The 57,671-nt window shown below is 71.6% G+C and carries 30 protein-coding genes and 2 pseudogenes (1 of these 32 running past the window's edge); 22 read left to right on the top strand and 10 right to left on the bottom strand.

Going from position 1 to position 57,671, the window contains the following annotated elements:
• The 18 genes from AB0435_RS19955 to AB0435_RS19870 all read left to right on the top strand — a co-directional run.
• On the top strand, window positions 1–3,418 hold the 3' portion of the coding sequence (locus tag AB0435_RS19955) for an SDR family NAD(P)-dependent oxidoreductase (RefSeq protein WP_366427566.1). Its footprint begins 3,326 nt before the window's first position; 3,418 of the gene's 6,744 nt are visible here — the last part of the coding sequence; the start codon falls outside the window, past its left edge; its stop codon occupies window positions 3,416–3,418.
• 105 nt (window positions 3,419–3,523) lie between these two features.
• Window positions 3,524–3,736 carry an MbtH family NRPS accessory protein gene (locus AB0435_RS19950; protein ID WP_366427565.1) on the top strand — a complete coding sequence of 71 codons (213 nt, stop codon included), beginning with the start codon at window positions 3,524–3,526 and terminating at the stop codon, window positions 3,734–3,736.
• Entirely contained in the window at window positions 3,733–4,488 is a 756-nt protein-coding gene (locus tag AB0435_RS19945) for an alpha/beta fold hydrolase (RefSeq protein WP_366427564.1), read from the top strand. Before AB0435_RS19950 ends, AB0435_RS19945 begins: the two co-directional genes overlap by 4 nt.
• Window positions 4,489–4,607: 119 nt before the next feature.
• On the top strand, window positions 4,608–8,129 hold the full coding sequence (locus tag AB0435_RS19940; protein WP_366427563.1) for an amino acid adenylation domain-containing protein: 3,522 nt from the start codon (window positions 4,608–4,610) through the stop codon (window positions 8,127–8,129).
• Window positions 8,126–9,994 (top strand): CocE/NonD family hydrolase, encoded by a 1,869-nt coding sequence (locus AB0435_RS19935; protein WP_366427562.1) that lies wholly within the window; start codon window positions 8,126–8,128, stop codon window positions 9,992–9,994. Before AB0435_RS19940 ends, AB0435_RS19935 begins: the two co-directional genes overlap by 4 nt.
• A gap of 42 nt (window positions 9,995–10,036) precedes the next feature.
• Window positions 10,037–10,774: a hypothetical protein gene (locus AB0435_RS19930; protein WP_366427561.1), complete on the top strand. Its 738-nt coding sequence runs from the start codon at window positions 10,037–10,039 to the stop codon at window positions 10,772–10,774.
• 95 nt (window positions 10,775–10,869) lie between these two features.
• On the top strand, window positions 10,870–12,009 hold the full coding sequence (locus AB0435_RS19925; protein ID WP_366427560.1) for a cytochrome P450: 1,140 nt from the start codon (window positions 10,870–10,872) through the stop codon (window positions 12,007–12,009).
• A gap of 54 nt (window positions 12,010–12,063) precedes the next feature.
• On the top strand, window positions 12,064–13,821 hold the full coding sequence (locus AB0435_RS19920) for a non-ribosomal peptide synthetase (RefSeq protein WP_366427559.1): 1,758 nt from the start codon (window positions 12,064–12,066) through the stop codon (window positions 13,819–13,821).
• A gap of 3 nt (window positions 13,822–13,824) precedes the next feature.
• Window positions 13,825–15,246, top strand: coding sequence for an AMP-binding protein (locus AB0435_RS19915; RefSeq protein WP_366427558.1), 1,422 nt, complete (start codon window positions 13,825–13,827; stop codon window positions 15,244–15,246).
• Window positions 15,243–16,211 carry an alpha/beta fold hydrolase gene (locus AB0435_RS19910; protein ID WP_366427557.1) on the top strand — a complete coding sequence of 323 codons (969 nt, stop codon included), beginning with the start codon at window positions 15,243–15,245 and terminating at the stop codon, window positions 16,209–16,211. Before AB0435_RS19915 ends, AB0435_RS19910 begins: the two co-directional genes overlap by 4 nt.
• Window positions 16,212–16,249: 38 nt before the next feature.
• The gene (locus AB0435_RS19905; RefSeq protein WP_366427556.1) at window positions 16,250–17,413 is read left to right on the top strand and encodes an acyl-CoA dehydrogenase family protein; all 1,164 of its coding nucleotides are present in this window, start codon (window positions 16,250–16,252) and stop codon (window positions 17,411–17,413) included.
• Window positions 17,414–17,495: 82 nt separating this feature from the next.
• The gene (locus tag AB0435_RS19900; protein ID WP_366427555.1) at window positions 17,496–20,714 is read left to right on the top strand and encodes an amino acid adenylation domain-containing protein; all 3,219 of its coding nucleotides are present in this window, start codon (window positions 17,496–17,498) and stop codon (window positions 20,712–20,714) included.
• Window positions 20,707–25,293 (top strand): SDR family oxidoreductase, encoded by a 4,587-nt coding sequence (locus AB0435_RS19895; RefSeq protein WP_366427554.1) that lies wholly within the window; start codon window positions 20,707–20,709, stop codon window positions 25,291–25,293. The genes AB0435_RS19900 and AB0435_RS19895 overlap by 8 nt, the downstream gene beginning before the upstream one ends.
• 85 nt (window positions 25,294–25,378) lie before the next feature.
• Window positions 25,379–26,230 (top strand): 3-hydroxyacyl-CoA dehydrogenase NAD-binding domain-containing protein, encoded by an 852-nt coding sequence (locus AB0435_RS19890; protein WP_366427553.1) that lies wholly within the window; start codon window positions 25,379–25,381, stop codon window positions 26,228–26,230.
• A 29-nt stretch (window positions 26,231–26,259) separates the two neighbouring features.
• Window positions 26,260–26,511 (top strand): phosphopantetheine-binding protein, encoded by a 252-nt coding sequence (locus AB0435_RS19885; RefSeq protein ID WP_353776196.1) that lies wholly within the window; start codon window positions 26,260–26,262, stop codon window positions 26,509–26,511.
• A gap of 100 nt (window positions 26,512–26,611) precedes the next feature.
• Entirely contained in the window at window positions 26,612–27,817 is a 1,206-nt protein-coding gene (locus AB0435_RS19880) for a hypothetical protein (RefSeq protein ID WP_366427552.1), read from the top strand.
• A 1-nt stretch (window position 27,818) separates the two neighbouring features.
• Window positions 27,819–30,965, top strand: coding sequence for a condensation domain-containing protein (locus AB0435_RS19875; protein WP_366427551.1), 3,147 nt, complete (start codon window positions 27,819–27,821; stop codon window positions 30,963–30,965).
• Between the two features lie 5 nt (window positions 30,966–30,970).
• The gene (locus tag AB0435_RS19870; protein ID WP_366427550.1) at window positions 30,971–35,491 is read left to right on the top strand and encodes an amino acid adenylation domain-containing protein; all 4,521 of its coding nucleotides are present in this window, start codon (window positions 30,971–30,973) and stop codon (window positions 35,489–35,491) included.
• Between the two features lie 115 nt (window positions 35,492–35,606).
• Here AB0435_RS19870 and AB0435_RS19865 read toward each other — a convergent pair.
• From AB0435_RS19865 to panD, 7 genes and pseudogenes are all read right to left on the bottom strand, one after another.
• Window positions 35,607–39,032 (bottom strand): annotated as a pseudogene (locus tag AB0435_RS19865) (amino acid adenylation domain-containing protein); the annotation flags it as partial.
• A 40-nt stretch (window positions 39,033–39,072) separates the two neighbouring features.
• Window positions 39,073–39,732 (bottom strand): cysteine dioxygenase family protein, encoded by a 660-nt coding sequence (locus AB0435_RS19860; protein ID WP_366427549.1) that lies wholly within the window; start codon window positions 39,730–39,732, stop codon window positions 39,073–39,075.
• Window positions 39,733–39,755: 23 nt separating this feature from the next.
• Window positions 39,756–44,405: an SDR family NAD(P)-dependent oxidoreductase gene (locus AB0435_RS19855; protein ID WP_366427548.1), complete on the bottom strand. Its 4,650-nt coding sequence runs from the start codon at window positions 44,403–44,405 to the stop codon at window positions 39,756–39,758.
• A 62-nt stretch (window positions 44,406–44,467) separates the two neighbouring features.
• A complete protein-coding gene (locus AB0435_RS19850; RefSeq protein ID WP_366427547.1) occupies window positions 44,468–45,634 on the bottom strand; it encodes a pyridoxal-phosphate dependent enzyme in 1,167 nt (388 codons plus the stop codon).
• Between the two features lie 107 nt (window positions 45,635–45,741).
• A complete protein-coding gene (locus tag AB0435_RS19845) occupies window positions 45,742–47,502 on the bottom strand; it encodes an ABC transporter ATP-binding protein (protein ID WP_366427546.1) in 1,761 nt (586 codons plus the stop codon).
• On the bottom strand, window positions 47,499–49,283 hold the full coding sequence (locus AB0435_RS19840) for an ABC transporter ATP-binding protein (RefSeq protein WP_366427545.1): 1,785 nt from the start codon (window positions 49,281–49,283) through the stop codon (window positions 47,499–47,501). Before AB0435_RS19840 ends, AB0435_RS19845 begins: the two co-directional genes overlap by 4 nt.
• Before the next feature lie 402 nt (window positions 49,284–49,685).
• On the bottom strand, window positions 49,686–50,126 hold the full coding sequence (panD, locus tag AB0435_RS19835; protein ID WP_366427570.1) for an aspartate 1-decarboxylase: 441 nt from the start codon (window positions 50,124–50,126) through the stop codon (window positions 49,686–49,688).
• Between the two features lie 467 nt (window positions 50,127–50,593).
• Between panD and AB0435_RS19830 the strand changes: the two genes are divergently transcribed.
• Window positions 50,594–51,334: an alpha/beta fold hydrolase gene (locus AB0435_RS19830; RefSeq protein ID WP_366427544.1), complete on the top strand. Its 741-nt coding sequence runs from the start codon at window positions 50,594–50,596 to the stop codon at window positions 51,332–51,334.
• Window positions 51,335–51,388: 54 nt separating this feature from the next.
• Here the strand turns inward: AB0435_RS19830 and AB0435_RS19825 are convergent.
• Together AB0435_RS19825 and AB0435_RS19820 are read right to left on the bottom strand one after the other, a co-directional pair.
• Window positions 51,389–51,781 (bottom strand): annotated as a pseudogene (locus AB0435_RS19825) (transposase family protein); the annotation flags it as partial.
• A gap of 79 nt (window positions 51,782–51,860) precedes the next feature.
• Window positions 51,861–52,574: an IS6 family transposase gene (locus AB0435_RS19820; RefSeq protein ID WP_366427543.1), complete on the bottom strand. Its 714-nt coding sequence runs from the start codon at window positions 52,572–52,574 to the stop codon at window positions 51,861–51,863.
• A gap of 110 nt (window positions 52,575–52,684) precedes the next feature.
• Here AB0435_RS19820 and AB0435_RS19815 point away from each other — a divergent pair, with 110 nt between their 5' ends.
• A complete protein-coding gene (locus AB0435_RS19815) occupies window positions 52,685–53,491 on the top strand; it encodes an SAVMC3_10250 family protein (RefSeq protein ID WP_366427542.1) in 807 nt (268 codons plus the stop codon).
• Window positions 53,492–53,542: 51 nt separating this feature from the next.
• Here AB0435_RS19815 and AB0435_RS19810 read toward each other — a convergent pair whose 3' ends face one another.
• Window positions 53,543–53,944: a hypothetical protein gene (locus AB0435_RS19810; protein ID WP_366427572.1), complete on the bottom strand. Its 402-nt coding sequence runs from the start codon at window positions 53,942–53,944 to the stop codon at window positions 53,543–53,545.
• A 204-nt stretch (window positions 53,945–54,148) separates the two neighbouring features.
• Here AB0435_RS19810 and AB0435_RS19805 point away from each other — a divergent pair, with 204 nt between their 5' ends.
• Both AB0435_RS19805 and AB0435_RS19800 read left to right on the top strand, forming a co-directional pair.
• Window positions 54,149–54,589 carry a GNAT family N-acetyltransferase gene (locus tag AB0435_RS19805; RefSeq protein WP_366427541.1) on the top strand — a complete coding sequence of 147 codons (441 nt, stop codon included), beginning with the start codon at window positions 54,149–54,151 and terminating at the stop codon, window positions 54,587–54,589.
• 157 nt (window positions 54,590–54,746) lie between these two features.
• On the top strand, window positions 54,747–57,221 hold the full coding sequence (locus tag AB0435_RS19800; protein WP_366427540.1) for a Helicase associated domain protein: 2,475 nt from the start codon (window positions 54,747–54,749) through the stop codon (window positions 57,219–57,221).
• Window positions 57,222–57,671 lie beyond the last annotated feature (450 nt).

Genomic DNA, 57,671 nt, shown 5'->3' with positions numbered 1-57,671 from the left:
GGAGGACGAGCAGCGCGAGACGAACGGCGACTTCTACCTGCCCCTGGCCTACGACCGGCTGGTGGTGCACGCCCCGATGCCGGCCACGTGCGTCAGCGTGATCGAACCAGACCCGCGCTTCCAGCAGAGCGGCGAGATCCGCAAGGTCGACGTGACGGTCCACGACCCCGCCGGTGCCGTTGTCCTGGAGATCAAGGGGTTCACCGCGAAGCGGGTCAACAGCCCGCGACGGACCATCGACAGTGCCCGGGGTTCGGTCGTGCACCACACGTTGAACTGGGTGCGTGCGGACCGTGAACGGGAGGGACGCCGCGACGTCCGCACGGCGCTGGTCGTCGGTGCCGGGTCGCCGCTGCTCGAAGCGACGGCGGCAGGACTGCGCGCGGCCGGCGTTACCGTCGGGACGGCCCCCGCGGCCACGGACTGGGCTTCCTGGCCGGATCCCCTTCCGCCGGAGATCGTCTACGTGGCCGGGGACGCGGCGGAGGGCGACGGCACACGGGGGCAGGAGAGGCTGCTCGACGAGGGCGTCATGGGGTTGCTCGAACTCGCCCGTGCCCTGGCCGGGGCGGGCACCGGTCCCCACCGGATCACGGTCGTCGCCCAGCACGTGCACCACGTCACAGGGGACGAGACCCGTCTTGTCCCAGCCCACTCCGCGCTCTTCGGACTGGCCAAGGTCATCGGCCAGGAGCACCAGGAGATCAGCTGCCGGTGCCTGGACGTGGGTGACGACCTGGCGTCCGCGGCCTGGGCAGAGGAGATCCTCTGCCCCGACCTCCTCGGCCAGATCGCCCTTCGGGGGACGGCCCGCTACGCAGCGGAACTGGCTGCCGTGGATCTGGCCGAGGCCGCCCCTGAGCACGAGACGTCCGCCGGCGAAGTGCACCTGATCACCGGAGGAATGGGCGGTCTCGGGCTGGAAGTGGCCCGGTCGATCAACCTGCGGCGGCCGGGGGCGGGAATCGCGCTGGTCGGCAGGAGCACGATGCCCGCGCGGGCCGCGTGGGACGAGGTCCTGAGCGGGGGCGGTCGCGGCGCCGCCCGGATTGCCCTGATCCAGGAGATGGAAGCGAATGGCACCCGCGTCGTGTGCCTCCAGGGCGATGTCACGGACGCGCGGGACATGGCGCGTGTCGTCGCGGCCGTCAGGGCCGAGCTCGGCGCCGTCACCCACGTGGTCCACGCGGCGGGAACCGCGGGCGAGGGCTTTCTCCTGCGCAAGCCGGCACAGACCTTCCGCGCCACCCTCGCCCCCAAGGCGGACGGCGCGGTGGCGCTCCACGAGGCGACCCTCGCCGACCGGCCCGTGATGGTGCTGTTCAGCTCCACCACGGCGCTGTTCGGGTCCGCTGGCCAGAGCGACTACACCGCGGCCAACCAGTACCTCGACGGATTCGCCGCCTGGCGGAACAAGGCGGGCCTGAGCACCTTCACGGTGAACTGGACCGACTGGATCGGCACGGGTATGGCCGCGGACCACGGCGTACGGCAGGACCAGGGGTTCTTCCGGTCCGTCGGGATCGAGGAGGGCATCGCCAGCTACGAGGCGATCCTCCGGGGACGGGTCACGCAGGTGATCGTCGGCGAGATCAACTACGGCATGCTGGGTTCCCTCGATCCGGCGGCACTGCGGGCACGGATGGCGACGGCGCCCCTGCGGCTCGCCGAGTCCATCCAGCGGACGGTGTCCGTCCGCTCCGCGGCCGCCGGTCCCGCCGTGCCCCCGCCGCCCGGCATGGTGTCCGTGCGGCTCACGGGGCGCGCGGACGGTGAGTACACCGAGCTCGAACGCACCCTGGCCGGCCTGTGGGCGGCCGAGTTCGGCGTCTCCGACATCAATGTCTTCGCCAGCCTGTTCGACCTGGGCGGGGACTCGCTGCTCGCCCTGCGACTGGCCAACAGCCTGCAGAAGGCGCTCGGCGTCAAGCTGACGATCGCCGACCTGTTCGCCCACCTGACCGTCGCGGATCTCGCCGCGTACCTGGCTCCGGAGGAGGCGGCAGTCGGGGAGGAACCGGCGGAGGGCTCCGCGGACGTGGCCCCGACGGGGCAGGACCCCGCTGACGAGACGGGGTTCGAGCTGTGGAACGGCCAGCAGGGCATGTGGCTGCAGCACCAGCTCGGCGAAGGCCGGGCCGAGTTGAACCTGCCGGTGTGGCACCACGTTCGCGAGGCGGTGGACGTCACTGCCTTCCGTGAGGCCGTCGGGTTCCTGGTCGGGCGTCATGACGCCCTGCGCCTGTCCCTCCAGGACACCGAGCACGGTCCGCGCCAGCGGGTGCTGCCCCGGCACGACCTCGACGTGCCCCTGGTGGACGTGAGCGGAGCGGAAAACCCGGAGGAGGAGAGCGCGCGCCTCATCTACGCCGACAACGCGGCCCCCTTCGACGACCTCTCGGTGCCGCCCGTGCGGGCGAAGCTCTACAAGCTGGCGGAGGACCATTACTGCGCCTACCTCAACGTGCACCACATCGTGGCCGACGGGACCAGCATGGGGAACCTGCTCCGTGAGCTGCTGGTGGCCTACCGCGCCCGGGTTGAGCGGCGGACGCCCGAACTGGAGCCACTGACGCTGTCGTTCGGCGACTTCGTCCGGGACCGCCAGAAGTGGCTTTCGGGCCCGGAGAGCGCGGCGATGGAGACCTACTGGACCGACGAACTCAAGGGGCCCCTTCCCCGGTTGAGGATCGGGGACCACGACGCGCACGCGGTGGAGGTCGTCAACGACACGCTGGACTTCGAGATCGGCCCGGACCTGGCGACGGCCGTGGCCGAACTGGCCAGGGGGCTCGACGCGACCGTCCACGTGGTGCTCCTCAGCGCATTCGTGGTCGCGCTGCACGACATCGGTTCCGACGAGGACATCGTGATGTGCGTGCCGTTCTCGGGTAGGGACACCAAGGAGATGGAGGGGATGGTCGGCGCGTTCGTGAACCCGCTGTCCGTGCGCATCGGGCTGACCCCCTCCGACTCCTTCGGTGACGTGGTCTGGCGCGCCCAGCGCAAGAGCGTGGCCTCGTACGCGAACAGCCGGTACCCCTTCACCCGCCTCCTGGAGCGGCTCGACGCCCCGGCGCGGCCGGGACAGAACCCGGTGTTCTCCAGCGCGTTCCAGTTCACCGACTTCCTGCCGCCCGCCTACCAGACCTCGCAGCTTGACGTCTGCCTGTACGGGAAGCCGGACGGGGACGCCCTCAGCCTGCGCTTCAACTACAACGCCGGCCGTCTGTCGAAGAGCGAGATCGTCGACATCCGGGCCACCTTCCTCGCAGCCCTGAGCCAGGCCGTGCGCGATGCGCGGGTGAGTCTGGAATCCCTCGGCGAACCGCTGCGCGAGGCACGGAAGGCGACACGGACGACATCCGCGGGGGGCCGCAGGCCGGGCGGCCTGCGAGCGTCGCGCCCGCGCCGCTGAGGAGCGGTACCCGGCGGCCCCGCGCAGGCCCCGCGCGGCACATCGCGTGTGCAGACAAGAGTTCGATGCCCGGTGGACCCGGGTCGGTCCAGGAGGAAATGACAGATGGACGAGCACGACGAGGACGAGTACACCGTGCTGGTGAACGCCGAGGAGCAGTACTCGATCTGGCGGACGGCCCTGGCACTGCCCGAGGGCTGGCGGGAAGTCGGCAAACGGGGCGGGAAGGGCGACTGCCTCGCGTACGTGGACGAGACATGGACCGATCTGCGGCCCCTGACCCTGCGCCGGCGGATGGCCGGGGGGACGGCCTCGTGAGCGAGCTGGTCAGGCCGCTCGTCAGCCGCCCCCACGCGACCCAGAGGCTGTTCTGCTTCCCCTACGCCGGCGGTGGCATCTCGGTGTTCCGCGGATGGGCTGCCTCACTTCCGGACGAGGTCGAGCCGTGGGCGATCCAGCTGCCCGGCCGTGAGGACCGCATCGGCACGCCTCCCTTCCAACGCATGAGTGACGTCCTCAACGCGCTGGTATCGGCGATCATCCCCCGGCTCGACCGTCCGTTCGCCTTCTTCGGGCACAGCATGGGAGCGGTCGTCGCGCTGGAGCTGGCGCGCACCCTGGGCCGCCTGGAATCAGGATCGCCGGAGTGGCTCCTCGTATCGGGCCGGGTGCCTCCCCAGGCGATGGAGGCGGCGGATCCGCCGCTGCACCAGCGGTCCGACGCGGAACTCGTCGAGCTGCTCCGCGGCTGGCGGGCCACCCCCGAGGCCGTACTGGCGGACCGCGAGCTGATGGCGCTGCTCCTTCCCGTGGTCCGTGCGGACCTCGCCGTCATCGAGACCCACATGTTCACCGGCGGCGCGCCGCTCGGCTGTCCGGTCACCGCGTTCGGCGGTACCGAGGACAACGCCGCCCCCTCGGTTCTGGAGCGGTGGGGCGAACTGACGGACAACCGGTTCGACCTGCGCATGTTCCCGGGGGGCCACTTCTTCGTGAACTCGGCCCGGGAGGCCGTGGTCGCCGCGGTGGCCGAGAGGCTCGCCCGGGCCGCCGCTGCGCGCGTCGGCTGACGCCACGGGGCCCGCGGATCCTCCGCGGGCCCCGTGGCCCGCATTCGCGCATCGCCCTGGCGATTCCTCGCCATGCGGCATTCCGTGCCTTCCTGACTGATGGAACTTGGTGGAACGACATGACTCTGCAGACCGGGCCCGAACCGAACGACGGCCGGCCAGTCCCCTCCGTGGTGGATGTCGTCTCGACGACGTGGGCCGCTGTCCTGCGGACCGGGACCCTGGAGCCGGACGCCAACTTCTTCGCACTGGGCGGAAACTCGCTCCAGGGAGCCCGGGTGATCAGCAGGCTCCGTGAGGAGCTCGGCGTCCAGATCCCCCTCTCCGTCCTCTTCGAGCACCAGACGGTGGGTGAACTCGCCGAGGCCGTCGAGGCCCTCGGGACGCCGGCCTCCGCCGCCACGCCGACCGTCGAGCCCCTGGAGCAGCGGGCCGACGGGGTGTTCCACGCCCCGACATCCTTCGTGCAGCAGCGGATGTGGGTGGAGGAGCACATCCAGGGGCCCAGCTCCCGGTACAGCATCCCCTCGGCAACCGAGATCGAGGGACCGCTCGACGTGGCGGCCCTGGCAGGGGCCGTCCGGGCGCTGGTGCAGCGGCACGAGGTCTTCCGTACCACCATCCGCGCCGTGGACGGCGTTCCCCAGCAGGTCGTGGCACCGGACGCGGACGTGGCCCTGCACACCGTCGACCTGAGCGCGGAGCCGGCGGACCGGCGTGAGCAGATCCTGCTGGACCGGCTGGCCGCGTCCGCCCGGCATCCCTTCGACATCGAGCGCGGTCCCCTGCTCCGGGTGGAGCTCTACCGGCTGGAGGAGGACTGGCACGTCCTCCTGATCAACCTGCACCACATCATCACGGACGTCCGCTCCTTCGAGCTCGCCGTCTCCGAGCTGCTCAGCCTGTACGCGCGGAAGGGCGACCCGTCAGCCGGGGCGGGGCAGCCGTCGGTGCAGTACGCGGACTACGCCGCGTGGCAGCGCCGCACCATCGGCGACGCCGCGGTGGACGACCAGCTGGAGTACTGGAAACAGCAGCTGCGGGCACCGCTGCCGGTCCTCGACCTGCCCACCGACAGGCCCTACCGGGACACCTCCTCAGGACGGGGCGCCGCGGTGACGGTCGAGCTGCCGCGGGCGGTCTCGCGCCGCCTGCGGGAGCTGTCCAGGGAACACGACAGCACTCCCTTCATGACCCTGCTCGCGCTGCTCAACGTCCTGATGCACCGGTACAGCGGCCAGAGCGACATCGTGATCGGCACACCGAGCGCCAACCGCGATCTGCCCGAGCTGGAAGGGATGCTCGGATGCTTCCTGAACACACTCGCGATCCGCAGTGACCTGTCCGGTGACCCGACTCTGACGGAGCTCCTCCACCGGGTGCGTGAGGCGGCCCTGGCCGCGTACGCCCACCAGGACGTGCCGTACGAGCGGGTGGTCAACGCCGTCACCGTGGACCGGTCCGCCCGCCAGGGCCTGTTCCGCGTGATGCTGGCCTTCCAGCACGAGATCCCGGCCCCGGACCTGCCCGGTATCACGGTGAGCGACGTGGACCTCGGCCTCGAAGCGGTGAAGTTCGACCTGGTGTTCGCCGTGACGGAGACCGAGTTCACCTACCGGGTGTCCCTGGAGTACGACAGCGACCTCTTCGTCGAGGACACGGCCTGGCGCATCCTGGACCACCTGGGCGTCCTGGCCGCCGACGCCGTGGCGGACCCCGGGAAGCGGGTCTCGGAGCTCACCGTGCTGCCGGAGGAGGAGCGGCGCCGGATCGCGAAGTGGTCGGCCTCGTCCCACGGCCCCTACGCCACCGACCTGTTCCTGCACCGCCTCTTCGAGGAGCAGGCGCGCAGGACGCCCGACGAGCCGGCCGTGGAGAGCGGCACGGACGTGCTGACCTACCGGGAGCTGGACGCCCTCGCCGACCGGCTGGCGGCCGGGCTCGCGGACCGCGGCATCGGCACCGACGACCTCGTCGGACTGTGCGCGGAGCCCTCCCTGGAACTGATGGTCGGCATCCTTGGCATCATCAAGGCGGGGGCCGGATACGTACCGCTCGACCCCATCGCCCCGGCCGACCGCATGGCGTACGTCGTGGCCGACAGCGGTATGAAGGTCCTGGTCGCCACTCCCACGCTGCGGGACCAGCTGCCAGCCGAGGTCGTCGCCGCTGTGGAGGTGACGACCGTGGACGTGAAGGCGCCCGCGCCGCACGGGACCGTGCCGGACTCGCGCCGGCAGCCCCCCGTCGAGGTCGACTCCGCGCAGCTCGTCTACCTCATGTACACATCCGGCACCACCGGCCGGCCCAAGGGCGTCGGCCTTCCGCACCGGGCGATCACGCCGTGGATCCAGTGGGCGCAGGACATCCGGCCGATCGGCCCGGGCGTCCGCGTGGTGCACAACCTCTTCTACCACTTCGACTGGTCGGTCGAGCAGATGTTCCACGCCCTGACGGGCGGCGCGTGCCTCGTCATGCTGCCCGGCGAGCTGCGGGCCGACCCGGCCGCCACCGCGCGGTTCATCGACGAGCGCGCGATCAACATGCTCTACCTAACCCCGACCCAGATGCGCGGTATCGCGGACATCGGCATAGCGATGCCCTCCCTCCGGCACGTGTCCATGGGCGGCGAGAACCTGGACGCCGAACTGGTCGCACGGACCCGGAAGGTGGTGTCCGGGGACTGCGAGATCTGGAACGAGTACGGACCGACGGAGACGGCCGGCGCCGCGCTGGTCGGCCGCATGGGCGACGAGCCCCTGGAGCGCACCTCCATGCCCCTCGGCGAGCTGATCGCCAACGCCACCTGCGCGGTGGTGGACCGCTGGGAGAACCCCCAGCCGATCGGCGTCCCGGGCGAGCTGTGGATCGGCGGTGACGGGGTGGCACGGGGATACCGCAACCTGCCCGGCCTGACCGCGGAGCGCTTCACCGCCGACCCCGCGGCCCCCGGGCGCCGGCTGTACCGCACCGGCGACCTCGTGAGGTGGCTGCCGAACGGGGAGATGGAGTTCCTCGGACGCGTCGACAGCCAGGTGAAGATCCGCGGTGTGCGCGTCGAGCTAGAGGAGATCGAGTCGGTGCTGCGCGCCCATCCCGATGTCGCGAACGCGGTCGTCGTACTGGAGCCCGATCAGCGTCTCGTCGCCTATCTGGAGTCCGCCCCCGGAGCGCGCTTCGACGAGGCCTCGGTACGCGCCCACATGGCTCCGAAGCTGCCCATCGTCATGCAGCCCTCGGTCCTCGTCCCGCTGGAGTCGATACCCTCCTCGGCGACGGGCAAGGTCGATCGCTCCCGGCTGCCGCGGCCCGCCGCGGCACCGGCCCCGGCGCGACCCGCGGCCGTGCCGCCGTCCACCGCGATGGAGCACCTGGTCGCGGAGGTGTGGACGGAGGTCCTGCGACAGGACGTCCGTGGCGTCGAAGCCGACTTCTTCGAGATCGGGGGCGATTCCTTCTCCCTGCTCTCCGTCGTCAACGCCCTCCGCAAGGAGCTCGCCCTCGACATCCCGGTGCGTGCCGTCGTCGACAGCCCGACGGTCGCCGGTCTCGCCGCCTACCTCGAATCCCTGCGCTGGGCGCTCGGGTCCCAGGTGGCGGCCGTCGACACCGGCGGCGAGCGCGAGGTGGGCGAGCTGTGACGGCGACCGCACGAGGCGTGGTCGACCTCCTGCTGGAGACGCGCTCGCTGAACATCGTCCTGTGGACGGAGGAGGGAAGATTGCGCTTCGACGCGCCGGCCGGGGTGATGACGGACGCGATCCGCGCCGAACTGGTCGCCCGCAAGGGCGAGATCGTGGCCTTCCTGGCGGACGCCGACATCGCGGAGCGCTCGACGGTACGGATCACGATGCGCGACGGCATCCGTCTGGCCGCCGACGTGTTCCGGCCCCGGCGGCGCGGCGCGGTCGTCGAGGAGCCCCTGCCGGTGATCTGGTGCCACGAGCGGTACCGGCGCGCGGAGACCGTGGAGGGCGGTGTGCTCACCAAACTCGACTCCCAGCCCTGGCTCAAGGAGATGCTGCGGAACGAGTACGTGGTGGTCGTCGTCGACTCGCGCGGCAGCGGCGCCTCCGAGGGGACCCGGCGGATCGAGTTCAGCCACGAGGAGGCGGAGGACGCCTTCGAGGTGACCGAGTGGATCGCGGGCCGGCCCTGGTCGAACGGCCGCGTCGGCATGTACGGCCTCTCCTACTCGGGGATCAACCAGCTCCTGGCGGCGGCCACCGCACCGCCCCACCTCACGGCGATCCTGCCGCAGATGGCGATGTTCGACCTGTACGAGTTCCTCCGTCCGGGCGGTGTCTTCCGCGACGACTTCGCCCGCAACTGGAGCGACCTGGTACGGGGGCTGGACACCCGGGCAGGGGCCGCCGGTGCCGGCGAGGGCCCGGATGGTCCGGCGGGCTACCTGGCGGGCCACCAGGAGAACGCGGACGTCTTCGGCCAGGCGGCGGCGCTGGAGTTCCGCGACAGCGTCGAGCCGGTGACCGGCCTGGCTCCCTACCGGGACATCAGTCCGGCGAACGCGCGTGACGCGGTGAGCGCGTCGGGCATCCCGGTGTGCCACCTGGGCGGCTGGCACGACATCTGGGCGCGGGACACCACCCTGTGGTTCCGCAACCTGGACAACCCGCAGCGCATGGTGATCGGTCCGTGGAGCCACAACAACTGGAAGAACGAGGACCTGGCCCGCGAACACCTCCGCTGGTACGACCACTGGCTCAAGGGCGTCGACAACGGGGTCATGGCCGAGCCGCCGGTCCGGTACTTCACCATGGGTGCCGGGGCGGCGACCGGATGGAGGACGGCCGACACCTGGCCGCCGTCCGAGGCACGCCCCCGGGAGCTGTGCTTCGGCGCCGGGCCCAGCGGCACCGTCCGGTCCGTCAACGACGGAGTGCTGGTGGAGGCCGGGACGCCGGCCGAGGACGAGGGAGACGCGTACACGGTCGACTACTCCACGACCTCCGGCCGCACCACCCGCTGGTCGGACGGGTACGCGGGCGGGTTCCACTACGACCTCACCCCGAACGACCGCAAGGCCCTGACCTACACGTCGGCGGTGCTGTCCGAGGACCTGGAGGTGACGGGCCACCCCCTCGTGCATCTGTGGGTGAGCTCGACCCATCCGGACGCCGCCTTCTTCGTCCACCTCAGCGAGGTGGACGAGCGGGGGGAGACCCACTACGTGACCGAGGGCGTCCTGTGGGCCTCGTACCGGGGGAGTGCTCCGGCGCCCTTCGACAGGATGGGGCTGCCCTACCAGCCCGGGACGCGGGACGCGCTCGCGCCGCTGCCCCCGGGTGAGCCCGTCGAGCTGGTCATCGACCTGCACCCGACCTCCTACGCCTTCTCGGCGGGCAGGCGGCTGCGCGTCAGCATCACCTGTTGCGACCGGGACAACGCCCGGGTGGAGGAGATCACGCCCGCCCCCGTCATCACGGTCCACCGCGGCGCGCGCCACCCGTCCCGGGTGGTCCTGCCGGTTGTACCGAGGGCCTGACCGCTCGTCCCCCGCGCGTCGAAGCACCAGAAAGGTAAAGCCTTGCCTGCACACCAGTACCGCGTCGTGGGGGTCGAGTTCGGGAAGGAGATCCCGCCCCGCTCCTTCGCGACGCTGCTCCCGCCGCCCTGGCGGGACGACTACCACCGCATAGACCTGCTCACCCACCCGGACATCCCGCGGACCGTGCGCACCGTCGAGGAGCAGGCCGCGTACTGGGCACGCCGGCTGGGCCCGGGGCCGGGCCCGGCCGTGGTGCTGGGCTACTGCTCCGGAGCCCCGGTCGCGTCCGAGCTGGCGGCGAGGATGGGGGCGGACACCACCCTGGTCCTGGTCGACCCGGCCGCCCCCACGGCGGAAGAGGCCCAGGAACTGCTCGTCGAACTCGCCACGGGAATGGACGAGGACCTCCTCCCGGGAGAGGTGCCGGACATCCTCGGCCGCGGTCCGGCCGAGGCACTGGCCGTGATCAGTGACTTCCTGCGCTCGGTCGTCGAACGGTGTGCCCCGGACCTGCCGTCCGACATCGCCGACTCGCTCACCGAGCACCAGCGCGCCTGGCTGAGCTACACCCTGGCCGCGGGCACCCATGGCGGCGGCCCGCGGCACGCACCCGGCCACGTCCTCCTCAGCGAGGCCGCGGCCTGGGAACACACCGGCAGCACCCGGATCCACCGCTTCCCCGCCGGCGACGTGGAGCTGTTCACCTCCGAGGAGGCCACGGCGGTGATCGCCGGCGTGCTCGCCGGACCGGCCCCGCCGACGCGCTCACGCGCCTAGTCCCAGCCCACCCCTAAACCACGCAGAGGCGGCAGACCATGGAGCCCACTTGTCCCTACGGGCGGGAACAGGGAGCCATGCCGGTGGATCCGTGCATGGACTACATAGCCCTCCGGGGCACCGGGGCGATCAGGCGGGACGACGACCTGGGCGTCTGGATCGTCACGGGCTTCCGCGAGGTGTCCGAGCTGCTGCGCAGCCCGGCGCTGTCCTCGGCGTGGCCGGAATGCGGCAGGACGCGGCTGCACGGCGAACAGCCGGAGACGCAGGGCGCCCCGCGCACCGCCGACATCGTCCGGCGCTGGTTCATGTTCAACGACGCCCCGCGCCACCAGCTCCTGCGGGGCCTGATGGCGCCCCTGTTCTCGGCCGCACGGGTGGCCGGACTCCGGCCCTTCGTTGAGCGGACCGTCGGTGAACTCCTCGACGGCGTGCCGGACCGGATCGACGTGGTCGGCGGGCTGTCGGAGCCGCTGGCCGCCCGGGTGGTGTGCCGGGTGATCGGGATCCCGCAGGAGGTGGCCCCCCGGATCGCCGCCTGGGCCCTGGACATCGCGGCCCTGCTGGTGGCCGACTACCTTCCCCGGGTCGTCGAGCGGGGGACGAAGGCCCTCCAGGAGATCGAGGGCGTCGTGGCGGAGACCCTCCGTTCCTCGCGGGTACCGGCCGGGAGCGCCCTCGACGTGCTGGAGCGCGCCTACCAGGAGGGCCTGATCGAGGAAGCGGACATCGCCGCCACGGCGAGCCTGCTGGTCTTCGCCGGTTTCGACACCACTTCAACCTTCATCTGCAAGGCGGTGCGCGCCCTCGTGCACACCGGCCGGTGGAAGGACGCGCGTACGGAGCGCCTCACTCCGGTGATCGACGAGCTCCTGCGCTTCGACACGTCGGTGCAGCAGGTCGCCCGGGTCGCCGTCGCCCCCGTGGAATGCGCGGGGCACCGGATCGAGCCGGGGGACCTGGTCCTGCTCATGCTGGGTGTCGCCAACCGTGACGACGAGGTGTTCCCGGCGCCGGACACCCTGGACACCGAGCGGCGTACCGCCCGCCACCTCGCGTTCGGCTACGGCGCGCACTACTGCCTGGGCTCGGGTCTGGCCAGGCTCGAGGCCGACGCGGCGCTGACTGGCCTCGTCGAGCGCTTCGGTGAGGCCGAGCTGGCCGAACCCCCCGTCCTGCGTCCGCACTACGGCGTGACCGTGCTGGAACACCTCTGGCTGCGCGTGCGTCGCTGACCGCCGTACCGGACCAGGACGAACGCCCCCGCAAGCCGTCGAACAGGAGAGACTGTGATCGCGAAATCCGCCCCGGCCACCGTGCCGCAGTGGCTGCAGCAGAGAGCGGAGCTCGCTCCCGACCACCTGGCCGTCATGGTCGCCGGCCCGCGTGCCGTGACAGCGCGGCTGACGTACCGGCAGCTGTGGGAGGCCGCCGGGGAGGTGGCCGGGCGGCTGTCCGCCCTGCCGGGCTTCCGCGCCGGGGTCCTGGTCGCGACCCGGTTCCCCCGCGGGGCGGGCGGTCTGGTCGCTCAGCTCGGTGCCTGGCGGGCGGGAGCGGCCTACCTGCCCCTGGACCCGGCCCTGCCCGAGGCACGCCGCAGGGCGATCCTCGGTGACGCCCGTCCCTTCGCCGTCCTGTCACCCGGCGGGACCGCACCCGCGGGTGTCGCGGTGGAACCGTCGGTCACCGGCCCGCAGGAGCCGGAGGCGCTCGATCCGGACGCGGCGTACGTGATCTACACCTCGGGCTCGACCGGGACGCCCAAGGGGATCGAGGTCGGCCACGCGAGCCTCGCGAACCTGACCACATGGCACCGGGAGACCTACGGGACGGGACCGGAGCACCGCGTCGGCGCCTTCGCGGGCCTGGGCTTCGACGCCACCGTGTGGGAGTCGTGGTCGGCGCTCGCGAGCGGGGCGACGCTGCTGCTCCCCGAAGAGGTCGCGACCGCCGACATCCAGCAGGTGTCCGAGTTCCTGGACCACTGGGCCGTCGACCAGTGCTTCCTCAGCACCCCGCTCGCGGAGCAACTGCTCCAACTGCCGGAGCCGCCCCGCTCGCTGAGGGTCCTGACCACCGGCGGCGACACGCTGCGCGTCCACCCCCGACCGGACTTCCCGGCGGCGGTCTTCAACCACTACGGCCCGACCGAGGCGACCGTGGTGACGACGGCCAGCGGCGATCTCCGCCGGCCCGCGCGGCACGGGGCGCCGGTGATCGGGCGTCCCATTCGCGGGGCCGAGGTGCTCCTCGTATCCGACGACGGCAGCACCGTCGAGGAACCGTCCGTGACGGGCGAACTGCTCATCGGCGGAGAGGTCCTGGCCAGCGGCTACCTGCGCGACGAGCCGATGACGCGGAAGCTGTTCTCCCACCGCCCGGACGGAAGCCGCTGGTACTCCTCCGGCGACCTCTGCCGCTGGACGCCGGACGGCGAACTGGAGTTCGTGGGACGTCGTGACCTGCAGGTCAGCATCCGCGGCCATCGCGTCGAGCCGGCCGAGGTCGAACAGGCCGTCCTCGGCGTCCCGGGTATCGGCATGGCCGCGGTCATCGCGCGGGAGACCGACGACGGAAGCGAGCTGGTCGGCTGCTACTGCGGGACGGCCGAGGCGGAGACCGTCCGTGACGAGCTGGCGCGGTCCCTGCCCGGCTACATGGTCCCCGTCGAACTGCGCAGGCTCGACGGCATCCCCCTCAACGCCAACGGGAAGATCGACCGCGGCCGTCTCCTGGAGCTGGTGGGGTCCGGTGCGCCGTCGGCCCCTGGGCCCGGGACCGCGGACCGGACGGCCGCGGAGGCCGGGGCCGGCGCGAGCACGGCGGACCGGGTCGCCGGGATCTGGTCCGAGGTGCTCGGCCGTACTCCCGCGGCCGATGACGACTTCTTCCTGATCGGCGGCCACTCCCTCAAGGCCGCACGGGTACTGGCCATGACCCGCAAGGAGTTCGGGATCCCCCTGGCGCTCGAGGTGATGTTCACCCGGTCGGTCTTCTCGGACTTCGTCGAGTGCGTCGCCGAGCAGCTCCGGATCAAGGAGGGCTGAGCGATGACCACGGTATGGGATCTGGTGAGCGAGCAGGCCCGGCGCACTCCCGACGCGCAGGCCGCCGTCGGCGAGCGCGTGCACACCTACCGGGACCTCGTGCGGAGCGTCGACGTCCTCGCCGCCGCCCTCCGCGAGACGGTGCCGGCGGGGTCCTGGCTGGCGGTGGAGACTGCCAGCCCGGTGAGCGGGGCGGTGGCCCTGCTCACGGGCGCCCGAGTCGGCTGCGCGCTCGTCCCCCTGAACCTCGACAGCCCGGCGGCCCACCGCGCGTTCGTGCTGGAGGACGCCCGTCCCGTCGCGGTGCTCCGGTCGGCGGAGGAAGGCGTGTTCACGGTCGAGCACCTCGACCGCGAGGGCGCGGAGGACCCGGGCGACCGCGTCCCGGGCGATGCGGCTTATGTGATGTACACGTCGGGTTCGAGCGGGCGCCCCAAGGGCGTCGTCGTCCCTCCTTCCGCGCTGGCCTCGTGTCTCCGGGCACTCGCGGAGGTCCCGGGCCTGCGGGCGGGCGAGACCATGCTGGCGATGACGGCCCTGTCCTTCGACATCTCGCTGGCCGAGATGCTGGTGCCACTGATCGTCGGAGCCAGGTTCGTCGTCGTACCGGGCGAGGTGCGGGCCGACCCCGAGCTCTTCGACGCGTTCATCCGCCTCCACCGGCCCGATGTGGTCCAGGCGACGCCGAGCTTCTGGCGGCGGCTCCTGGCGGGCGGCGGGAGCGTCGCCGCCCACCGCTTCCGCGTCTGGTGCGGCGGTGAGCCGCTCACCGCGCCCCTCGCCGAGTCGCTGCTCGGCCGGAGCACGGAGCTCTGGAACCTCTACGGGCCGACCGAAGCGACCATCTGGGCCACCGCCGCGCGGATCGAGAGCCCCGACGCGCTCTCCCTGGGACAGCCCTTGAGGGGTATGAGCTGGTACCTGGATCAGGGCGAGATCGTCCTCTACGGTGATCACCTGGCGACCGGCTACCACGGCCGGGCCGATCTCACCGCCGCGTGCTTCTCCGTCCGGGACACACCCGAGGGACCCCGGCACACCTACCGCACCGGGGACCGCGCCCGCCCGGCTCCGGACGGCTCGTTCCAGTACCTGGGGCGGGCCGACGGACAGATCAAGCTGCGCGGCCACCGCATCGAACTCGGCGAGGTGGAATCCGTACTGGAGGAGCACGCGGAGATCACGGAAGCCGTGGCCCTCGTGCGCGATCCCGACCGGGCCGAGCGCGCCCTGATCGCCGCCTACGTGGTGTCCGCCAGCGACCTGACGGCCCCTGAGGTGAGCGCGTGGACACGTACCCGGCTCCCCGCCGCCTACTGCCCCGGCCAGGTCCACGTGGTGCGGTCGCTCCCGAGGAACGCCTCGGGGAAGGTCGACCGGAACGCCCTGGCCCGCCCCGACTTCCTGGAAAGCCGCACGACATGAAGACTGATGTGAGCGAGCGCCGCGCCGCGGTCCTCAGAGCCTGGCGTGCCACGCTCGAAGCCGAACCCGCCTCCGACGACGAGAACTTCTTCGAAGCCGGGGGGAATTCGATCCTGGTGGTGGAACTCCAGCGCCGGCTCTCCGCGGAGCTCGGCCACCGTGTGTCGCTGAGGCAGCTGCACGACCATCCCACCGTCGCCGGTCTCGTCGGCCTCGACATCCCGTCCGCGGCCGAGACCCCCACCGTGTCCGCTCTGCAGGCCCTGACGCTCTACTGCCTGCCCTACGCCGGGGCATCGGCGCGGATCTACGAACCCTGGCGCACCAGGCTGCCCGGCACGGTGGAAGTGGTACCGCTGGAGCTCCCCGGTCGGGGCTCCCGGTGGTCCCAGCGCCCGCAGTCACGGCTGCCCGCCCTCCTGGAGGACCTCGCCGGTGCGATGGACCAGGCGCGTCGAGCCCCTTACGCCGTGTTCGGCCACAGTTTCGGCGGGATCCTGGCCTACGAGCTCGTGCGGCACGTCACGGGCCGGGGGTACCCGCCGCCCGTTCGCCTGCTCGTCTCGGCATGCCCCGCACCGCATCTCGCGACCCCGCGGGAGAGCACGCACGACCTCTCGGACGAGGAGTTCACCGAGCGGCTGCGGAAGCTGCGCGGGACGCCGGAGGAACTCCTGGAGAACGAGGAGCTCATGGAGCTCTACCTTCCGACGATCCGGGCGGACTACACGATCCTGGACGCCTACCGAGCGCCCCGCACCGCCCCTCTCGGCTGCCCCGTCACGGCGTTCTGCGGCGCCGAGGACCACGAGGCCGGGAGGGAGCAGATGGCCCACTGGGCCGCTTACGGCGACGGAACGGTCGACATCGAGGAAGTCACGGGGGACCACTTCTTTCTCCGGGACTCCGAGGACGAGTTCCTGGAGAAGCTCGCCCCGCACCTCCGCCCCGCCCGCCACCGGTGACGCACGAGGGCTCCGGTCTCAAGTACGAGGACATTCAGATGATCAGTCAGCTCACGCCGGAACAGAGCGAGAAGTGGGCCTCCTTCCGCGAGTTCGCCGACACCACGCTCGCACCCGGGGCCGCGGCCGCGGACTCCCAGCAGGCCATGCCGCGGACCCTCGTCAAGAGCCTCGGCCGGGAGGGCTGGATATCCTCGCTCCTCCCCGAGGAGTGGGGAGGCTCCTCGCTGGACCTGCTCAGCTACGGCCTGATGGCCGAGGAGATGGGCCGGACCTGCCAGAACGTGCGCAACTTCGTGGCGTGTGCCGACATGGTGGCGCACTCCCTCTGGAAGTGGGGCACCCCCACGCAGCGCGAGAAGTGGCTCGGGCCCATCGCGGCAGGCGAGGCCGTCGCCTCCTTCGCGCTCACCGAACCGAACGTCGGAAGCGATGCCAAGGGCGTTGAGACGGTGGTGACGGCGGACGGGGACGGCTATATCGTCCGCGGCCGCAAGAAGTGGATCAGCTTCGCCGAGATTGCCGACGTCTACCTGTTGTTCGCGCAGTACGAGGGGCGGCACACCGCGTTCCTCGTGGAGCGTGGCGCCCCCGGCCTGACCGTCGAGCCGATCTGCGGTCTGCTCGGCCTGCGGGGCTCCGCGCTGGCCGAGGTCGTCTTCGACGACTGCCGTCTGCCGGCGGGATCGATGGTCGGACACCCCGGTTCCGGGCTCGCGTTCGTGGCCTCCGCCGCCCTGGACATCGGCCGGTACAGCACGGCATGGGGCTGTGTCGGCCTCGCCCAGGCGTGCCTCGACGCGGCCACCCGCCACGCGCAGGACCGTATCCAGTACGACATGCCGATCATCGACCACCAGCTCGTACAGCGCATGCTCGCTGACATGGTGGCCGGCTCCCGGGCGGCGCGGCTGCTGTGCTGGGAGGCCGGGGCCGCCAAGCAGCAGGGCGCCTTCGACGCCGTGAACCAGACCCTCTTGGCCAAGTACTTCGCCTCGACCACCGCCAACCGCGTCGCGGCCGACGCCGTCCAGATCCTCGGAGCCCAGGGCATCGGGCCGGAAGCACCCGTCGGGCGGCTGTTCCGGGACGCCAAGGTCATGGAGATCATCGAGGGGACGAGCCAGCTCCACCAGTCGATGCTCGGCCGCTGGAGCGCTCAGATCCAGCACCCGGCCGCCGGGGGTGCGCGCACCTCCTGAGCCGTGCCAGCCCCGACCTCCGGGGTGCACGGCCCTCACCCGAAGCCAGCGCGTCCACCTCACGATCCACAAGGCAGTCCTGATGATGTCCCATCCTGATTCCCGGACCGGGCCCACCGGCCCCGGGCCCGAATTCCCACGGACGCCCGGCGAGCCGACCGGGCCCGCTGCGCCGCCCGCACCCCTCACCCCGGCTCAGCAGCAGACCTGGCTGCTCGGCATGCTCGCACCGGGCCGTCCCGCCACCCACGTGTCCGCCGGTCTCGGGCTGGCCGGAGACACGGACCGGCCGGCGCTCCTGAAGGCACTGCGCGGGGCCGCCACCGTCCATCTGTCACCCGGCGCGCGTTTCACCGTGTCCGGCGGGACGCCTGTGCGTCTCTCGGCGGACCCGCTGGAACTGCCGGTCCAGTACTCCGACGTGAGCGGCCTCGACGAGGACGAACGGAGCCGCCGGACACATGAGGCGTTGGCCGAAGCGGTCCGCGCGCCCTTCGACCCGGAGAACGGCCCGCTTTCCCGCGCCCTGCTCCTGCGGACCGGATCCGGCGAACACCGCCTCCTCCTCGTGGCGCACCGGTTGGTCGCGGACCAGTCCCTCCTCCAGCGGGTCCTGCGGGACACAGCGGCCACCTACGGGGCCCCGACCGGCAAGGGGGCCGCGCCGGAGGCAGGGGGCCGCCCGGCGGACCAGTTCCCGGCCCCGGCTTCCGCCGAACCGGCGGACCGTCCGGCCGGGCTACCGCCGGCCCCCGAGCTCCCCCTGGACCGGCCCCGCCCCGCACAGCGCTCCCTCGACGCGGGCCGCGTGGCGTTCGGCATCCCCGGGGATACCGCCGCCGCGCTGCGCACGCTCGTCGCGCGGCAGGGTGCGGAGCTGCGCCACGTCCTGCTCGCCGGGTACCTCGTCCTCCTGCACCGCTACAGCGGCCAGACCACGCTCGCCGTGGCCGTCCCCGTGGCCGGCGCCGCGGGCACGGCCTCCGAGACCACGGTCGCCGTCCGGTCCGAGGTCCTCCCGGACCTGGGCCTGGCCGAGCTGGTGGCCCGGGTACGGGCCGACGAGGCGAGTGCCCGGACGACCCCGGCGCCTGCCGCGGAACTGCTCGCCAGGCCCGGATTCTCCTACCGGGCGGCGCCCCGTATCGGTGAACTACCCGGCATTCGGACCTGGTTCCCTGAGACCCCCGTCACGCACGTGCTCGGCGATCTCGCCCTGGACCTCGTCGAGGGGGAGGACGGGGTGACGGGGCGCCTGCTGTTCGCGGAGGACGTCTTCGACCCCGCCACCGCACGGCGGGCGGTACGGCACTACCTGACGCTGCTGGACGCCGCCGCCGAGGAGCCCGGTCGTGCCGTCTCCGCGCTCCGCCTCCTGACCGAGGAGGAGGAACGCACGATCGCCGAGCTGAACGGCGTCCGGTCCGAGATCCCGGACCTGACGTTCCACCAGCTCTTCGAGAGGCAGGCGGCCAGGGCCCCCGACGCGGTCGCGGTCCGGTCGCAGGACGGCACCCTCACCTACCGGGAACTGAACACCCTGGCGAACCAGCAGGCCGACCTGCTGCGGCAGCTGGGCGTCGGCCCGGAGACCACCGTCGGTATCTGCATGGAGCGTGGCCGGCGGATGGTCGTGGCCCTGCTGGGTGTGCTCAAGGCCGGGGGAGCCTACGTACCCCTGGACCCGCGGGACCCCGCGGAGCGCCGGGACATGATCCTCGGCGACGCCCGGGCCGGCGTCGTGGTCTGCACGGATCCCGCGGCGGCCGAGGGGTACCGGACGGTCGTACTGGACGCGGAACGCACCGTGCTGAACGGCCGTCCGGCACACGACGGCGTCACACCGGCCTCGGCCCCGGAGCACGCCGCCTACCTCCTCTACACCTCGGGCTCCACCGGCAAGCCCAAGGGGGTGGTCGTGGAGAACCGTCAACTGGTCGCCTACACACAGGCGGTCATCGAGCGCCTGGGCATCGACGAGCCCCTGAGCTGGGCGATGGTCCAGCCCCTCACCGTGGATTCCAGCGTCACTGCCCTGATGCCGCCGCTGTCCACGGGCGGCGAGGTCCATCTACTCTCCCGCGAGCATGCCCTGGACGCGGCCCGGATGGCCGACTGGATGCGGACCCACGCGGTGGACTGCCTGAAGATCGCCCCCTCGCACCTGCGGGCGCTGCAGGCATCGGCCCGCTTCGCGGACCTCCTCCCGCGCCGCCTGCTCGTGATCGGGGGCGAGGCGTCGGACTGGCAGTGGATGACCGCGCTCCAGCGCTCCCTGCCGCACTGCCGGGTGTTCAACCACTACGGCCCGACCGAGACGACCGTGGGCGTCCTCACCCTGGCCGTCGCCGAGCACCTGGACGCGCGGTGGGACACCGCGCCGATCGGCGTCCCCCTTCCGAACTCCCAGGCGCACGTGGTCGACGCGGAAGGCCGTCCCGTGCCCTTCGGCGTGGTCGGCGAGCTGATCCTCGGCGGTACGAACCTGGCCCGCGGCTACCACGGCAGGGACGAGCTGACCTCCGCGGCCTTCGTACCGGACTCCCTCGGCGGCCCCGAAGGGGCGCGGCTCTACCGCACCGGCGACATCGTGCGCCGCCTGGCCGACGGCTCCCTCGCCTTTCTGGGACGGCGCGACGACCAGATCAAGATACGCGGCTTCCGCGTGACCCTCGGGGAGATCGAGGCCGCGCTCACCAGCCACGAGGCCGTACGCGGAGCCGTGGTGGTCGTCCGGGAGGACACCCCGGGGGACCGGCGCGTCGTCGCGTACGCGGAGCTGTCCCCGCCCGGGGCGGTCTCCCCCCAGGAGCTCGAAAGGCACGTACGAGAACGGGTGTCGCCGCACATGGTCCCGCAGGCGACCGTGGTGCTGGACGCCCTGCCGCTGACCCCGCACGGCAAGGTCGACCGGTCCGCGCTGCCCGTCCCGGCGGCCGCCGGAGGGGCCGGCGCGGCCGGACTCCCCCCCCAGGGCGAGGTTGAGCGCCAGGTCGCGCAGGCATGGCGGGAGGTGCTGCGGACCGAGGCAGTGGGTACCGACCAGAACTTCTTCGACGTCGGGGGCCACTCCCTGCTCCTGGTCGAGCTCCAGCACCGCCTCCAGGCTGTCGCGGGCCGCGACATCGAGCTCCTCGACCTGTTCCGGCACACCTCCGTCCGGACGCAGGCGGCCTTCCTCTCCGCAGGAGGGGAGACCCCCGCGCCCGACACACCCCCCAGAGCCAGGGGAGCCCAGCAGAACGCGCTCATGAAGCGCCGTCAGCAGCAGTTGCGAGCAAAGCGAGGCCGTCATGAGTGAGCAGCTTCCGGATGAGCCCGGCCCGTTCGAGGACGGTCTAGACATCGCCATCGTGGGTATGGCGGGCCGGTTCCCCAAGGCGCGGACGATCGAGGAGTTCTGGAGCAACCTGAAAGCCGGCCACTGCGCAGCCACCCGGTTCGACGAGCGGCATCTCGCCGAACTCGGCGCGGACGTCGAAGCGCTGTCCGACCCGGACTTCGTCCCCGTCGGCTACCTGCTCGAGGACAGCGACAAGTTCGACGCGGCGTTCTTCGGCTACTCGCCCCGCGAGGCCGAACTGATGGACCCCCAGCACCGCGTCCTCCTGGAGTGCGCCTGGTCGGCCCTGGAGAGCGCGGGGTACGACCCCGACCGCTACGAGGGCCTGACCGGCGTCTACGCCGGCGCGGGGAACAACACGTACCTTCTCTTCAATATCGCCTCCCACCCGGACGCGGTCGAGGTCATGGGCGGGAACCAGCTGGTCATCGGGAACCGCTCGGACTTCCTCAGCAGCAGGGTCTCCTACAAGCTGGACCTGCGCGGCCCCAGCATCAACGTGCAGTCGGCTTGTTCCACATCCCTGGTCGCCGTCGTCCAGGCCTGCCAGGCCCTGCTCGCCTACCAGTGCGACACCGCCCTCGCCGGAGGCGTGGCCGTCGACGTCATGCGGCGCGACGGATACGTCTACCGCGAGGACGGGATCTACTCGCCGGACGGATACTGCCGCACCTTCGACGCCCGGGCCCAGGGCACCGTCGGAGGCGACGGCGTCGGCATGGTGGTACTCAAGCGCCTGCAGGACGCGGTCGACGAGAACGACCACATCCACGCGGTGATCAGGGGCAGCGCCGTCAACAACGACGGCGCCGCGCGAGCGGGATTCAGCGCCCCGAGCGCCGCCTCCCAGGCCGACGTCATCGCCACGGCGCTCGCCAACGCCGACGTGGACCCGGAGAGCATCCGCTACGTCGAGGCGCACGGGACCGCCACCCTCCTCGGCGACCCGATCGAGGTGTCGGCACTCAACTCGGCGTACACCGGCGTCCCGCGAGCACGGACCGCCCTCGGCTCCGTCAAGACCAACATCGGACACCTCGACTCCGCCGCCGGAGTGGCCGGGCTGATCAAGACCGCCCTGGTCGTGGAACGGGGCGAGATCCCGCCGACCCTGCACTTCGAGCGGCCCAACCCGCGGCTCGGCCTGGAATCCGGGCCCTTCTACGTCAACACCGAGCTCCTGCCCTGGCCCCAGGACAACGGGCCGCGCCGCGCCGCGGTCAGCTCGTTCGGCCTCGGCGGCACCAACGCCCATCTGATCGTCGAGCAGCCCCCCGAGATCCCCCGGAACAACCGGCCCGTCCCGGACACGGAACAGCTGCTGGTCCTTTCGGCCAAGTCGCCCGAGGCCCTCGACACGGCCACCGGTGAGCTCCTCGACCATCTGCGCGCCCACCCCGGCGTACCGCTGGAGGACGTCGCCTTCACCCTCCAGCAGGGCCGCAGGGAGTTCCCGTACCGGCGGGCACTGCTGTGCGGGAGCGTCGACGACGCACGGGACATCCTCGGCGCGCCGGACGACGGCAGGCTCCTCACCGCGTCCGCCCCGCAGTCCTCCAGCAGGCCCGTCGCCTTCGTCTTCACCGGGTTCGGTGCCCAGTACCCCGGCATGGGCGCCGGGCTCTACGAGCAGGAGGAGGTGTTCCGGGAGGCGCTGGACGAGTGCGCGGAGCTCCTGCTGCCCCTGCTCGGCCTGGACATCCGCCCCGTCATGCTCACCGCGGACACCGACTCCGGGAGCGGCGGGCGCGGCGGCGCGGGAGGCATGGACCTGCGGAGCATGCTGCTCCAGCCGCAGCGCGCCGAGCACCCCCTCGACAGCCCCCGCCTCGGCTACGCCGCGGTCTTCGCCCTCGAGTACTCCCTGGCCAGGCTCTGGCGCTCCTGGGGCATCGAGCCGGAGGCCATGATCGGGCACAGCCTCGGCGAGTACGTGGCCGCCTGCCTGGCCGGCGTCTTCTCACTGCCGGACGCGCTGCGCCTGGTGGTGGAGCGCGCGAGGCTCATCGAGGGCCAGGGCGAGGGCGCGATGCTCGCCGTACCGCTCTCGGAGGCCGAGGCCGAGGCCGACCGCTGGACGAGCGAGGACGTCTGCCTGGCTGCCGTGAACGGACCGCAGACCTGCGTGCTCTCCGGAACCGTCGAAGGGATCGAGGCGGCCGGCCGCGCCCTCCTGGCGGAGGGCATCGCCTCCCGGCGCCTCACCACCGGCTTCGCCTTCCACTCGCCGATGATGGACCCGGTGGTCGCGCCGTACACGGAGCTGGTGCGGACCGTCCGGCTGAACCCGCCGGCCACGCCCTTCGTCTCCAACATCTCCGGCACGTGGATCACCCCGGAGGAGGCCACCAGCCCGGAGTACTGGGCCGAGCACATGCGGCGGCCGGTACGGTTCGCGGACGGCATCGGCACCCTGTGGACCGTTCCCGAGGTCATCGTGGTGGAGGTCGGACCCGGCCAGAGCATGGTGCCCGGGATCGTGCAGCACCCGGCGGCCGCCGCGGTCGCCGACCGGGTCGTGGTGCACTCGCTGCCCGGGGTCTTCGACCGGCAGAGCGACCGCGCCACCATGCTCCGCGCCGCGGCCAGGCTGTGGCTGGCGGGGCGTACGCAGCCGTTCCCGCCCGTGCGGGGCGCGCGACGCACCCCGCTGCCCACCTACCCGTTCGAGCGGCGCCGCTACTGGGTGGAGCGCGGCACGGCAGCGCCCCACGTCCCCGCCGAAGCCCGCCGCCACACGGATCCGGCACAGTGGTTCTACGCCCCGTCCTGGCAGCAGACGGCACCGTTGCCCCCGGCCGACGCGGCCGGGCTGGCCGCGCACAGCTGGCTCGTCTTCGCGGACGAGACAGGAGTCGGCGGCGAACTGGCGGACCGGCTCGAGGGTCTCGGCGCGACGGTGCGCACCGTACGGGCCGGCAGTGAATGGAGCCGTAAGGGCGAGGGCGTCTACGTGCTCGACCCCGGCAGCCCGGAGCACTACACCCGGCTGGCCGAGGCCCTGCGGGAGGAGGGTTCGCCGCCGGACCGGGTGCTCCACTGCTGGAGCGTGGGGAACGACGCGGACCACGGCACCGGCCCGCAGGACGTACGGGCCCTCCTCGACCGGGGGTTCCACTCGCTGCTGCACTGGGCCCAGGCCACCGAGTCCGGGCTGAGCGTGCCGCAGCGGTGGGACGTTGTCTCCAGCGAGGTCTGCTCCGTGACCGGGGACGAGGCGCTCTGCCCGCCGAAGGCCGCCGTCCAGGGCATCGTCCGGGTCCTCCCGCAGGAGTACCCGTCGCTCACCTGCGTCCATCTCGACCTCGCGGGCGGGCAGACCGCCCCGGCGGCCGTGGACGCGATCCTGCCGGCGCTCTCCCTCCCCGCCGGCGAGCGGACGCTCGCGCTGCGCGGACGGCGCTGGTGGGCCCCCACCTTCGTGGCGGCGGAGCAGCCGCGCCGCGACTCCGCCCCGGTCCGGGCGGACGGGGTCTACCTGATCACGGGGGGACTGGGGAAGATCGGCATGCTGATGGCCCGGGCCCTCGCCGAGCGGGAACGGGTACGCCTGGTCCTCCTCGGGCGTACCGGGCTGCCGCCGCGGGAGACCTGGGACGCGCCGGATCACCCCGAGGCCACCCGGGACCTGATCCGCGGCGTCCGCGCGCTCGAGGAGCTGGGCTCCGAGGTGATGGTGTGCGCCGCCGACGTCTCCGATCCCGTCCGCATGCGTGAGGTGAAGGAGGCGGTGGTCCAGGCGTACGGCCGGGTCGACGGGCTGCTGCACTGCGCCGGCACGACCGGCGCCGAGGCCCACCGTGTGGTGGCCGACCTCGGCGAACGCGAGAGCGCCTGGCACTTCGACCCGAAGCTGTACGGCACGTACGTCCTCGACGAGGTACTGGCGGACCAGGAACTGGACTTCGCCCTCCTCTGCTCCTCGATCGCCTCCCTCCTCGGCGGCCTCGGGTTCGCCGCGTACGCGGCCGCCAACGCCGTGCTCGACGCCTTCGCGCAGCGCCACCACGGCGCCGGCCAGCCGTGGTCCAGCGTCAACTGGGAGGCATGGCGGTTCACCGCCGCCCCGAGGGACGAGGCCGGCATCGGTTCGGCTGTCCAGGCCCTGGCCCTGGACCCCGACGAGGGACGCCGGGTGACGGACGCCCTGCTGGCCGCGGTCCCGCAGGCGCAGGTCGTGGTCTCCACCTCCGATCCGGTCCGGCGTCGTGAACAGTGGGTCGCGCCCGCCGCGGAGGCCGCCATGCCGCGGCAGCAGCACGAGCGGCCCAACCTCCGCAATCCCTACGTGGCGCCCGACAGCGAGACGGAACGGCAGGTCGCCGTGATCTGGCAGGAGCTGCTGGGGGTCCAGAGCGTTGGTGTCCACGACAACTTCTTTGAGCTCGGCGGCAGTTCCCTCCTCGGCCTGCAGGTCGTGCACCGGCTGCGCCAGGAACTCTCCCTGCCCGTTCCGCTGACGGTCGTCTACGAAGGCCCCACCGTCCGCGCCCTGGGCGGGCTCGTCGACGACCTCCGCGCGGCCGACGGCCGGTGACGCGGCACAACGGCCCGGTGCTCCTCCGCCGGGCCGCCCCTCGACATCCCCTCCATTCTCTTCCGAACAACCGAAGGCGGCAGGCGTGAGCGTGAGCAAGATAGGTGTCATCGGCGCCGGGACGATCGGCCGCGGTGTCGCGCAGTCCCTGGCCCAGTCCTCTTTCGAGGTGGTCCTGGTCGACATCGCGGAGAGCCAGCTCGTGAGTGCCAGGAACCAGATGGAACGGGACCTGCGCATGCAGAGCCTCTTCCGCGCGGAGAAGCTCGCCGACGACGCGGAGACCATTCTGGGCCGTATCGCCACCAGCACGGGACTTGAGGCTCTGGCGGACGTCGATTTCGTCGTCGAGAACGTCACCGAGAACTGGGACGTCAAGCGTGAGGTCTACGAGACGATAGACAAGATCTGCCGTCCTGGCGTGGTCTTCGCGGTCAACACCTCGGCCGTTCCGATCACCCGCGTGGCATCGGTCACCGAGCGGCCCGCCGAAGTGCTGGGACTGCACTTCATGAATCCCGTGCCGCTCATGGACACGGTCGAGGTCGTCCGCGGCTACTTCACGTCGGACGAGACGCTCGCCGTCGCCATGGGGCTCCTCGACGCCGCGGGCAAGGAGGGCATCGTCGTACAGGACGCCCCGGGATTCGTGACCAACAGGGTCCTGATGCTCACCATCAACGAAGCCGTCTTCTGCGTGCAGGACCAGGTCGCCACCGCCGAGGACGTCGACAGGATGTTCAAGGGCTGCTTCGGCCACAAGATGGGCCCCCTGGAAACGGGTGACCTGATCGGCCTGGACACCATTCTGAACTCGCTCACGGTCATGTACGAGAGCTTCAAGGACTCCAAGTACCGGCCCGCCCCCCTGCTGCAGAAGATGGTCGACGCCAAGCTGCTCGGGCGGAAGACGTCCCAGGGCTTCTACACCTACTGAAATCCCCTTTCACCCCTCAGGAGAACGATATGACGCACAACGACGTGAACGCCCGTATCCGCGCATTCCTCGCCCCGCACCTGGGTGGTCAGGAAGTCGCCGACGGGGACGACATCTTCGCCCTGGGATACGTCAATTCCCTCTTCGCCATGCAGCTCGTCCTTTTCATCGAGAAGGAGTTCTCCCTCCAGCTCGGCGCCGAGGACATGGAGTTCGACAACTTCCGCACCGTTGCGGGCCTCGTCCGCCTCGTGAACGCGAACACCGCCGCGGCGGTCTGACCGCAGGGCCCCGGGGACCCGCTCCCCGGGGCCGGGCAGGGGTGCCCGCGACCACCCCACGGAACGTCCCTCCCCACCATCCGGCCAGGAGTGAACCACCATGACCCCCTTCAGTACCCATGTCGACCTGCACACTCCGGTGCCGGAGCACCTCGCGCCCGAGATCGAGCGGCGCATGTTCTTCGTGTCCCGCGACATCGACGCGTTCGAGCTCGTCGTCGGCGACGGCGAGGTGCGCGCAGTGGTGATCCGGTCGGCGGAGCCCGTCGACCCCGCCGTCCTGGCCGGCAAGGTCAACCGCGTGGTCGACAGCGACGTGCGCCCGCAGCGGCCGACACCCGCCAAATCCGTGTGGCGGTCCCCCCACCGGCGCGAGGTGCGGGAGGGGACCTTCACCCTCCTGGCCGACGCCGGAGCCGTCAGCGAGGCCGGCCAAGGCCAGGTGGCGGTGGGCGAACCGTTCCTCTCCCTGCTGGAGTACTTCGACCGGACGGTCAAGAAGCTCCTCCGCCAGGACTTCCAGGTGAGCGAGTACCGCTATCCGACCCTCATCAGCACGCGGGCGCTGGAGACGGCCGGATACTTCGGGTCGTTCCCCCAGCACCTCATGTTCGTGACCCGGCTGCACAACGACATCGACGTGTACCAGGAGTTCCAGGAGAAGTACGCCGGAGCGGGGATCGACTCCGGCGTACTCGAGTCCTGCGGGAACGTGGACTACTGCCTGCCGCCCACCATGTGCTACCACACCTTCCACCAGTACAGCGGGCGGGAGCTGAGCGCGGACCGGCTCCATGTGGTCACCGCCCGCGGCAAGTCGTTCCGGTACGAGTCCGACTACGCCACCACGCTCGAACGCCTCTGGGACTTCACCATCCGGGAAATCGTCTTCATGGGCGCCCGTGACGAGGTGCTCTCGGCCCGCGAGACCTTCATGCGGAACGTGTTCGCGCTCGTCGAGGAACTCGGACTGTCCGGGTTCTGCGAGGTGGGCAACGATCCCTTCTTCTGCGGCACCGACACCTCCCAGCGCATCTGGTCGCAGCGGCTGCTCGAGCTCAAGTACGAACTCCGCCTCGACGTCGGGCCCGACCGGACCGTGGCCGTCGGGTCCTTCAACTTCCACGACGACCTGTTCGGCCGGAACTTCGGCATCCAGCACGGCACCGACGGCCCGGTCAGGAGCGCCTGCGTGGGATTCGGCCTGGAGCGCCTGGTGTACGCGTTCCTGTGCCAGTACGGCGTGGACCCCGGGGGCTGGCCCACGGCGGTCCGCACCGGCGTCGAAGGGCTGAGCGGGATCTGACATGGACGACAGCACGAGCACGGACTTCCCCCTCTCCCGGGCACAGCTCGGCATCTGGTTCGCCGACCAGGACGAGGTCCACGGGGGCCGTTACCGGATAGCGGAGTACTTCGACATCGCGGGGCCGGTCGACGCCGCGGCCTTCCGCCGCGCCTGGATCCGGGCGTGGGAGGAGACGGAGGCGCTGCGCGTGGCGGTCACGGACACCCCCGCGGGTCCGCGCCAGTCGGTCCTGCCCGGGCCGTCGCCCGACCTCCGCTTCCTGGACCTCGCCACCGCGGGGGACCCCGAAGCCGCGGCGCTCGACCGGATGCGGGACGACCTGGCCCGGCCGCTCGACGTGACCCGCGATCCGGTCGTCACGGTGTGCCTGTTCCGGCTCTCCCCCCGGCGCTTCCTCTGGTACCAGCGCACCCACCACCTGACCGTGGACGGATTCGGGGCGGCGCTCTTCGCCGAGCGCGTCGCCGCCCTCTACGCGCAGGAGACGGGCGGCCCACGGGCGGCCGCCTCCTCCTTCGGCTCGCTGGCCGGCCTGCTGGCGGAGGAGGAGGCGTACCGGGCTTCGGCGGCGTTCGACGCGGACCGGGACTTCTGGACACGCAAGCTCGCCGACCGGCCAAAGCCCGTGTCGCTCTCCGACCGCTCCTGGCAGCCGGCGGCGCCGGTGCTGCGCCGTACGGCACGGATCCCCGCGGACCAGGCCGGCCGGCTTCGCTCCGGCCTCGGCCGGTCCCTGGCACCGACGGCGGTGGCGGCGGTCGCCGCGCAGCTGCACCTCGTGACGGGCGCCGAGGACGTCCTCGTCTCGCTGCCCGTCACGGCCCGGCGAGGAGACCTCGCGCGGCGCACTCCCGGCATGCTGTCCAACACCGTGCCCCTCCGGCTGGCCGTGCACGGCGGCATGTCCTTCGCCGACCTGACCCGCCACGCGGCGCTGGTGATCAAGGAGGCATTGCCGCACCAGCGCTACCGTGCCGAGGACCTGCACCGCGACCTGGGCTTCACGCGCGGCGAGCGCGGGGTCGTCGGCCCGATGGTGAACGTCATGACGTTCCCCCACACCTTCACCATGGGAGGCCACACCGCCGTCGCCCACAACCTCTCCAACGGGCCGGTGGGTGACCTCGCCCTCGCGGTGGGCGGGCGCCAGGACGGCGCGGGTCTGAGTCTGGACACGGACGCGAGTTCGGCACGGTACACGGAGGAGGAGCTCGCCCATCACGAGCGGACCCTGCTCGGCCTCTTCCGTGCCGCGGCCGACGACCCGCACACCGCCATCGGCTCCGTCGCCGTGGCCCCGGCCCCACGGGTGGCCGGGGCAGGTGCCCCGGATCCGGGCGGAGCACAGGCAGGGCCGGCGGCCCGGACGGCCCCGGAGCCGGCCACCGTCGCCGACCAGGCCGAGGCGGGCGGGAGTGAGGCCGCCGAGGAAGCGATGGTCCAGCTGTTCCGGAGCGTCCTCGGTGTCGCCGAGGCGGCCCCGGACGACGCGTTCTTCGACCTCGGCGGCGACAGCATCACCGCGATCCAGCTCGTCTCCCGCGCGCGAGAGAACGGGTGGGCCATCAGCCTCAAGCAGGTCTTCGCCCGCGAGACACCGAGCGAGCTCGCGAAGGTCGCCGTTCCCGCGGCCCAGGAGCAGACGCCGGCACCGGGGACCGCCCCGCACGACGCCGTCGCGGGGCCCGTCCCGGCGAGTCCGGTCCTGAGATGGCTGGAGGAGCTGGGCGGCCCGGTGGACGCGTACCACCAGTCCCTGCTCATCCGTACTCCCGCCGGACTTACGCGGGAGACCCTGGGGACCCTGCTGACCGCCCTGACCGACCACCACGACGTCCTGCGTGCCCGGCTGGTGGACGAGCACGGATGGCGACTGCACATCGCCCCGGCCGGCAGCACCGCCGCGGAAGGGCTCGTCGAACACGTCGCCGTGGAGGCCCTCTCGGACGAGGAGACCGTCGCACTCGCCGCCACCCACGTCCGGAAGACCGCCGAGCGGCTCGACCCATGGGCCGGCGCCCTGCTCCGGGCCTGTTTCTTCGACGGCGGCCCCGACCGGCGGGGCATGCTGCTGCTCGTCGTCCACCACCTCGCCGTGGACGGCGCCTCCTGGTACACGCTGCTGCGCGACCTGGCGCTCGCCTGGGAGGCCCACGGAGCGGGCCGTCCCATCGAACTGCCTCCGGTCGCGACCTCGGTCACGCGGTGGAACCGGCTCCTGGAGGACGCGGCCCACGACGCCGGGAGGCTGGCGGAACTGCCCCACTGGCGCTCCGTGCTGACGCCGGACGCCCCGTCGCTCGGGGACCGCCCCCTGGACCCGGCCCTGGACACGGCCGCGACCAGCACACGCGGGCACCTGGTCCTCGACCCGGCCCGCAGCGCCCCCCTGCTGTCCTCGGTGCCCGCCGCCGTGCACGGCACGGTCCCCGATGTGCTGCTCACCGCGCTGGCCCTGGCGATTTCCGCGTGGCGCGCGGAACGCGGGCTCCCCGCCTCCCACGACGTCCTGCTCGACCTGGAGGGCCACGGCCGGGCGGACGGCTCCCACGAGGCCGATCTGTCCCGTACCGTCGGCTGGTTCACGAGCATGCACCCCGTACGGCTGAACCCCGCGGACCCCGGCGGCACGCTCCCTCAGGACGCCACCCAGGCACTCGCCCGGGTCAAGGAGCAACTGCGCGCCGCCCCGGGGGACGGGCTGGGCTTCGGCCTGCTGCGCCACCTCAACCCGGACACCCGACGGGAACTGCGCGGCCTGGCCAAGCCGGAGATCCTCTTCAACTACTTGGGACGGCTGCCCGGCCGCGAGGACGCCGACTGGAGCCCGGTGCCCGCCGCCGATGTCCTCAGGGACGGGCGCGACCCCCGCGCCCGGGCCGGCCACGGACTCACGATCGACGTCCTGGTCCGCGAGGCCGGCGACGGACCCCGGCTGGTGGCCGGTTTCAGCGCCCCGGCCGGATGGCTCGGTGACGCGGACCTGGACCGGCTGCGCACGCTCTGGGACGAGGCCCTGGGCGCCCTCGCGGCCGCCGCCGCGGGCCGCGAGGTCAGCCGGCACACCCCCTCCGACCTTTATCTCACCGGGCTCGGCCAGGACGAGGTCGATGACCTGGAAGCCGAACTGGAACGGTGGGCCTAGAACCTATGCGTACGTCCCGACTGGAAGACGTCTACCCCCTCACCCCGCTGCAGTCGGGGCTGTACTTCCACGCCCGGCTCGCCGGGGCGGCGTCCGACCTCTACACCGCGCAGCTGACCCTCGACCTGACGGGCCCTCTGGATCCCGAACGCCTCGCCCGGTCCTGTACGACCGTCGTACGGCGGCACGCCGCGCTCCGCGCCGGATTCAGGACCCGTGCCGGCGGCGACCCCCTGCAGTTCGTCGTCCGTGACGCCGTGCCCCCGTGGTCCACCTCCGATCTGCGCGGCGCGGACCCGGAGCACAGGGCCGCCCGACGGGAGCGGCTCATCGCCGAGGACCGCCGCCGCCCCTTCGACTTCGAACGTCCCCCGCTCGTGCGTTTCAGGCTGATCCGGATCGGCGACGAGCGGTGGACCCTGGTGATGACCAACCACCACCTGGTGCTCGACGGATGGTCGTTCCCGGTCCTGGTGCGGGAGATCTTCCACGTCTACACCGAGGGCGGAGAGGCCGCCGGCCTTCCCGGGCCTGCCCCGTTCCGTTCCTACCTGGAGTGGCTGGCGGACCAGGATCGCGCCGAGGCGGTGGCGGCCTGGCGGGAGTCCTTCGAGGGCTTCGACCAGCCGGCCATGGTGGCGTCCTCCACCGCTGCGGTGCCCCCGAGGCACCAGGAGCCGCCCCGCACGGTGGTCTCCGTGCTGCCGGAGGCCGGGACGCGGGCCCTGGGCGCTCTCGCCCGCGGCCAGGTCACCCTGAACACCGTGGTGCAGGGAGCGTGGGGCCTGCTGCTCGGCTGGATGACCGGCAGCGAGGACGTGGTCCTGGGCACCGTCGTGTCTGGCCGGCCTCCGGAGCTGCCCGGGGTCGAGTCCATGGTCGGACTGCTCACCAACACCGTTCCGGTACGGGTGCGGCTCGACGCCGACGAGTCCGTGCCCTCCTACCTGGGCCGGCTGCGGGACGAGCAGGCCCGCCTGCTGCCCCACCACCACCTGGGACTTCAGGACCTGCACGGGCTCACCGGGCTGCCCGCCCTCTTCGACACGGTGACCGCCTTCGAGAACTATCCGGTCGACGCCGCCACGGGCGACGAGCTGGCCCCGGGCCTCACGCTGACCGGCGCGGACATCGCGGACGCGACCCACTACGCCCTCACCCTCACCGTCGTGCCCGGCACCGAGCTGGAGATACGCCTCGGCTACCAGCCCCACCTCATGACGGCCGAGGAGGCGCGGTCCTGGCTCGACCGGCTCGTCGGACTGCTGGGGATGATGGCCGCGGGGGACGGGAGCACCCTCCGGGACATGGTCCCCCTGCTCCCGGGTGAGGAGGAGGAACTCCTGGAGCGCTGGCACGGACCGGTGCGGGACATCCCGGAGGGAACCCTGGCCGGCGGGTTCGAGGCGCAGGCGGAGCGCACCCCCGACGCCGACGCTGTCGTCTTCGCGGGATCCGCCGTCCCGTACCGCGAACTGAACGGCAGGGCGAACCGGCTGGCGAGGCTGCTCCTCGGCCGTGGAGCGGGCCCGGGACGGCGGGTCGCCCTCATGCTGCCCCGCTCCACCGACATGGTGGTGGCCCTGCTCGCGGCTCTCAAGTCAGGTGCCGCCTACGTTCCGGTGGACCCGCAGCTTCCGGCGGAGCGGGTCCGGTTCATGCTGGACGACGCGAAGCCCGACGTCGTGCTCACCACGGAGGAACTGCTGTCCGTCGTCGGTGCGGACGTGCCGACCGTCGTCGCGGGGCCGGGCGACGACGGCTTCCGCGCCCTGACGGAGGGCCTGTCCGCCGGCAACCTAACGCGGGGGGAACGCCCTGCCGAGCCGACGGCCGCCGACCCGGCATGGATCGTCTACACCTCGGGGTCCACCGGCCGCCCCAAGGGCGTCGTGGCCGGCCACCGCTCCGTCCTCAACCGCATCGCCTGGTACGCCGCCGAGTTCCCGTACCAGCCGGGCGAGACGGTGATCGCCAAGACGACCCTCAGCTTCGTCGACGGCTCCGTCGAACTGCTGGGAGCCCTGCTGAACGGAGCCCGGATCGCTCTCGCCGACAGCGGGACCGCCCGCAGCGCGATCGCCCTCGCCGTGATGATCGAGGGCACGGGACCGTGCCGGATCACGGTCGTCCCGAGCCTGCTGGGAGCGCTGCTGGAGGAAGCCGGCCGGCGTGACCTGACGTCCTGCGGGCTCTGGGTGTCCAGCGGTGAGGCCCTCACCCCCGAACTCGTACGGCAGTTCCGCTCCCTCCTGCCGGGCGCGCGGCTGGTCAACTTCTACGGCTCGTCCGAGGCCGGGGCGGACAGCCTCTACGCCGAGGTGGACGGCCCCGAGGTCCTCCTCGGCCGCCCCGTGTGGAACACCAGGACCTATGTGCTCGACACGTGGCAGCGCCCCGTTCCCGTGGGCGTGGTCGGTGAACTGCATCTCGCGGGCGCCTGCCTCGCCGACGAGTACCTCAACCAGAGCGGACTGACGGCGGAGCGCTTCCCGGCATGCCCCTTCGGGGACCCGTCCGACGGGCGGATGTACCGCACGGGTGACCTGGTCAGCCGCCGCTCCGACGGCAGTCTCGTGTTCCACGGGCGCGTCGACGGACAGGTCAAGATACGGGGCTTCCGGATCGAGCCGGGCGAGATCGAGGCGGTCCTCGCGGCCCACCCGGACGTGCAGGCGGCGGTGGTCGTCGACCGCCCCGACGCCGAGGGCCGGCCCCGCCTCATCGCGTACGCCGTCCCCGCGGACCCCGGCCGGCCGCACGACGGGACGCGGCTGCGCGGACACCTGGTCGGACAGCTCCCCGAGTACATGGTCCCCGCGCTGATCCTGCCGCTCTCCGAGGTGCCGCTGACCGGCAGCGGCAAGACCGACCGCAAGGCACTGCCCGCCCCCGACTTCCAGGCGGCCTCGTCCGGCCGCGCGGCACGGACGGAGCGGGAAGAGCTCCTGTGCGGGCTGTTCGCCGAGGTACTGGGTCTCGACCGGGTGACGATCGACGACTCCTTCTTCCACCTGGGCGGACACTCGCTGCTGGCCACGCGGCTCATCGGCCGGATCCGGCGGGAGCTGGGCGTGGAAGTCGCCCTGCGCACCCTCTACGAGGCCCCGACGGTCGCCCATCTCGCCGGGACGCTGGACGAGCGGCCCGCGGCCGCCCGTCCGGCGCTGGAACCGATGGAGCGGCCGGAGGAGTTGCCGCTGGCGCCGGTGCAACGCCGCCTGTGGTTCCAGAACAGGCTGGAGGGCGCGAACGGCAACTACACCATGCCCATGGCGCTCCGGCTGACCGGGCCGCTCCACCGCGCCGCCCTGCACCGGGCCGTCAACGACGTCGTCGCCCGGCACGAGAGCCTGCGCACCGCCTTCCCCGACTGGGACGGCGTCCCGCAGCAGGTCGTCCTCGAACCGGAAGAGGCGCCGGTCGAGCTGCCGCTCGTGGTGACCACCGAGGAGGACCTGCCGGGCCTGCTCGCCGCCGGGGCCCGCCACCCGTTCGACCTCACGGAGGAAACACCGGTACAGGCCCGCCTGTTCGTGCTCGGGGAGCAGGAGCACGTCCTCCTGCTGGTGGTGCACCACATCGCGTGCGACGGCTGGTCGCTCACCCCACTGGCCAGGGACATCGCCCGAGCGTACGCCGCGTCGGCCGCGGGCATCCGGCCGGCGTGGAGCGACCTCGCCGTGCAGTACGCGGACTACACCCTGTGGGCCCACCGGCTGCTCGGTGGTGCCGACCTGCCGGAGTCGGAGCTCAACCGCCAGACCGCTTTCTGGACCGCGGAACTCGCCGGACTGCCAGACCGGCTGGAGATCCCCGCCGCGGCCGAACGCCCGCGGACCCCCTCGTATCGGGCCGGGCATCTCGACGCTCGGATCCCGGTGTCCGTGCAGCACCCGCTGCACGCGCTGGCGGCCGGGAGCGGAGTCAGCCTGTTCATGGTGTGCCAGGCGGCACTGGCCGCCCTGCTCACGGAACAGGGGGCGGGCACGGACGTGGCGATCGGGACACCGGTCGCCGGACGCACCGACGACGCCCTCGACGACCTCGTGGGCTTCTTCGTGAACACCCTGGTACTGAGGACCAGGACGGACGGAAACCCTACGTTCCGAGAGCTGCTGTCGAGGGTCCGCACCACCGGTCTCGCGGCGTACGCGCACCAGGAGGTGCCCTTCGACCACATCGTCCAGGCGGTCAACCCCGACCGGGAGGCGGGCCGCCATCCGCTGTTCCAGGTCATGCTCGCCTTCCAGAACAACACCCTGCCCGACCTGTCGCTGCCCGGCCTCGACGTGCGGACCGAGCCGCTGCCGGACCAGCTGGCGCGGTTCGACCTGCGGTTCGAGCTGACGGAGCACTGGACGGCCGACGGCACGCCCGACGGCATCGGAATCCGCCTTACCTACGCGGCCGACCTCTTCACCGCCGAGGCGGCGCGGGAACTCCTGCACGGCTACACGGCCCTGCTGGAGCGGGTGGCCGGGGACCCCGAGTCCGTCGTGGGCGCCGCGACGGTCGGCGGCTGACCACGGCGGACACCCGACAGCACGGAAAGGCCCGTTCGGCCGAGCTGACCGCTCGGCCGAACGGGCCTGGTGCGTACGGGTTCCGGGCAGGGGCCGCGGTGCGAGGAGTGCCCGCTCACCCAGCCCGGTGGGAGGCCACACCGGACAGCCTCTCCGCGATACGGGGGCCGATGTCCGCCATGGCCACTGGGCCGGTCATCTCCCCGTGGGCGCAAGGGATGTCCACGGTGCGCACCCGGCCCGTCAGGTAGGGCGACCAGTCTCCCGCGGACGGCGCGTCCCCGGGCCGGCCCACCGCCGCGGTGAAGAGGAGCAGGTCACCGTCGAACACGGCGGGCCGGAAGCCGTGCGCCAGGACGACGTTCCGCCGGAACGTGCCGGCCATGGCCAGGACCTGCCGCTCCTCCAGATCGGCGAGGACACCGCCGGCGGTGCCGGCCGCCTCGGTGAACTCCGCAGGGGTCATCGAAGACCCGGGAGCGTCCGGCACTCCGTACCCCAGGGACACGAGCAGCTCCCGCAGCCCGTCCGGGGAGAGCGCGGCGGGCACGGCACGGTCGCACAGCGGGTAGGCGTCCAGCAACGCGAGCAGGGCGACCGTCTCACCGGCCTCCTGCAGGAGCGTGGCCATGGCCTGGGCCACGAGCCCTCCGAACGACCAGCCGCACAGGTGGTACGGGCCGGAAGGCTGCACCGAGCGGATCAGGCGCACATAGCCCGCGGCCACCTCCTCGACATCCGCGGCCGGCTCCCCGCCGGTGAGCCCCGCGTCCTGCAGCGCGTAGACGGGCCGGTCGTCCCCGATGTGCCGCAGCAGCCCCGAGTAGACCCACCCGACACCCGCGGCGGGGTGCACGCAGAACAAGGGCGCGGCCGCGCCGGTGGCCCGCAGGGGAAGCAGCACCGCGAACGGGTCCCCGCCCGGGTCGCGGCCCAGCAGCGCTGCGAAACGCGCCACCGTAGGAGCCTCGAACAGGCTGCGCACGGTCAGCTCGGTACCGAACACCGCCCGGATCCGGCCCATCAGCCGGATGGCGGCGAGCGAGTGCCCGCCCTGCTGGAAGAAGTCGTCGTGGATACCCACCGCCCGCGCACCGAGCACCTCGGCGAACAGGCTGCACAGCACCTCCTCGACGGGATCGCGGGGCGCGGTGAAGGTCTGGGCGGCCCGGGTCCGTGGAGCCGGCAGGGCCGCACGGTCCAGCTTGCCGTTGGGTGTCAGGGGCAGCACGTCGACGATCACGAACCGCGAGGGCACCATCGGTCCGGGCAGGCTCAGAACGGCCTCCCGCCGCACGTCCTCGCCGAACAGGCCGGGGTCGGACCAGCCCCCGCCGGGGACCGCGGGCACTCCGTGCGCACCGGCCCGGCCGGAGGACGGGGTGTCCGCCGTGCGGGCCCGGGCCGCGTAGACGGTGACCAGTCCGGTGTCCTCGAGCATGTGCTGACCGTCGACCGCGACTCGGTACCCCCTTGCCTCCAGGTGCCGCCGGATCCAGTCGACCTGTCCGGGCAGGTCGTGGGCCTCGATGACGAGCTGGCGGACGAGGGGCCAGTGCTCGTCACGCAGCCCGAGCAGGACCTCCCGCTCGCTCTTCTCCGCGTCGATCTTCAGCAGGTCGATGCGGTCGACGCCGGTCTCCTCGATGACGTCGGAGAGTGTCCGCAGCGCGCAGGTGACGTCCACGTGCCTGAGCCGTTCGGTCAGCAGACTGTCCAGGTCGGCCTCGCTGCCGGGAGCGGGAGGCTCGCCACCGCGACTCTCGTTGCGGACGAACACCTCCAGGACGCCGCGCTCCTCGGCGAGGTCACCGAACCGCCCCGACATGATCGAGAGCTGCGGGTAGTAGGTGAATGTGGCGCTCCCCGAGCTCTCCGCGATGCCGCAGGGGAACAGCCGCGCGTCGACCCCGTGGATCCGCATGTTGAGATCGAGCAGGCGGAACAGCTGCGGTATGGGCTCGAACGAGTAGATGACGCTGCCCGGGCACGACCGGGCGACCGAGAGGGAGAACAGGCCGATGTGGGCCCCCACGTCGAAGACGCGGGATCCTTCCGGCAGGACGATGCCGTGCCGCTGGTACTCGTGGCCCTCGAAGATCTCCCGGTAGAGGAAGTCAGTCTCGGTCGGATTGTTGGCGGCGATCACCATGCCGTTGGGGAGGGTGTGCAGCTCACCGGAGTCCAGGGCTCCCTCCCGCTCCAGCCGGCACAGGTTCCGCAGGGGCGCCGCAGCGACCGGGTCGGGCACGACGTGGGCGACCAGCTGGGTTCCGCCCGAGCCGTCGTCGGCAGGGGTCACCACGGCCTCGGCGACAGCGGGATGACGCACCAGCACCGCCTCGACCTCACCGGGCTCGATCCGGACACCCCCCACCTTTACCTGGTGGTCGGTGCGCCCGGCGTAGTGGACGGCCCCGTCCTCGCGGACACGGGCGAGGTCCCCAGTGCGGTACATGCGGGTGCCGGGAGGGCCGAAGGGGTCGGGAAGGAAGCGTTCGGCCGTCAGCCCGGGCCTCCCCACGTACCCCGTCGCCAGCTGGACGCCCGCGAGGTAGAGCTCTCCCGTCACGCCGGGACCGACCGGACGGAGACCGGCGTCCAGGACGTACATCTGGGTGTTCCACACGGGCCGGCCGATCGGGACCGGACCCGGCCGGTCGTCCGGCCGGCACCGCCAGTAGGACACGTCCACGGCGGCCTCGGTGGGCCCGTAGAGGTTGTGCAGTTCGGCGTCGAGCACCTCGAAGAACCGGTCCCGCAGCTCGCCCGACAGGGCCTCACCGCTGGCGAACACCCGGCGCACGGTGGTGCACCGGCCCGCGGTCGGCTCGTCGGTGAACAGACGCAGCATGGACGGCACGAAGTGGAGGGTGGTGATCCGCTGTGCCCGGATCACCTCCGTGAGGTAGGCGGGGTCGCGGTGTCCGCCCGGGGCGGCCACCACGAGGCACGCCCCGACGCACAGCGGCCAGAAGAACTCCCACACCGACACGTCGAAGCCCGCGGGGGTCTTCTGCAGCACGCGGTCGTCGTCGCCGAGGGAGTACTCGGCCTGCATCCAGCGGAGGCGGTTCACGATCGCGGCATGGGACACCGCGACTCCCTTGGGACGCCCCGTGGAGCCCGAGGTGTAGATCACGTAGGCCGTGTTCAGCGGGTGGGGGGACGGAAGCGGTCGGCCCGCGGGGTCCGCGGGGCCCGGCTCGGCCGCCCGTCCGACCTCCTCGGCGGTCAGTACCAGCAGCGCCCCGGCATCCTCGGCCATCCGCCGGCTCCGCTCGTCCGGGCCGTCCGGATCGAGTGGCAGGTACGCGGCCCCGGCCTTGTGCACGGCGTACAGCGCGACGACGAGCTCGGCCGAACGCGGTACGCGCACCGCGACGACCGTCTCGGGGCCCGCGCCCTTCGCCACGAGCGACACCGCCAGCCGGTGTGCCCTCTCGTCGAGCTCGGCATAGGTCAGCGAGACTCCGTCGGCGACGAGCGCGACGGCCTCGGGAGTTCTGGCTACCTGGGCCGCGAACAGGTCCGGCAGGGTCTCTGCCGTTATGCCGTGAGCTGACTTGTCGCCCATGACGTCACTTCCCCACACTGTTGGACTGATGGCGCGACGGGTCCTCCGCCTGCCGAACCGGCAGTTCGTAGACCCGGCGGATACTGGTGCCGAGTCGGCCGATGTCCGCTCCGTAGACGTGGAGGGAGACGGCCCGGCCGGCGGCCGTGCTGCGGACGTCGTGGATGTCGCCCGGCGGAGCGAGGGTCGCGACGGCACCGACCCCGCTCGTGGTGGTGTCCACGGCGAGGAGATGACGCTCCTCCGGATCGCCGGAGAGGCGGTAGACGGTCTCCTCCTCGGCACCCTCGTGGATGCCGACGACGCACCAGCAGACGTGGTCGTGCACCGGGGTGCGCTGGCCCGGCAGCCAGACGAGGGCGACGACGGAGAAGGAGCCGTCCGCCTCGACGTGCAGGACGTGCTGCCTGTACCCGCCCGGGTCGGCCTCCTGCTGGTCGGGCGTCAGTAGGCCGGCCCGTCCGAGGTGCGGGGCGAGCGCCGCGGCCACTTCCCGGCTGGCCACCTCGGCGGAAGCCCCCGGCCGGGCGCGCAACGCGGCCCGCACCTCCTCCACGAGCCGGGTCAGGCGCGGGGTGCGGGGCTGGGAGGGCAGGTACTGCGCCTCCGTGCCCGCGGACGCCGTGCCGGGAATGCCCCGGTCAGCACCTTGAACCGCGTTCACCTGCACTGCTGTCTCCTTTTGCTTCACTGCTGACGGCGGTTGCGGGAGCGGGCCATGCGGTTCTGCTGCTGCTGACGCCGTGAGCCGGCACGGTTGCGGACCTCTTCGAGCGAGTTCCTGACGTCTTCGGCGGGGGCGGTGCCTCCTCCGTCCACCAGCGCCGCCAGGCGGGCGATCGTCAGGGACTCGTAGAGCTGGGCGACCGTCAGCGACGTGCCGAGCGACCGGTTGACGGTGGAGATGAGCTGAATGGCGACCAGGGAGCTTCCGCCGAGGTCGAAGAAGCTGTCGTCGACACCGACCTGCTCGATGCCCAGCAGTTCCTGCCACATCACGCAGAGACGGCGCTGGACCGTGCCGTGCGGGGCCGTGTAGGCGCTGGGCACCTCGGGGCGCGGGTGCACGGTCCGGGGCGCGTCCAGACCGCTCAGCCTCTCGTCGGCCTCCTGGTCCTGCCCGCGCAGGGTGAAGGCGTTCTCGACCAGGTGGCGCGCGTCGACGGGCGTGACGATCAACTGGGGCTCGTACGAGCCCGACAGAGCGCGCTCCAGTGCCTCGATCGCGTCGGCGGGAGCCATGCCGCGCTCGGCCAGGTCCTTGCCCCGGGCCTGCGCCAGCCCGTTGCCCGGATCCGCCGCGACGGCCATGCCGACCTCTTGCCACGGACCCCAGTCCACGGTGAGCACGCGGGGCGAGGCCCCCGTGCCCGAGGCGCGGGAGCGGGCGTAGGCATCGAGGAAGCAGTTGGCCGCCACGTAGTCCACGAGCCCGAAGTCGCCCACGTTGGCGGAGTTGGAACCGAAGAGCACCATGAAGCCGGGCTTCACAGGGGCGAGGGCCCGTTCGAGAGCGAGGGTTCCTCCGACCTTCGGCGCCATGACGGCGGCGGCCTCCTCAAGGGTCTTGAGCTGCGCGAGCCCGCCGCCGACGACCCCGGCTGCGTGGAATACACCGTCGATCCGCCCCCAGGCGGTCATGACCTGGGACACCGCCGCCTCCGTCTGCGCGGGATCGCAGACGTCCGCCGCGATCACCCGGACCTCGGCGCCCCGTTCCCTGATCTCCCGCAGCTTCCGGAGGGTCCCGGCCGGAGCGGGCCCCCCGGGCCGTTCCGCCCCGTGCTCCGCGGGTACGGGAGTGCGCGCCAGCAGGGCCAGCTTGCGGCCCGGCCCGGACAGATGGGCCGCGAGCGCCAGCCCGAGGCCACCGGTGCCGCCCGTGATCAGGTAGACACCGTCCTCGCGCAGGGCCGAGGTCCCCTCCTCCGTGGGAGGCAGCGGGGCGGGCGCGAAGGTCTGGGACCAGCGGTGCGGCCCCCGGTGCGCCACCGCGGCGTGTGCCGGGGGTACGGCGAACTCGGCGACCAGCCGGGCGGCGTGCGCGTCGGGGGACGAGCCGTCCAGGACGATGTCGACGCTGCGACAGGCCAGCCCGGGCTGCTCCCGGGGGAGGACCCGGCAGGGCCCGAGCACGGTGGCCTTGAGCGGCATGAGCGGTTCGGACCCGATCACGTCGTGGATCCCGTTGCTCACCACCCACACGGAGCGCTCGGCCCCGTCGGCCAGGCCGTTGAGGGCCTGTGAGAGCAACAGCAGGCTGTTGAACCCCAGCCACAGCGACTCGGTGTCCTCCTGGAGCGCCTCCCGCGGTGCGGGGCCGTCGGTGACGCCCCAGCAGTGGGCGACGAACGCGGGTACGGAGCCGTCCTCGGCAAGGCTCTGGACCAGACGGCCGTAGTGCGACGCGTCGCGCGGGTCGATCGTGAACCCGCCACCGTCCCGCCGTTCCCATGCCGGTCCGGCCGCCACCGCCGTGACCAGGGCACCGGCGGCCCGCAGGCGGGCCGCCACCGCCTCGCCGACCCCGACGGCATCGGTGAACACCAGCCAGCGTTCGCCGGCCCGGTCGGGCCGCGCGGGCGGCAGGGCGGTGCGCTCCCACGAGGGGATCTGGAACCAGTCGGTGACATCGGGCCGTCGTCGCGCGGATCCGCGCTCCGCGGTGGGGCCCGTGCGCCGCTCCAGCCAGTACCGCTGCCGCTGGAACGGGTACGTGGGCAGGCCGACTCGCCGGCGCGGTTCGTGCCCGTGGACGCCGTCCCAGTCCGGCTCGCAGCCGTTCAGCCACAGCTGGCCGAGCGCGCGCTGCGCGGCCTCCACCGGGTGCCGCCCGTCCCGCCGGTGGGGCAGCGTGGCGGTGACCAGGCGGGCGGAGGACCCGGTGAGGACACGGCGTGCCAGGCTGCTGAGGGTGGTGCCGGGGCCGATCTCCAGGAACACCAGATCCGGATCGGCTGCCAGGGTGCCCACCCCGGTGGCGAACTCGACCGGGCTCAGGATCTGCCGGCCCCAGTACCCCGGGTCCTGTGCCTGCTCGGCGGTGATCCAGGTACCCGTCACGTTCGACACGAAGGGCACCGAGGGCTCCCGGCGGGGGACCGCCGCGACGGCCGCCGTGAACTCCTCGACCATCGGCGCCATCAGGGCCGAGTGGAAGGCGTGCGACGTCGCCACCGGATGAGTGGGGATCCCGAGGGCCGCGAGCCTCCCGGCGAAGGCCGCCACCCCCGCCTCGGAACCGGCCACCACGCAGTCCTTCGGGCCGTTGTGGGCGGCCAGCGAGAGGCCCTCCGGCAGCAGGCCCAGGACGGAGTCGCGGTCCGCCACCACATTCAGCATGGAACCCCGCTGCCGGCGCTGCATCAGCGCTCCGCGGAGCACCACCAGCCGCAGTGCGTCCGGCAGGGTGAACACCCCCGCCAGGCAGGCCGCGACAAGCTCGCCGAGGCTGTGCCCGAGCAGCGCCGCGGGCTTCACGCCCCACGACTCCCACATGCGGGCGAGCGCGTACTCCAGGACGAACAGCGCGGGCTGCGCGGCTTCCGTCTGGTTCAGCGCGGCGGCCGCCTCCGCCGACTCCCGGTCGCCGAGGAGGTGGTCGCGTACCGTGGTACCGGTCCCGCTCCCGCCCAGGGCCCCGGTACAGGCGTCCACGGCCTGGCGGAACACCGGCTCCTGCGCGTACAGCTCGGCCGCCATGCCCGGGTACTGGCCGCCCTGACCGCTCAGCAGGAACGCGACGCCCGGCCGGCCGCCCTCGTGGTGGCCGTCGACGACGCGTGCGGGATCGGCGGCCGCCAGGGCGTCCGCCACGGCCTGAACGTCCGGGCCCGTGACGATGCGGCGCACCGGAAAGACATGCCGTCCCACCGCCGCGGTGTAGGCGGCGTCCCGCAGGGGTGTCCCGCCGGTGCGGAGGACTCCGGCCACCCGTTCACTCAGTTCGTCCAGCGCCTCCTTGCTGCGGGCGGAGAGCACCAGCAGCTGCGAGGAGCGGGCCGACTCCCCGGCGGCGGGAGCGGCCGGCGCCTCCTCCAGCACGACGTGGGCGTTGCTGCCGCCGAAGCCGAAGGCGCTCACCCCGGCCAGCCGGGGCCGCCGCGACCGGGGCCAGGGGGCGCGCTCGCGCTGGACGGCGAACGGGCCGGCCGCGAAGTCGATGGCGGGATTGGGGGAGTCGAAATGCAGGGTCGGCGGCAGCGTCTCGTGCCACAGCGACAGCACGGTCTTCAGCAGCCCGGCGATGCCCGCCGCCGCGTCCAGATGACCGATGTTCGACTTGAGGGAGCCCAGGGCCACCGTGCCGGCCGGCACCCCCTCGTACACCTGGGTCAGGGCGCGGATCTCGATCGGATCGCCCATGACCGTGCCCGTGCCGTGTGCCTCGACATAACCGATGGCCGACGCCGGGGTGCCCGCGTCACGGAGGGCGGCGCGGACGACCTCCGCCTGGCCGGTCACCGCCGGCGCCGTGAAACCGACCTTGACCGCGCCGTCGTTGTTCACGGCGGAACCCTTGATGACCGCGTACACGGTGTCGCCCGCCTCCAGCGCATCACTGAGGCGCTTGAGCGTGACCACCCCCGCCCCGCTGCCGAACAGCGTTCCCGCGGCCCGGGAGTCGAACGGCCGGCAGTGACCGTCGGGAGAGAGGAAGGACCCCTCCTGGTGCAGGTAGCCCTGGTTGTGTTCCGCGTTGATGAACACCCCGCCGGACAGGGCCATGTCGCATTCCCCCTCGCGTAGCGAGCGGCAGGCGAGGTGGACGGCCACGAGCGAGGTCGAACACGCGGAGCGCAACGAGACGCTGGGGCCGCGCAGATCGAGCTTGTACGAGACGCGGGAGGCCAGGAAGCCCAGTTCGTTGCCGAGGAGGACCTGCGTTCCGCCGGTGCTGTCGACGACCTCGGGGTTCGAGTAGATGTTGGCGAGGTAGTTGTTGGTGCCGGCCCCGCCGAACACGCCGACGCGTCCGTCTACCTGGGCGGGCGTGTAGCCGGAGTGCTCCAGAGCCTCCCAGGCGGTCTCCAGGAACACGCGGTGCTGCGGATCCATCGTCTCCGCCTCGCGCGCGGTGTAACCGAAGAACCCCGCGTCGAACCCCGTGACGTCGTCGAGACAGGCACCGGCGGGCACGAAGTTCGGCTGGGCGATGGTCTCGCGCGACGCACCGGCCGCGATCAACTGCTCCTCGGTGAAGAACGAGACGGACTCCACGCCGTCGCGGACGTTCGCCCAGAACTCGTTTAGATCGCGGGCACCGGGGAAGCGCCCCGCCATTCCGACGATCGCGATGTCACGGTCTGCGTGCTGCCCGAACTTGTGGTCTGCCACTGTTTCTCCGTCATCAGAACAAGACAAGAAGGGACCCGCCGTCGCCGCCGGGGCTGGAGGGATCAGGAGGGTTCGACCATCCGGCTGCGCCCGGTCAGGTTGAGGAGGACCGTCTCGTCCGGTCGGATCCGGCCCGCCGCAGCCTCGTCGCGCACCGCCGCGACGGTGGCCGCCGAGGCGTAGCAGACGTCGATCTCCTCGAGTTCCGCGAGCAGGCGCCGCGCCTCGACGAGCTCCTCGCGGGAGGCCCGGACGATCGACCCCCCGGTCCGCGTGGCGATGGCGTGCAGGTACGGGTAGTAGGGCGAGCCGTCACCGAGGAGGATGGCCGTCGCAAGTCCCGACGGCTGGTCGATCACGTCGTCCGCGGTGAGCTCCGTCCGGCCCTCCGCCCAGGCGTCGGCCGACGGCGCGCAGGACTGCTCCTGAACCATGAGGAACCGCGGCATCCGGTCGAGTTCGCCGAGGGCCAGGTACTCGCGCATCCCCTTGTGCGCGGCGAGCATGCCCATACCGCTGCTCACGGCCTGCACCACGACGTCAGGCGTACGGTCCATCGCGTCCAGGGCCTCCAGGTAGGCCAGCTTGAGACCCTCCCGCCGGGCCCAGTTGAAGAACCCGGCGTCCAGGTGGAGCCCGCGCGCGGCGGCGAATCGGCGGGCCTCGGCGGCCGCCGCCACATAGCTTCCCGCGACCACGGTCAGTGAGGTCCGTTCGTCCTGCGCCACGGAGTGGTTGCGGACGAAGTCCTCGCCGCAGAAGAAGATCCCGCGCATCGCGGGATCCATCTGCACCGCCCGTGCGAGAGCGGTCGAGCTGTTCCCCGTGCTCGACGCGACGAATTCCTTGACGCCGAACTGACGCAGCACGGCCGGCACCAGCGCGGCGAGACGGTCCTTGGTGGTACGGGTCGGCTGCTGGGACTCGTCCTTGACCCACAGATCCGGGACCCCGATGGCCGCGCCCAGCCGCGGCGCCGGCCGGCATGGCGTCCGCCTGGTCACGCCGCTGTCGAGGAAGCCCCGCGCCGTCAGCGGCAGGAGGTCGAAGTAGACCTGCTCCGGATCCGCGTGGTCGTACCGGGTCAGCCGGTCCAGCGTGTACCGGGGCTCCAACGCGCCCGAGCAGCTCGGACATCGGTATACGAGAGCGGGCGGGAACACGCTCTTGCAGAGCAGGCAGACCAGGTCGAACTTCTCGGCCGCTTCGACGTGCTTCGTGGCAACCATGGAGGTGCGGGGTCCCTTCGGAGGGGTGCAGCGGGGCACAAAGGAGGCAGGGAAACGAGAACGCCCCCCGGCCCTGGCCGGGAGGCGCACTCGTGGAGGGGAGCGGCTCAGCCTTCGCCGTTCCAGGAGCGCCACAGGGCGGCGTAGGGCCCGTTCGCGGCGGTGAGCTCGTCGTGCGTACCGAGCTCGACGATGCGGCCCGCCTCCATGACCGCGACGCGGTCGGCGTCGTGGGCGGTCTGCAGGCGGTGTGCGATGGCGATGACGGTGCGGTCCGAGCGGACGGCGGCCATGGCCCGCTCGGCCTGACGGGCGGTCGTGGGATCCAGCAGGGCCGTCGCCTCGTCGAGGATCAGCGTGTGCGGATCCGCGAGCTGGACCCGGGCGAGCGTGAGCTGCTGCGCCTGGGAGGCTTCCAGCTCGACCCCGCCCGCGCCCAGCACGGTGTCCAGCCCGTGGGGGAGGTCCCGTACCCAGTCGGCCTCCATCATGGCGAGCGCCTCGAGGACGGCCTCGTCGTCGGCGTCCGGGGCCGCCATCGTCATGTTCTCCCGGAGGGTGCCGATGAACACGTGGTGTTCCTGAGTGATTAGGACGATACGGGTGCCCAGCTCGCCGGATGCGGCCAGATCGGCTACCTTCACACCGCCGACCAGCACGTCACCGGCGTCCGGCAGGTCCACCCCGGACAGTAGCCTGCCGAGGGTGGACTTGCCGGCTCCCGAGGGACCGACCACCGCCAGCCGCTCGCCCGGTCGTACCTGCAGGCCGACATCGCTCAGCACGTCCCGCGCGCCCGTGTAGGAGTAGCGCACCCCGCTGACCGTGATGCGGTCGTCCTCGGGCTTCCGGACCTCGGACCGCGGCTGCTCTGCCACCAGACCGACGCCCTTGATCCGGGCGAACGACGCACCGCTGCGCTGGAGTTGCTCGACCCAGGCGAGCGCACGGTCGAGGGGGTCGACCAACTGCCACATGTACAGGCTGCCGGACACGACCGCTCCCAGGCTCAGCGTCCCGTTCAGGTAGCTGAGGCCCCCCACCAGCAGGATGAGCGCCATGGGCAGGGAGTGGGCGAACTCGGTGACAGGGAACAGCACGGTCCGCAGCCGCAGGGTGCGCACGCCCGCGGCGTATGTCGTGTCGACGGCCTTGTCGATCGCACCGTTCTGCCGGAGGCGCAGCCCGAACGCCTCGACGGTCCGGGCACCGTGGGCGGTGGAGTTCAGGGCTTCGGCCACGCCGCCCGCGGCCGCCCCCTCGGCGAGGTAGGCGTCCCGCGCACGGGCGAGGTACCAGCGGCTGACCCACCACACCATCGGCAGGCCGACGAGCGAGCAGAGCCCCACGAGGGGGTCGAGGAGGAACACGGCCACGAAGATGAACAGCACCTGGACGCCGGCGATGAACACATCCGGCGCCGCGTTGCGCAGCGTGGCGGCCACCGTGCCGACGTCCAGCGAGGAGCGCGTCACCAGGTCGCCGGTGCTCACCCGGTCGACGACACGTGCCGGGAGCGCGAGCGCGCCGTCGATGACTTCCTCACGGAGCCGGGCGAGCGCGCGCTCGCCGAATCGGTGCGAGAAATAGCGTGCGTAGCGGATCAGGACCAGCTGCGCCAGGGCGAAAGCGAGGACGGCGGCCGCCACCCCGTCCACCTGCGAGACGGTTATGTCCCCGGCCTCGATCCGGGTGACGATCCGGCCCAGCAGCCAGGGGCCGGCCAGTCCCGCGAGAGAGGCGAGGCAGGTCAGGACGAGAATCCCCGCCATGGACCGGCCGTCGTCCTTCAGGAGCCGCCAGCTGGCCCGGCGTGCCGTCGCGGCATCGGCGACCGGGAGGGTCCTGGCCTCGTCGGTACGGCTCATCGGGAGTCTCCTTCTCGGGCGGGCGCCGTACTGGCCGCGGGGACGCCCTCGCTGTCACCGCGGAACACGAGCGCCGCGTATCCGGGCTGGGTGGCGAGCAGGTCGCCGTGACTGCCGGTGGCCGCCACCTTGCCGTCCACCAGGTGGACGACCTCGTCCGCATGTCCGAGCAGGAGTGGGGACGTGCCGACGACGAGGGTGGTGCGCCCTTGGCGGAACGCGCCGACCCGGGCCGCGACCGTGGCCTCGGTGTGCGCGTCCAGGGCCGAGGTGGGCTCCACGAGCACCAGTACCTCAGGATCGGCGAGCAGCGTCCGCACCAGACGGAGCCGCTGGCGCTGTCCGCCCGAGACGTTGCGGCCCTGACTGTCCAGAGGGGAGTCGAGGCCGTCGGGCATCGACGCCACGACGTCCTGTGCCACGGCGGCGTGCAGTGCCCGCTCGATCTCCTCGGGGGAGTGGCCGTCGTGAACGGACAGGGCGGTCCGCAGTGGTCCGCCGAAGAGGTAGGAGTCGTTGTCGGACACCAGGAGCCGGCTCCGCAGCGAGGCGAGCTCGATGTCGGACAGCCTCGTGCCGCCCCAGGTGGCGTCAGATTTCTGGTAGCCCGCCAGCCGGTCGACCACGGCCCGCGCATGGTCGGGCCGGGCGCTGACGAGGGCGGTCAGCCGCCCGGGCCGCAGGGTCAGCCCGGACGCCGGGTCGTGCAGCGGGGTGGGTCCGGTGGGCGCGGCCACCCGGGCGCCGTGCTGGTCGGAATCCGGCGCCAACGCCAGGATGTCGACTACGCGCCGGGCGGACACGAGGCCGCGGGGAAGGTCGTCCGCACCCTCGATGAAGAAGGAGACCGGGACCAGGAGCGCCGCCACGTACCCGTACACGGCCACCAGCTCACCGACCGTGATCGAACCCTCAGCCGCCATGCGGGCGCCGAGCCATGTCACCAGTGCCAGGAAGAGGAGCGGCAGACAGGCGCCGAGTGCCTGTACCCAGCTCGTGAGCGCGGCCACCCGGTACCCCAACGGGACCAAGGCCTGCGAGCGTTCGCGGTAGCGCCGTGCGAAGAGCGGCTTGCCGCCCATGCCGTTCAGCACGCCCAGCCCGGTCACCATGTCACCGGCGAGGGCGGTCAGTACGCCTTGCTGTTCCCGGTAGTCGCCCTCGGCGCCGTGCAGCCGTTCCAGGAGGGGGCCGACGGTCACCGCGAGGAGCGGGACGCCGAGCAGGACGACGACCGCCAGCACGGCTGAGATGGTGAACAGGAGGACGGCGGTGGCGATGTAGGCGACCGCCGCGCCGACCCCCGGGCCCGTGATGGTCAGGGTCTGTGCGATCCGGCTGATGTCGCCGGCCTGCAGGTGGGCCAGCTCGCCCGCCGAGACATGACGCGGGAGGGTGGAGCCGAGACGGGTGACATGCCGGGTGATGACCTGCACGGTCCGGTAGGCCGCGTCGACCCGTATGAAGGTCATGGTGCGGTGGCGGAGGATCCCGAGGACCGCGATGGCGGCTCCGGCCACGAGTACCGCGGCCACCCAGCCGGCCAGCGCGTCGGTGTCCCGCGCCCGCAGCCCCTCGTCGATCGTCCTGGACATGAGGTAGGGGGGCAGCATCAGGGCGCACATCCAGGTGCTGCCCCACAGGGAGCCGAGCAGGACCCGTTTGCGCTGCCGCACCGTCAGCCACCACAGGTAGCGCATCGGGCTGCGGTGATCGGGCTCCCCGGGATCGCTGTAGGGAACCCGGTGCGCACCACCGGGCAGGTCTGGTCCGTCGGTCATCTCGGTCGTCCTTGGGTTGGTTCGGATCGGCCGATACCGCTGTATCGGCACGGGCCGCGGGAGCGAGTCTGTCCGGGAGTGGCGGTCCGGCCCCGCTGCGGCGAGGACGGAGGCTGGCAAGTGCCGCCGACGGCCGGCTTGGATATGAAGGCGGCACCGTCGGCCCTCGCTGTGGGGACGACGGTGCCGGATGAGGGGCGCGGGCGATGCCTGGCGGAAGGGGCCGACCCGACAATGCGGCTCATGCAGGGCCCCGGACCGCTGGAGAGCGGTCTGACGGAGCCGAGTTCCTGCACTGCGCACAATGCGCCAGCATGCGATCCATATTCTTAGTGCGACCCGGGCTTGTCAACGCCTGATTCCTGGTGAGCGGCTGGATGGCCCTGCGCGGACGGCTGCGAGTCAGTGGCCGCGGGTCCCGGCCAAGGCGGGGGCCACCACGTCGCCCCGCTTCAGCGCGCTCTCCTCGGGCGCCTCTGCGGGATCGTGTCCGGTCAGGGACACCCGGTTGTGCTCGTCGACGAAGACGACCCGCGGCTTGAACCCACGAGCCTCTCCGTCGGACACTTGGGCGTAGGCGATGACGATGACGAGGTCTCCCGGGCTGATGAGCCGTGCTGCGGCACCGTTGATCCCGACGAGCCCGGAGTCCCGTGGCCCTTCGATGACATAAGTGGACAACCGAGCACCGTTGTTGATGTCGACGATGTCGACCTTCTCACCCGGCACCAGGTCGGCCTCTTCCATAAGATCGGCGCTGATGGTCAGGGACCCCACGTAGTGGAGGTCGGCCTGTGTGACCGTGGCCCGGTGAATCTTGGACTTCATCATGGTGCGGTACATGCTGGTCAACCCTCGAATCTTAATGGGGATGAACGGGCCATCGCGCTCGAAGGCGACGGCGCCGAAGACGCGGCGAGCCCCTTAACGGGTACTTGCGGGGCGGGTCGCTGGGCGGAATGGTGCCCCCCTGGCCGGGCGGCGTCCTGCCCGCGGATTCCCGGATCGGAGTGCGACTCGGGATTCGGCCAAGGGCAAGAAGACGCAGTGGACGGCGGTTGGCCCACGGAGGTTGACTATAACCGGCCGTGGGACGGTGCCCGCTCGGCTGCAGCGGCCCGATCGGCACGACCCCCCTTGACAGGGCCGCGGGCGGCCTAAGAGCATGCACGTCAATGTGGACCTGCTGTGCCGTCATTTAGTGGTGCGCGGTGTAGGCGCCCCGCGCCTGCCGTCTCCGTACCGCTTCAAGCCTCCTGCTGCGGCCACGGCCGTCCCAAGTCCCCTTCTTCAGCCGGGGATTCTCACAGATGTCGGAAACTCTCCGAAGATCAGAAAGTGCCTCTGTGTCCAAGCTGTCTCTTGTCTGTGTCCCCTTCGCGGGCGCCGGTGCCTCCTACTACCGTTCGTGGCGCTCTCACGCGGCTCCCGACATCGAGTTGGTGCCGGTACAACTCCCTGGGCGTGAGCGGCTGATTGAGCAGGATCCGGTGCGGACCATCCGTGAGGCGGTGGCCACCGTCGTGCCCCGACTGCTGTCGAGTATTGAGGGGACCCGGGTGGCGCTCTTCGGACACAGCAGCGGCGGCGTCCTGGCCCTGGCGCTGGCCCAGGAGCTCGCGACGCGCACCGACGTCGAGGTGGTCAGGCTCTTCGTGAGCGGAGCGCCGGGACCCGGCCTGCGCCGGGCCCGGCACGCGACGGGCCTGCCGGACGAGGCGTTCATCGAGCGCGTCGAGGAGTTCGCGGGATACCGCCATCCGGCTCTGGATAACCCCGAGATGCGCGAGCTGATCCTGCCCGCGCTCCGCGCCGATGTGGAGATGTACGAGGAATTCCTCCACGATCCGGCGGTCAAGCTCCCCGTGCCGATCACCTCGCTACGCGGCCAGGACGACGACAACGTGACCCTCGATGAGGCGCAGGACTGGCGGCACGTGACTAGCTGCGGCTTCGATTTCGTGGAGATGGAAGGCGGACACATGTACCTGAACCAGTCGGCGTCCGAAGTACTGCGGGTCGTCCGGCAGGCCACCGCCATCGCGGCCTAACGAGTTGGTGCGTGATAGCGGGTGAGGCGGGGGCCTTGGTCGGGTGGTGATGGTGCGGTCGGGTACGAGGGTTGCGATGGCTTGGTAGGTGCCGGGGAGGCGGTCTCGGCGGTAGGTGAAGCGCTGAAGCTGTTTCCAGCGTTTGTGGGCGGCGAGGGCGTGTTCGACGGTGTTCCGCCAGGAGGAGTGCTCGTGCCGCTGGCGTTCGTTGCGCTCGAGGAGGGGCAGTGTCGCGCCTGGGCGTAGCTTGCGCGGCTGGGTCAGTGCCTTGCCTTGATGGTCCTTGCTCAGTCCGAGGTAGCCGTCGTCGACAGGCACGTACACCTGGTCGAAGCATCTGCCGATGCCTGCGGTACGGGCTGCGGTCGCGTCATGCATACGCCCAGGTCGTAGGGCATCGACCCACAGGGTGCGGCCTTCGCCGTCGGCGAAGACAGTGGCCTTCATAGGGCGTTGTCAACTTATCCGGGGCTTGCCCGGTTGAGGACGTGCCGGGTCGTGGTGGGGCCGGGTGCGGGCCTTGAGCTCAGGTCACGGTGGACAGGCCGGAGACTTCGTTCCAGACGTTGAAGCGTTCGTTCATCGTGGTGCGGTACTGGCTGGCGGTGAGGCGATGGCGGCCGGGTCGGAAGTGGGGTGATATCGCGCTGAACGCGGACAAGAAGCGTTGTGCCCCACCCGGGGAGCGGAAGCCTTTCATGGCGCGTTCGCGTTGCCGGGGCGGTTGGTGGGAGTTCTCCGCCCGGTTGTTCAGGTACTTCGACTGCCGGTGCTCGGCCGAGGCCATCAACTCCCGGTGGGCGACACCGTAGGAGCGGAGCTTGTCGGTGACCAGCACCCGAGGTACCCGGCACTGCTTCTTCATCAGTTTGGCCATGAACCGCTTTGCCGCCTTGGCATCCCGGCGTGACTGGACCAGGATGTCCAGCACGTTCCCGTCCTGGTCAACGGCCCGCCACAGGTACCGCCACTCGCCGTTGATCTTGGTGTAGACCTCGTCCAGGTGCCACTTGTCCCCGGCCTGCGGCCGACGACGCCGCAGCCGACGGGCGTACTCGGGACCGAACTTCGCACACCACTGCCGGATCGTCTCGTGGGAGACGACCACGCCCCGGGCGAGCATCAGCTCCTCGACCTCGCGGTAGCTGAGCGGGAATCGGTGGTAGAGCCACACGCAGTGGGCGATGATCTCCGCCGGATAGCGGAACCCCTTGTACGACGGCACCTCAGCCTCCACCACAGCCCCCCTCCGGCCATCCCACTATCAACCCGATGATCATCCCACGCAGACCCTCAGCCAAGTTGACAGTGCCATCGGCAACGACGGCGGAGGGATCCGGAGGCGGGGCAATGCGGGAGCTGCAGTATCTGTCCATGGCCAAGCTCGACGATTTTTACGAGCGGCCGCGACGAAGGTTCACGAACCGCGCCGTTGAGGCAGAAGCCAGCGTGATGGGCTCGGGTGGTCGCGTCGCCGTGGGGGAGAGTGCGGCCGCAGAGCGCACCTCTGGCGAACGCCTGGAGCGCGTCCTGGAGCATCTGGAGGAACAGTGCTGGGCGCGCTCATGGGAGCCCGCGGCATGCGGACACCTCGGCGTCGATGCCTGGCTGGAGTTCCGCGGCCCGTTCCGCTACGGCGCCGCAGTCAGCGACGTTGGATTCCACGACCGGGGCGTCTTCACCTATGCCTCTTTGGAGGAGGGCTACTGCCCGCACCGCGCGGCTGAGTTCTGCCCCAACATCGAGCTGCTGCTGTGCGGCTCAAGACAGCATGTACGGGACCACCGTGATCACCCGCCGACCAGGATGGGATCCGGCTCGGACTGGCTGCACACCATGGCAGCTGACCTGGTCCAGCGCGAGGCCCACGGCGATGCAACAGCACCAGGGACGCTGGCCTCCACCAGGCTGGCTGACCAGGAATTCGCGGCCAGGTCCGCCTTCTCCATGATCTCGCACTACTACCGGACTCCTGGGTATCTGCGCGGGCATGCCCGCGTGCTGTGCAACTTCCCGCCGGAGCGGCTGCGGCACCGGATGATCGTGGCAACTCCTTTGTACGTGGAGGCTGGGGTGCAGCCGCCTCCGTCGACCACGCCGCTTTCTGGAGCCGGGCGGACTGCACGCCACCGGAGCTGGTGGCGATCACCACGCTGAGCCGGAGTGCGGAGAGCTCACAAGCAGTGTGAAGACTAGAGGGATGGTGCCTCACAGTGCCTCGACCCATTCGCAGGCCTCGTCTGCCGGCTCGGGCGAGACCGGCGTGGTGGAGGGCTGGGCGGGTGCGGGTGCGGGGAGCGGGGGTTCGGGAACGGCCGCGGCGTGGGGGATGACGCCCGCGCAGCCGCGGCAGACATCTGCCAGATGCCAGGTGCGTCCGTTGTCGCTGCAGATCAGCAGCAGCCGCAGCGGGCCAGAGCAGGGTGTGGGATGACGGTGCCAGACGCAGCCGTGCTCGCGGCACTGGCAGATCCGCAGGTGCGGGGGCAGCGGCGCCGCGGCGAGATGGCCGGCGAGGTGACGCCGCGCCTGATGCATCAACGGGACGCCCGGCTGCACGGTGAAGGAGTGGCAGGCGCTGCAGGTGACGGCGCCCGCTGGGGCCTTCACGGAGCCGAAGCCGTCCTACGGCTCCGCGCCCTCGTCGCCAACGGCGACCTCGACTCCTACTGGCGCCGCCCGCGAGCACGAGCGCCTCTACCCCGCGACCGGCCAGCAGGAGTACGACCTCATGGCTTGATCCGTGACTTGTCCGAAGACATGGAAATACCCGGCAGAGTTGACGTCCAAGGTGTCCTCGGGTCTCCTGCTGGGATGTCTGATCTTCGTATTCAGCGGCCGGACGGCGACGCCATGCTCAAAGACTGGCAGTACGCCCACAACGTGATCATTCCTACCCATTCGCTGTCCCTGGATGAGGTACGGGAACGTGCCAGGCGAAACCATCTGGAGATTGCGTATCTCGATGGCGATCTCGTGGGCTGCAGCACGGTGCGCCCGCCGACGGACGAAACACTGACGGCCACAGTCATCGCCCGCGTGCTCGACGCACACCGCAGGCAGGGGTTCGGCGAGGAACTCTATGAGCGGGGGCTCCACCGGGCCCGGGAACTTGGGGCCAAGGTGATCGAGACCGTCGTTCTGTCCTCCAACGAGGACGGACTCCGGTTTGCGCTGAAGCACGGCTTCGTCGAGACCGAGCGATACCTGCTACCTGGCGACACGATCCCCTGGATCGACTTGCGACTCTGCTGAATGGAACAGACCCGGCGCGAGTTCACCACCCAAGCCGCACCTTCCCTTCAGAAGAGCCGGCACCCAAAACCGTTCGAGCGGCCCACCGGGTGCGGGAGGATGAAGGCCACGTCCATTCCGACATCCGTCCCCGCCTGCTCAAGGATCCTCTGCCGCGATGCCCGCCAGCCCCGCTGATTCCTCCGCCGCCAAACCCCCTGTGGATCGCCGCGTGCCGCGTCCGGATCAGAATGCGGCCATCGAGGCGGCGGTCCGGCACCTGAAGAGGCCGGGGTCGCGGGGGCATATCGTCTCGGCGTGTGGGACGGGTAAGACGCTGATCGCGCTGCGCACCGCCGAAGCCCTCGATATCAACCATCTGCTGGTTGCGGTGCCATCGCGGGACTTGATTGGCCAGTGGGCGGCAGCGGCCCGCGCGGACGAGCGGCGTGAGGCGTTGATGGCCGTCTCCTCGCTCGACGCCGACAGACATCCGCTGCTCGCCGCCGCAGGCGCGCTGAGCACAGGGTCGGGGGAGTACCTGGCGTACTGGCTGGCTCAGCGCACCAAGCGGCGCGAGAAGGCGATCGTGTTCGTCACGTTCGACTCCCTGGCACGGATCGCAGAAGCCCAGCACTCGGTTTTCACCGCCCCGGTCTTCGACTTGCTGGTGGTGGATGAGGCGCATCGAACAGCCGGGAGCTGGGGCAAGGAGTGGACGATGATCCACGACAACCAGCGCGTCCCGGCTGAGCGGCGTCTGTACCTGACCGCGACCCCCTACGAGTGGGAAGCCCCGCGCCTGACCGAAGCCCCAGACACCCGTCCGCAACCCAAACGCACCGCAGCGACCGCCCCCGCCTGGGAGGCGCCTTCACTGATCGCGTCGATGGACGACCCGAAGGTGTTCGGCCCGCGCCTGCACACCTACTCCCACGCCGACGCGATCGACGACGGAGTCCTCGCGGACTACCAGCTCCTGATCCCCACGATCACCGACACCGACCTACGCACCCTCCTCACCGACCAGGACGTCCAGACCGGATTCGGCCCCACAGCCCGCCGTACGAGTGCGCTGCACTTGGCCGTCCTCAAGGCCATGCGTGAGCACGACCTGCACCATGTGATCGTCTACTTCCAGCAGATCGCGGACGCCGCCGATTTCGCCCGCCAGCTCCCCCACACCCTGCGCACCCTCCCCGCAGCCCAACGCCCGGACTGGACCGAGGACTTGAGTGTGCAGTCGATCAACGGCACCCACACCCCTGCCCAACGCCACCACATCCTCACCCGCTTCGCCGCAGCCGACCGAGCCGTACTTACCAACGCCCAGGTCCTGGGCGAGGGCGTCGATCTGCCGGCCGTGGACGCCATCGTGTTCGCGGACCGCACCGCGAGCGTGCGCCGCATCGTCCAGGCTCTGGGCCGCGCCCTGCGCAAACCGCCTACCGTCGCCACGAAGACGGCGAGCCTGGTCATCCCCGCCTACACCCCGCCCAACTCTGACCCCACCGACCTCCTCGACACCCCCTACGAAGCCCTCTGGCTCATCACCGCAGCTCTGCGCCACCACGACCAGACCATCGCCGCCCGCGCCCCACGCAAGAACACCAAGCACCGCCTGGACCGCGATACCCACCAACTACTCGCGCGCCGCTTCCGCTTCGACTTCACCCTCGACCCCGGCCACATCGCCCGCGCCATGGACCTCATCGCCTGGCCCTCAACAAGCGCGGTCCCCTCCAAACCCCGCCGCGCAGGACTCGCGGCCGCCGTCCGCTACCACGCTGAACACGGCCACCTCCGCGTCCCCACCGACTACACCGACGCCTACGGCTACCGCCTCGGCCAGTTCATCGACACCCAGCGCACCGCCTACCACCAACACACCCTCACCCAAGACTGGATCACCGAACTCGAAGACCTCGACATGATCTGGGACGACCACGAAGCCGCCTGGGCCAGCCACATGGCCACCATCGAAGCCTTCCACACCATCCACGGCCACCTCGCCATCCCCACCACCACCCCCGGCGGCCCCTTCCTCGTCAACCAACGCGCCCTCGCCCGCCAAGACCGCCTCCACCCCGACCGCCACACCCAGCTCACCGCCCTCGACCCCACCTGGCAGCTCCCGTACGGCCCCGACTGGCACCGCAAATACCACCTGCTGCGCCACCACATCGAAGCCGGACACGACCCCGCCCTGCTGCGCCGGGACACAGCGATCGACGGCGTGAAGGCCGGCGCCTGGCTGCACCGCCAGTTCACCACCTGGGGCCAACTCGAGGACGGCCAGCGGACCCTCCTCACCCGTCTTGGCCTGACCCCCGGTCACATTCCGCTCCCCGCGCCCAAGAAGCCCACCACCTCCACCGGCCCGCGCCACCGCCGCTCCTTCGAACAGAACGCCACCCTGCTGCGCGCCTTCGTGGAACGTCATGGCCGTCCGCCCGGTGCCCGGGAGTGGATCGAGGCCGACGGCGAGCGCGTCATGATCGGCCCGTGGCTGTGCAAGGCGCGCACACGGCACAAGGCTGGTCAACTTCCGCAAGAACAAGGGACGTTGATGCAGGAGATCCTTCCGGGGGACTGGTCGGAACCCCGCCGCACCCATGAACAGGACTCCGGCGATCTCCCGGAGAACCTATAGTTTTTCTGCTTCCTGAAGAGACGCGAAGCGCCCCGAGCCGCTAGGATGGAGACATAGCGGAGCCTCGTGCCACCACGAGAAAGCAGCTCGTCACAGCGACAAGCCCGCTGGCACAGAGCCGGAATCTCAGCGAGCACACGGCCCGAGAAAACCTACAGACCGCCAGCACCCTGCTGTAGCTGCGTTTTCAGGGATTCGCGGAGCGGATCCCGCCAGGCCGGATCGCGGAGCGATCCGAGCCGCGGCCGACGGAGTCGGCTGCACCGGCCACGGAGTGGCCGACTAGCCGCGCGGAGCGCGGCATTCCTTCCGCCGCGTAGCGGCGGCGCGGCGTGTCTGCGGAGCAGACCGCGCGCTCGGCGACCCCGAAGCCGTCGGAGAAGCCCACGCCCAAACCCGAACCCGAGAAGCCGGCCGTCCAGCCCGACCCCACGCTCGACCTCGTCGGCC

The sequence above is a fragment of the Streptomyces sp. NPDC051173 genome (assembly GCF_040689515.1).
Taxonomy (GTDB): Bacteria; Actinomycetota; Actinomycetes; order Streptomycetales; family Streptomycetaceae; genus Streptomyces.
Note: the sequence above shows the minus strand (reverse complement) of the source record. Positions and strands in the feature narration are given on the sequence as shown.

Excerpts from the sequence above, each read along its gene's own strand:
- AB0435_RS19925 (WP_366427560.1), top strand. The coding sequence starts at position 10,870 with ATGGACTACATAGCCCTCCGGGGCACCGGGGCGATCAGGCGGGACGAC.
- AB0435_RS19940 (WP_366427563.1), top strand. The coding sequence starts at position 4,608 with ATGACTCTGCAGACCGGGCCCGAACCGAACGACGGCCGGCCAGTCCCC.
- AB0435_RS19840 (WP_366427545.1), bottom strand. The coding sequence starts at position 49,283 with ATGACCGACGGACCAGACCTGCCCGGTGGTGCGCACCGGGTTCCCTAC.
- AB0435_RS19950 (WP_366427565.1), top strand. The coding sequence starts at position 3,524 with ATGGACGAGCACGACGAGGACGAGTACACCGTGCTGGTGAACGCCGAG.
- panD (WP_366427570.1), bottom strand. The coding sequence starts at position 50,126 with ATGTACCGCACCATGATGAAGTCCAAGATTCACCGGGCCACGGTCACA.
- AB0435_RS19830 (WP_366427544.1), top strand. The coding sequence starts at position 50,594 with ATGTCGGAAACTCTCCGAAGATCAGAAAGTGCCTCTGTGTCCAAGCTG.
- AB0435_RS19885 (WP_353776196.1), top strand. The coding sequence starts at position 26,260 with ATGACGCACAACGACGTGAACGCCCGTATCCGCGCATTCCTCGCCCCG.
- AB0435_RS19900 (WP_366427555.1), top strand. The coding sequence starts at position 17,496 with ATGATGTCCCATCCTGATTCCCGGACCGGGCCCACCGGCCCCGGGCCC.
- AB0435_RS19815 (WP_366427542.1), top strand. The coding sequence starts at position 52,685 with ATGCGGGAGCTGCAGTATCTGTCCATGGCCAAGCTCGACGATTTTTAC.
- AB0435_RS19895 (WP_366427554.1), top strand. The coding sequence starts at position 20,707 with ATGAGTGAGCAGCTTCCGGATGAGCCCGGCCCGTTCGAGGACGGTCTA.
- AB0435_RS19910 (WP_366427557.1), top strand. The coding sequence starts at position 15,243 with ATGAAGACTGATGTGAGCGAGCGCCGCGCCGCGGTCCTCAGAGCCTGG.
- AB0435_RS19880 (WP_366427552.1), top strand. The coding sequence starts at position 26,612 with ATGACCCCCTTCAGTACCCATGTCGACCTGCACACTCCGGTGCCGGAG.
- AB0435_RS19915 (WP_366427558.1), top strand. The coding sequence starts at position 13,825 with ATGACCACGGTATGGGATCTGGTGAGCGAGCAGGCCCGGCGCACTCCC.
- AB0435_RS19905 (WP_366427556.1), top strand. The coding sequence starts at position 16,250 with ATGATCAGTCAGCTCACGCCGGAACAGAGCGAGAAGTGGGCCTCCTTC.
- AB0435_RS19805 (WP_366427541.1), top strand. The coding sequence starts at position 54,149 with ATGTCTGATCTTCGTATTCAGCGGCCGGACGGCGACGCCATGCTCAAA.
- AB0435_RS19800 (WP_366427540.1), top strand. The coding sequence starts at position 54,747 with ATGCCCGCCAGCCCCGCTGATTCCTCCGCCGCCAAACCCCCTGTGGAT.
- AB0435_RS19870 (WP_366427550.1), top strand. The coding sequence starts at position 30,971 with ATGCGTACGTCCCGACTGGAAGACGTCTACCCCCTCACCCCGCTGCAG.
- AB0435_RS19850 (WP_366427547.1), bottom strand. The coding sequence starts at position 45,634 with ATGGTTGCCACGAAGCACGTCGAAGCGGCCGAGAAGTTCGACCTGGTC.
- AB0435_RS19845 (WP_366427546.1), bottom strand. The coding sequence starts at position 47,502 with ATGAGCCGTACCGACGAGGCCAGGACCCTCCCGGTCGCCGATGCCGCG.
- AB0435_RS19875 (WP_366427551.1), top strand. The coding sequence starts at position 27,819 with ATGGACGACAGCACGAGCACGGACTTCCCCCTCTCCCGGGCACAGCTC.